Below are 57,671 nucleotides of genomic sequence, written 5' to 3' on the forward strand. Positions count from 1 at the left end.
CCAACGCATTCAAAGAATGCATAGCTCCCCTACTCTACTGGACTTCGGTTTTTTCAAGTGAAGACAAACCTTCGGTCAAAGTAAATTTACAGAGAGTGGAAAGTTCTTTCGAACGTTCCGACGGAATTTTTTAACGCATTCCGAGTTAAGTCATAACGGCTATGTGGTAGAGCCGTGTTCGGCAGTGTTAACCAAACGTTCCCCAAATGTACCGACGTCGATAAACTGTCAATAAGTAAAAGAGACATAAATCAGGAAATTTTCACAGGATGAAGGCGATGAGGATAAAGGAGGTGTGTTGAAAAGAGAGATAAATATGCCCTGGTTGGCTACCACACCTTCCAGGGCGTTTGACTTAACCCGGTTAAGGATTACTTAAGAACAACCCTAACCGAAGTACAAAAAGAGTACAAGCATTTTTTTGCCGAGAACGTCGGTAAGCCTAGTTCGTTAGTTGGATGTTGTTTTTAGTGGGCGCCTCACATCCGTTACAGACAAAATGGTCTATCGAAGCGGTGACCACGCTTTTCGCTCCAATCTTTCCCAAAAAATGACAAAAGATAAAACTGAATCCAAAACGGGAAAGGATTTCCGCTGCAATCGCTGGCGCATGAGTTTCGTTGGGACAAGAAAAGAATAGATTTTCGATGAATACGTTGAAATCGCAATCGATTACTTTTTATTTTCTGGCAAACAAACAATTCGATTGCAATCAGCAATACAACCTTGCCTCGCTGATTCCAGAGATTTTCCCCGATTTGTATAAACGTAAACCGAACTTGTACAATTCGACATACATTCTTGTTTCTCTTTGCAGTTCAAACTTCCATTGCCACCAAGTGTTTCGTAATATGGATGCACCGGTTGTTCTTTGAAAAAATCGATTGGTCCATTTCCTTTCTGTTTGTCTGAAAACATGGCAAATGGGTATAAAAACGTGAGGATAGTAAGAATAATGGATTGTTTCATTGGTTGTTTTCCGGCTTCGCACATTTTTCTGGAATTATGGCTTTTTGACTTTTCTTGTAGAAAAAGTTTTTTCACTTTTCATCATATCCAATTCTACTTCTAAATATGTAATTATACCGCAAATATCAGGCTTCCCTTCAAAACCAATTGTAAGTAAATTACCAACTACGAAACATGATACTTTATTTGTAACTCCTTTGCAGGGGCCATCTAAAGGTTTTAACAAACTATACTCAACCTCGTTTTCGTTGATCATTTTAATATAGCCTGGAATCTTTCGGATTCCATATTTCTCGGCCATCATGGTTCCCTTTTCATAGGTGATTGTATATTCGAGATTCTCTCCGTCAAACGTATATTCTACAAAAGTATTTGGATTTTCAATAACACCTTTTTCTTTTAATAATTTCACAACCTCCTTCCATGATTTTGCATGCTTAACAATTTCACAAGGGTGATTCTTTTTGTGTTTCAAACAATTGGTGTATTGGTTCTCGGCCCCTTTTTTGTAGGCTTCACATTTACTCTGGTCGGGAGTTTCTGCCAAAATGGAATGGAAGCTGAATAGGAATAAAAGTGTACAGTAAAATACTTTCATTTGAATTTCCCAAAACTGATATCATGGTTCGAAATATGATCAAGCTTTATTCTTTGTCCCAATTATGACTCTTTTCCTAAACGCAGATTCGATAAGTTCTATCGATGGAGGATACTGTAAAGTTCGTTCGTTTTTTACAATTTTCTTTCCGATTGTGCCAATGTTTGGAGAAAGAAGAGAGTTGGATGGCAAAAAGAAAAGCTGTCAGGATTCATTGATAGGACAGAAGAGCAAAGGATCACGGTGATCCCTTGGTCTTTTTTAGTCTTTCCTCGAATAAAAATTTGAATTTATTTCGAATTCCCATTAACTTGGTTTTCAATGAAAATTATTACTTCAGCAAGTTTGAAAGGTGGCGTTTCCAAAAGTACCATTTCTATCTTTTTGGCCTTGGCAATTAGCCAACTCAAGAAAAAAGTATTGGTGATTGATTTGGACCCTCAGTCCTATTCGTTAACAGATTTTTTTCTGCGCGATCTTTCGATTGATGAAATTGATAAAAAAAATGCCTACCATGCATTCTCGGACCGCAAACAACTAAAAGATTGTATGTTCCCATCCCAAGGTATCACGGTGATCCCTTGCTCCCCTGATTTACAAGATTTGGGTGCTGAACTACAAAACGATCCAGGTTTACTCCTACGTTCCAAAAAAGAAATCTCATCTTTACCCTTCGACTATGTGATCATTGATACTCCGCCTTCACCGGTATACGAATTCAAAATTGGTTTGTATGCTGCTGATATCGTTCTCTCTCCACTCACTTACGACCGGTGGAGTTTATCTGGATTATTGAAAGCTAAAAAACAAGTTGAGTTAATCGGTCGATCTGGACTCAAAACTCCAAAACATGTTGCCGTTCCCTCTATGGTATCTGACAAAACTAAAGACGATGTGATTGATATCCTTAAAGAAGGGAAATTCAAACACACAAAATCCTATATCACTCGATCAGCGGCAGTTCAGTCAGCCATCATGAAAGGAAATGGTTTGAAATCTGGATCCAAATCAGAACAAGAATTTTCATCTTTAGCAAGTGAGGTGATTTCCTTATGAGTACAAAGACAAAGAAATCGGCAATGATTGACTCTCTTGGGCAAAACATTCTTGTCTCCAATAAAGAATCATTCAAACTCACAACCTCCTCAAACAAAAACTGGGAACTCAGTCCTGTTCGGAATGCCAATGTATCGGAACTTCTGGATCATCCTGACAACATCAAGTTTTTTGACTACTGGGATAAATCCAAAAAAGAAGATGAGTTGGCTTGGAGTCGTTTTGTGGACCGAATCAAAAAAGGTGGGATCCATGATCCACTCATTGTCTTTGGACCAAGAGCCAGCGCCGTTGGGTTTTCCTTAAAGCCAAACACTCTCATCACAGGCCATAGAAGAAAAAAAGCCCTAAGGGAATTAGGAATCACCGAAGCACCCGTTCGCTTCATCGAAGGAAAAATCACACTCCGTGAACTAGAAGTTTTGATGTTGTCTGACAACTTTGACAGACGCCAAATCAAAGACCCAGCACAAGTCATTTATATATTAGTGAATCTATTTCCAGACACCTTCCAAAAAGACAACCGTGGTGGAGATATCACATCCAAAGACAACGCAACACTTGCCGAAATTTCCAAAACTCAAGGTATTTCCGTTCCCCAACTCAAACGCTATAAAGCGGTTTATCGAGAGGCCTTGAGGTTAGCACAAAGTGCAAAACAAAACCAACCTGGACCAACTGAGTTCAAACAAGCTCTAAAGAATTTAGCAAATAAACGAAAAGCTGCTCCAAAACAAAAACCAAAGACAGACATCAAAACCATGTTTGCAAAACGCTTTCCATTCTTGGGTTCCAAACTTTCGAAAGCTGAACAATCAAAACTCTTCCAAGCAATTGAAAAGTTAGTGAATTAAAGATTCGCAAGACAGAATCAACTCAGGTTCTTGCTAGATGGTTTTTTGCGTGGGTTATCTTCGTCTGACCCATCGGAATTATGTCTCTTTTTTTTGTGGGGTTCATTTGGGTGAGTCACATAGGTAACATTAGGTCTTTCATATGGGTGACAGGTGGAGTGGGGGAGGGGATTGGTTTAAGAATCAAATGAAGGTAAGTGAATATTTAACAAAATTTGAATCAATGGCTACTCGGAAAAGGCCTGCTTCCAGTGAAGTATATCAAAACTTTGTGGATTTTGCTTCATTGATCGTATTGCTAAAAGAAGGTGAGTTGGTTCAGGTAAGGAAACAAGTAAATCTAAACTTAGCTAAGAAACTATTATCCTTTAGTGGATACCTATCGGAATATGCAATGTTTATTAATTCAGAACAATTTCTCCATGCTGCTTTGATCTGTCATTGTATAGAAGATACATTTATCGATTATAGAGAAAATATTCGTTATCTATTTTTGATTGAATTTTCTGCAAAAAAACTAAATGTAGATTTCATTGCCTTGGTCAAAAACTTACTTCCATATTGCTCCGTTCGAACCAAGGAACATTTGGAAAATTACATCAATCGTGATTCTTCTTTGAATGAATTAAAGAATTTTCAGATCCAATTCAAAATGGTAGCAGGTTACCCTACCTTCCTACCTGAATAAATTTTTAGCCTCACTCAAGAACCTTTTACTCTAATCAAAAATCTCCCCATTTTCGGAAAAGTTTATTCCGAGATGAACCGACTTTGTAGAAAACAAAGATCCCAAGCAGAGTAGGGAGCTTCTTCGGTAACATGTTCATATCGTTCCATCGAACTGTACATGAAATAATGATACGCCAAAACATCTGACGGCATAAATTGACTACCCTCTAGGATCGATTTCAGTTTTTGCCTTTTTGTGGCTATATTGATTTTGGTAAATTCATGGGAACCATTGTCAAAGAATTCCCTTGTGTTTCCGCCAATCGATTGGAAGAGACGGGATTGTAGTCCTTTTGCTTTTCTTCCATCAAGCCGCTGGGTAGAGTGATTTTTTGCCTTTGTAAATTCGTCATCATTGGAAAAGAAAGAACTTCCCAAGAGAGAAAAATCGAGATAGTTCCCAACCATAACGATGAAATCAAGATCCGGGATTTGGTATTGTGGTCTGCCTCGTAATCCATACGATCAAATCTCAATTCTAATGATGGATAGATTTTGTTCCCAAACACCATGTTGACCATCGAAATTCGATCCTCGAGAGGGAGTTGAAAAAACCCTTCTGAAGGGAGGAAAAGAGTGGCAAAAATTGAAGTTGCTTGGTTACTTACATCGTTCATGGATTCGATTATGCACCTCATTTGTCCCGATTTCGGATGTAAAAATTCCGAATGACAAACTTTTGTTTGTTATGTTAATATCCATGAGCATGCCTAAACCAACTAAAACCCGTTATCTTACAAAATCAAGATACCAATTAGCAGGAGAATGTCCGACAAAACTCTATTATGCAAGCAATCCAGAATATGCAAACCAAAGCCAAGAGGATAGTTTTTTGGAGAGTTTGGCGGAAGGTGGATACCAAGTTGGGGAATTGGCAAAGTTATATGAAATGGATTCGGATAGCTTTGAAATTGAAGGATTGGCAATTGAATCGGCCGTCAAAGAAACAGAATTACTTTTACAAAAAGATAAAGTCACCATCTTTGAAGCTGCAATCCGGTATCAGAATCTTCTCATCCGCGCTGACATTCTGAAAAAAAACGGAAACCAAATCGAACTCATTGAAGTAAAAGCCAAATCGTTTGCCGGGACAGATGAATCTGCATTCTTAAATGCAAGAGGTGATCAGATCAATTCAGCTTATAGTTCCTATCTAGAAGATGTGGCCTTTCAAACATTTGTTTTGAAGAAAGCCTATCCTCAATATCGAATTAAATCATATTTGATGTTGGCTAATAAAAATGCAAAAGCAACCGTCAATGGTCTAAATCAAATTTTTAAAATCACTCAAGAGAATGGTAGAAAACAAATTCAAATCGACGAACCACTTTTGAAGATAACTGGACTTGGTGGGAAGATTTTAATCAAAGTTTGTGTCGATGCCGTTTTGCCATTGATCTACGAAGCAGAAGGGATGGCGGTTTATGAAAAACGAATTCAAGATCTAGCCACAAGTTACGAAACAAACACCAAAATCCAACCAACCATTTCTACGACTTGTAAGTCCTGTGAATTCACTTGCACCGAAAGTGATGTGGCCGAAGGAAAAAAAGATGGATTCTTAGAATGTTGGACGGAAAGCCTTGGCCTTCCAAAAGAGGCATTTGCTAAACCCCTTGTATTCGAATTATGGAATTCAAGAAAGTCAGCACAATATTTAAGCGAGTCGAAATACTTCTTAGAAGATCTTTCGGAAGAGGATCTGACGATCAATCCAAGTGAGGATGATACTCTATCTACTTCGGAACGCCAATGGCTCCAATTGAAAAAAGTTTTAGATGGGGATAAGTCTGTTAATTTGAATACAGTAGGCCTAAAATTTGAAATGGATCGTTGGAAATTTCCACTCCATTTTATTGACTTTGAAACATCCACTGTTGCAATTCCGTTCTATCAAGGAATGTCACCTTATGAAGAAGTTGCCTTTCAATTTTCACACCATGTAGTGAACGAGGACGGTTCTGTAGAACACAAAGGACAATATCTTTCGACGGAACCCGGAGTTTTTCCCAACTTTGATTTTGTCCGTCATCTCAAACAAGAATTAGAATCCGATGATGGCACAATCTTTCGTTATTCCAATCATGAAAATACCATTCTAAATCGAATCATAGAACAATTGGATGAATCTACGGAACCTGATAAACAAGAATTAATCGATTGGATCAAAACGATCACTCACTCTGGTGGGAAGAATGAAAATACTTGGGTAGGGGATCGCGATATGGTGGATTTATGTGAGATCGTAAAAAAATTCCATTATGATCCGAGAACTAAAGGTTCTAATTCCATCAAAGCAGTGCTTCCGGCCGTTTTAAATTCGTCTTTCTATTTACAATCAATCTACAACAAACCCATTTATGGAAATGAAATCAAAAGTTTGAATTTCAAAGATAAAGTATGGTTAGAGACCGATCCAATTACGAAAGAAGCAACCAATCCATATGACCAACTCCCTGATCTTTTTCAAGGAATAGAAATACCTGAATCGGAGCTCAGTTTGGCCAATAAAAATAAGTTAGCTCGTTTGAGTGATGGTGGGGCTGCACTCACTGCCTTTGCCTTTTTACAATTTATGGATTGTTCAGAGCGTGTTCGAACCAAAATCAAAGAAGCACTTTTGAAGTATTGTGAGCTCGACACTCTGGCTATGGTTTTTATTTACCAATACTTTCGATATGAAGTGGACTTAGGAAAACAGAAAGACTCTCCCCAGTTTCTAAGAGGGTAAAATGACATGATGATAGAAAAACAAAACGAATCAATCCATTCTGGAATCCTTGGATTTGTAGTAGGGGATGCCCTTGGTGTTCCAGTTGAATTTGAATCACGCGAGGAATTAAAACAGAATCCTGTATCCGGCATGATAGGATATGGAACCCACCACCAACCTCCTGGTACTTGGTCCGATGATAGTTCGCTTATGTTTTGTTTGATGGAAACATTTGTGGCTGGCTTTGATCTAAGGAAACTTGGTAACCGATTTATAAATTGGTTAGATATTGGTTACTGGACTCCCTATGGTAAGGCATTTGATGTTGGGATCGGGACTAGAAAGGCAATTGATCGTTTGCGAGATACTTCCATCCATCCCAAAGAGGCAGGCGGATCTGGTGAAAAAGACAATGGGAATGGTGCTTCTATGCGAATCCTTCCATTGTGTTTTGCATTACAAAACCAACCTTTGGAAGAAAGAGTTTCCTTTGTTTCCGATGTTTCTTCTTTAACTCACAAACATCCAAAGAGTTTGATTGGATCTACGTTTCTTATCGAACTAGGGATAGCATTACAACAAGGGAAATCAATCCCTGAAAGTATCCAGATCGCACAGGAACATACTAAAACCATCTTTCGTGAAGAAAAAGAATTAAACCATTACAAACGATTGTTATTGGATCCAAAAGAAATTCAAAATCTCCCGGAAGAAGAAATCCATTCTTCAGGATATGTGGTTCATACCTTAGAGGCATGTGTGTGGACATTATTAAAGACAACATCCTTTCGAGAGGCCGTTCTTATGGCTGTGAATTTAGGAGATGATACGGATACAGTGGGTGCAATCACGGGTGGCCTTGCTGGAATTCATTATGGCCAAAATCAAATTCCAAAAGAATGGATTAGTGTTTTGGCAAGGAAAGAGGATATATTGGCGTTGGTAGATTCGTTTGTGAAAAGTATAAAAGGGAATTTGGCTTAAAGTTAGGTTCTTTGTTTGGATGCGATTGAAAATATTTGCTTGCTAGTTTGTTTCTAGGTAGAAACTAAAGCATTATTTTACGGTATATGCAATTATTATGGAGATTTAATAATGGGAAAAGAAACGTTAGAAAGATTTTTTACAGCAAAATATCTAGCTATTCCGTCCTATCAGCGTGATTATGCATGGGAAATTTCAAATATTGATGATTTGTTTGAAGATATATTAGAAGCACTAGAATCTAATACTAGTCATTATCTTGGAACAGTTATACTTTCGGAAAGTGATGAAAAGGAAAAATTCTGGGTTGTTGATGGTCAACAAAGGTTAACGACTATCACAATGATCATTAATGCAATGATTACAGAGATTGCAGATGAAACACAAAAAATAATTTTCAAAGATCGTTACATAAAAAGTCAAAAAACACGTTTGCAGCTATTAGGTGATAATGAATCATTTTTTGAAGATTTACTTTCTGGATTTCCATTAAACCCAACTACAAAAAGTCAAGTTTTGTTAAATTCCGGATATGCACACATAAAAACGAGAATTACGTCTCTTATCAATTCAACTGCTTACCCGATAGAGAATTTATTAAATTCATTAGCAAAATTTGAAATTATGGAGTTTATTGAATCTGATGAAGGTAAAGCTATCAGAATATTTCAAACCGTAAACGATAGAGGAAAATCGTTAACAAATTTGGAGAAAGCAAAAAGTCTCCTGATGTATTATTCAAATCGATTTTTAAATGGTAGTAAAGATGAAAAAATTAAATTAGCTTTCGGAAGTATATTTAAATCATTTTTAAAGGTAAAGGCGATATCAGAAGAGTTTGGTATTTCCACAATCAATTCAAAAATTTTCACCGAAGATTCAGTGTTTAGATACCATTTTCTAGCTTATGATAATCAAAAATATGACTATAAAGCTAGCAGCGACTATATACTTGAACATTTTCTTAAAGGACATTTGAAAGAAATTAGAATATCTATAACTGATTTGGAAAAATTCGTTTCGGATTATGTTGATGACTTAGAATTATTTTATCATTCTTTTCAAAATCTCATTGAAAAGGTAAAAAAAATCCATTACTATAAATACTTCTGTAATCTTGAATTTTCAACTATCCTTTACCCTCTTCTTATTCGTCTTGAATCATTGAATATTTTAGATGAAGTTGTGCCCGGTAAAAAATATACATTCATTGAATTGCTTGAAAAGGTTGATTTTCGCGTCTATAAAATTCGAGGTACAGATCCAGAAGTAGATATGTCAATATTGGCAAGAGATTCAAGAACCTTAACAAAGGAAGAAATACGTGATCAGTTATTTGACTTTACTACTAGATTCATGAGTGACTCACTTTTCGCAAGCTACCTCGAAAGAGATGTTCGATATTCCGCGCTTAGTCATCTTTTCTTTGAGTATGATAATTATTTACGAACCTCGATGCCATCTAGAAGAAACACATGGGGATTATCAGAGATGTATAACATTAATAATGATAGGAAGAAAACGCCTACAGTTGAACATATTTTTCCTCAAACTCCAAGATTCTCCTTCCCAAATTTAGGATTTAACTCGCTCGAAGAATACTTGATCGCAAACAACAAGCTAGGAAATTTGCTACTGTTAGAAAAAGAAATCAATAGTGCATGCCAGAATAAAAATCCTAGTGAAAAAGCGACCAACCAAAATCTTTATTCAAAATCAGATTTTACTGCAGTTCAGGAAACTATGGCTCAAATTTTAAATGCAAACAATTCCTTCACTATCAATGATTTATCAACGAGAACTGAATCTATAAAAAACTTTTGCTTAGATCATTGGAAACTATAATCATAAATTAAGATATTAATGAATAAGGTAAAATTAACTTGTCTGAATTAATTTCAAAGTTAATGTAATATCATTTCTTTTATATGAAAAAAATAAAATTAATGTTAACTTTCACGCTTATTGTCTTTATTGGATTACATTGCAGTAAATGGTCCGATTATCAGGGGAATATGACTTGGAAAGAAGCCGATGATGTATGTAAAATGAATGGAATGCGACTTCCAAGGATAGATGAATTAAAGGAAGAATACAGCGCAGGTAAATCGATTCATTGGGAAAACAAAGGTTCAACTTATTACTGGTCTTCCACGCCAGATGGATTGAAATATTATGTGATGGCACCTTATTTTGTAGAAGTTCTGAGTTTCGGACCTCAATCATCTGCAGGTGTAAAATGTCATAAATAAATATTTCAAAAACTTATGGATTAATCCCTTATGTAAGTAGAAGCAACTAGTTACTTTTGAAATAGCCTTAGCAAAAAAATCTCTTCGGAAAGACTTCTTCCGAAAATACCCATTACGTTCGTTATGATATGAGTCATTCAACATTAAGGAAGGTGTTATATGATTCAAATGGAAAAAATCGAAGAATTTGTATCGAAAGTCGCTCGCGTTTTAGGAATGTTTTTTATGCTCTTATTGGTTTTGGTATTAGGTTGGAATGTACTCGCCTATACATACCAATTAGTGAAACCAGTTTTCAATCAGAAGTATCCAAAAACAGAATTCAAAATCCAAGACTTCAAACGAAGTACCCCTGCCTCTGCTGATGCAAGCGAGTCTGAATCAAAGAAGGAAGTGACTTATTCTGAGAAACTTGCGATTGCCGTTTTGGAGGATGTCAAAAAGGACTTTGAATCGACGCTAGCAAATGTAGTGAGACTAAAAGGAATAGGACTTGTTCGAGGCCAAATCAGTGACGAACTCAAAAGTTTGCCATATGCAGAATTAAATGAAAGTGTCGAAGCTGTGATCCAAGATACAACTCTAAGTATTGGCAGATCTTTTTTGATAAATCCAAAGAAAGAATCGCATATGATTTAGAATACCAATTCTCAGAAGATTCATTTAGAGAAGATGCATCGGAACAAATGACGGAGTATCTAAAAGAATCTATGAAAAAAGGATATTCTCCGAATGCGATCTACAACTACCAAAACGAAGAAATTGATTTCTTAACAGATATCAAACAAAGTAAAGTCTACCGAAAATTCTGGGAAGACTATACCAGTGGTAAATCTCAATTGGATGCAAAAAATGCCAAAGAAGAGTTTTTCACAAACACAAGACTGATTGTGTTAGGATCCATCCTGTTACTTTTGCCATTCTTAGGAGTTTTGTTTTCCATTATGCGAATCGAAAAACACCTCGCAAAACGTTAGTTCCGTTTACTTTCTTTTCCCTTTTTGGCTCCCCTTTGTTGGGGAGTCCTTTTTGGTTGTTTGTTTTAGTTTTGTTTCCGAATAAAACTGACTAAGATTATTTAACTTAGATCGAAAGGTCGCGACTGCTTCTTTTGGTCCAATTAGCTTCGCATATCTTTCATAGTTAAATAAAATATCAAAGATTAAGTATTCGTTATGAGTTTTAATTTCAACTGTAGCTGAATTAGTCTTTGCGTCTTCTTCGATCACAGAACAAGGTATATTGATGCTATGTAGAAAGTAATCTAAATTGTTTTTTGCCATCCAAATGGTATATGTTACTTCTTTTTTTTGGAACTTGGCAAATGGATTGTTGTTTAAGTAATCAATCAGATCGAAATTTGGGAGTTCGGTTTCATTACTCAGAGAAGAAATGAGTGCGGAATAAAAATCTAGTTTTGGATTTTGAATTCGGCTCAACATAAATGATTTTGTGTTTTTATCTTTTGTGTCGTATGCGATGAGACCTAAATTTCCTTCCACAAGAGTGATAGCCCGTGGATACACTCGTCTTTGCTCTAGTCGAATGTTCATCAGTTTTTTATATTGAAACTCAATAGGCAAATTGAATTTGATCGCATAACGAACAACGATGAGAAACGTAGGTAAGGCAATTTTGTCTTTCCAGTTCTTCAAAACAATTTGCAAGGCTTCATCACTTGTAAAATGGGCAAAGGATTTTAAGATAGTTAATGAGATTGAAAAGATTTTTGAAAGATCGCTCTCTTGTAAGTTACATTCTTTCGATTGAAAGTTAATAGTGACATTAAACTTATCTTTTATTTCTTTCTGATAATTTGAAAGCCGTTTACGAACAATTTCTTGTAGAGATGTTTTTTTGTCTGGATCATCATCTTCTTTGTCTTCTAATAATCCCTTTTTCCAAGCTTCCGGATCCGTGTCAATTTGGTGGATCTCATCGAATCGTGTGTATAAATCTCCGACATTCATGATTTCATCATGTTGATTTTTAGTTTTTTCTTTGAGATACCATTCTCTTCCTAAAAGAAGGACCTCGAGTCCTTTTTGGATTTGTTCTTCTTTGGTAAGATTTTTTGCCATTTCGCGTCGATTGGAACATTTGGAAGATTTGCTGCAAATCAATTCTGATTAAAATTTAAGTTACCAGCAAATTTTTGCTAGGTTTGATTTTGACCAGCTAACCAAAAATTGTCAGCAAGATGATAACTTTTAAATCCTTAAGTAATTTATCAAGATTCATGAAAATAAGTTGACAAACGCCTATTGGTGATATATTGGGGCAGACGTTTTCAGAAAAATCAATGATCAAGGTGTTAACTTATGAAAGATGTGGTTGGTTTCAAGAAGCGAATAGATCATAAATTGATTCTTAAAAGGTAGGTATATAATATGGAGAATAAGAATAATGAGGATGATATGGAAATGGATTGGGAAGAAGCTTGGAGACTTGATAATGAAATGAAAGCTACTGAATATTACAAAAGAATTCAAGAAGCTCGTAAGCAGAGAGTTCCCAAAGAACAAACTGAAGACAGTCCTAATCCGGGAGAAAATTAACTTCAGTTTGAATTAGGAAAAAATCCAATTGAGGGTAGTGACATGGGCTTTTTTGCACGAGGTTCTACTCGGTCGTTTTTTCTATATGCGGTGACTTATTGATTTTGGCAAATTCAGACTTTCGATTTCTCAGTGGATTATAGTGTTCTAAATGGCTGAAAAGAGGACTCAAATTTTGCCTTAGAATCGATTTCTAGCCTATTCGAATCTTAAAAATGGGGTTCTATAGCCGAGCATCCTTTCCAGAGCTTAGATTTCAGTTTTCTTGCCTCTAACTATATTTGGAAACGGAAACAAAATGTCCGATTTTTCACCTTTGCACCATGTAAAGTTTCCTTATGTTGCGAACTTACTATCAGAAAGAAATGGTGCCGGTAGAGTGTGTGGGGTATTCGTTAAGTCCGAAAAAACCTAAGTTACTTTTGGACTTGATACAGGAGTTAGGTTACGAAGATCATTTTCAGATTTTTGCCAATTGGAAACCTTTTGAGATCGAAGATTTTTTAATCGGGCATACAGAAACATATGTAAAAGCTTTTTTTAAAGGAGAAGGTCCACTTGCGTCATCAAACGGATTTGAATGGAATCTATCACTAGCAAGTTCTGTCTGTTTTACGAATGCTTCTCTGTATCAAGCCATCCGTGATAGTTTCCTTTTTGATGAAGTCACATTTAGTCCCACATCTGGGTTTCATCATGCAATGCCGAATCGTGGAAGTGCGTTTTGTACATTCTCAGGCCAGGTGATCGCTTCGGTTAAATTGTATCGAGAACTTGGGATCAGAGGTGCTTACATTGATTTGGATGGTCATTTTGGAAATTCCATTGAAGATACAAATTCATTTTTACCAGAAGTTAAACAAGCAATTCCCTTTAATATTAATCCCAAAGGAAATCATGCGGCTTACATCAAAGACACGAAACAAAAGATGGAACTAGTTTTGGAAGAGGTAGCAAAAAACAAAATTCATTACGTTGTGTTTTGTTCTGGGGCCGACTCGCTGGTGGATGATGATTTAGGTGGGAGTGTGACCATTGAAGAGTGGCTTCACTTAAAAGAATGGATGTATAATGAAATTTCTCGTTTCGATAAAGGCTCCAAAAAATTTCCATCTACGATCAGTTTGTTTGGTGGGTATAGGAAAGATCATTTCCGTTCTGTGTTAGATGCTCATCTTATGGACTTACTTCTCTGTTTGAAAATCCGGTATGGGACGGAATTGCCGTATCAGTCGGAGTATCGAAAAAAGGGTGGAAGGTAGCTTTCCATCGCGAAGCTGAGTCTTCGGTTATAGTTCGAAGAGTCCTTTGATGAAAGAATTTTGATCAATCGGTTCGGGTGCGCTTGCGATGATGTCTTGTAGGCTTGCCTTTTCTCCTTTTTTGAGTCGATCTAAATGTTCAAAGAGAAGTTGCATATGGAGTGAGTCCTCTTCATCCGGATATTCTTCCTCAATATCCTCTGGGAAGAAGTCTGGATCCTCCATCATCTCTTCCATCTGTCGTCTCATCGCTTCTAATTCTTCTTTTGTTGCCAGTCCATCATTCTCTTCTTTCATGTTCTGCTTACCAAGCATGATATTTAGCGCTTTTTGTTTTATTGGGCAAGTTATATTTTATGACAATTCAATTTTGTTAGGTGGTTTTTTGTTCAATTTGCTGAATGTAAAAAGTAAAAAGTTTAATAATTTTATTAAGTTCAAAATTGTCACATGGAATAAAAAATTTGTTATCTTTTGATTTTGATTCTATTTTTGAATTCTTTAAGTATTCTTCGATTTGAGATTTAATATAATCAGATTCTTGTAATCTTTTATATAAAATTTTTATTTCGAGTTTAGACCCCTTTTTGCTTATCGAGAATATTTTTAATGGCTTATTGATTCCAACAGAATCATTTAAGAAAATTGAGATTGGATGACTCGTTGAATGTCTTTGTGTTATTTTATTTGAAAATTCTTTTTTTAAGTATGAGCTCAAACTCTCAATTAAAGTCCAATTTTCCGTTGTAAATAAATGCCTTTTCTTCCCTGAGAAATTTACAAAATTGTATTCAATTTCTCGAGTAAATTTTCCTTCCGTTTTTTCCTCAAATTTAGATTTAAAATCACATTCAATAAAATTTATGAAAGATTTTAATAAATACAAACATTCACTATGGATAGGTTCTATTTCTCCATTTTGTGAATCGAAAATTATTTCTTTTAGAATTGCAATAATGGGATCTTCACTATATTCAATGATCCCATTGTTATTGTTCCACAATATATGTGCTTTTGGGCAGTTTGGTAGAACTTTTTCGAAATTTTCAAAAGCATTTTTTGATTTTGGTCCATCTGGAGAGATAAAAATAAATGAAATTAAATCTAGGATATTATCATTTAATTTAGTAGATTCTATTTCTTTACTCAGAGTTTGAATTGCATAGTTATATTGATTGATTAATTGATTTTGATCAGAGATAGAGTTTTCTCGAATTTTATTTTCGATCAGAAAAATTTTTCGTAAAGTGCGTGAACTTTTGCTTTTTACGAGTTCTTTAGCATATGATTCTTTAGAGTAGTTCTCTTTTTCAAATATCAGAATTACTATATCTACAATTTGCTTTGTTTTACTATCTAAACTATGAAAAGCTTGTTCCAGAAATACTTCTATTTCAAAATTTGAATTGGCTGATAAATCGGTAATTTCATCATTCTCTTTAACTAGGTATTTTTGTGAATCTGGGGTATCAGCAAGTGAATAAAATATTCTAAGAATTCTCCTTAGGAATTCGTCTCTTAAGCCATGATCTTCAAAACAATCCAGAAGGTATGCTAGAAAAGCTGAAACATTAGGTTCATTTATTGAACCATCTCCACTGGCGAGAATCTTAAATATATTCATATTCTTCTAATTAAATTATATTTTCTATAATTGTCAACGTTTGAATATATTGAATTAGGTATGTTACGAATAAGAAAATAGCCTAAATACAGAATAACGGATACATTTAATGGAAAATAAAATTACTAATTATCTAAGAAAATCGTTAGTCTTTTTCATTCTATTTATTGGGAACGCGTATCCCAAAGATAAAGCTCCCGATATTCGGGACAAATTTAAGGAATTCGAACCAGGAGTTTATTTCTATGTAAATGAGAGAGACTTCTTTCTTAGGCCTTATAGAAACGATAAATATACAGTAGAAAAGTATATGAGAGAAAAAATTGTTCCTGTTGTGAATCATTTCTTAACGATTAATTACAAAGGTGATGTTGGTGAACTATCAAATTATATAGGGCAAGGTACAGTTGAAGATTTTACTAAAAACTGCAAACAAGATAAGATTATACTTTCTGACAGCGATGAATACAAAAAATTGTTATTCAAAAATATACAAACAAGGAACTATCCATGTGGAATCTCTAGTTATTTCGGCCTACACCATTTATTCAAAGTTTACAAAGAGGATGTATTCTTTTTTGAAACAAAGCATTACTTCCTTATTTGGCTGTATCCACAATATAAATACGGAAAGGATAAGAATAGTTCTTGGGAAACTCCGCCATCATTCGATGAGTTAGAACACGGATCTACATTTGTCATGTATTATATGAAAGAACCTGATGTAATCGTTAATAGATATTTTTTCAAATTCCATACTGATTCTAAAAAGTATGAACTATTCAGCTATTATCCTGATTTTACAGAAAATTTAATCGAAAACTTTCAATATGAAAAATAGCACATTCATACAATTAGATTCTATCAAAATGTATGATGAATCTGGTCAACTATTCGTTCTATGGCTAATGGAGCGAAAAGAAGGATTAGATACTTATGAAATCGCAAAAAAACTAAGAACTGACGTTGGACGCAATCATTGAGAGAGCCATTTGAGTAATATTCCTTTATGCAATAGCAAAAAAATTCTTGTACTTTTTCCAATCCATGTTTCACTTGTATTGTCTTAGGTGAAGATCCAAAAAGACGCGATTCCCCCTTGAGTTTGCCCTCCTGGGGGACCTTTCTCTCTCCCCAAAAAACTCCTGAAATTATGTCTCATTGTGATTGACAAAATCCGTCCTTTGGATTTAGGTTTTACTGTCCGGTAATAGGCATTTGTCGGATGAGGTAGGCAAAGACCTCGGATCACTTCACCTAACTTGATCCCTTGCCACAAAAAGAATGTTAAATGGTTTGGCCGAAGGCGTGTCTAGGCAAATCGAAGGGACAACATGAGACAAGGAATTTGGATCCCTGCTCGCATCGAGAGTAGGAAGGACCTTTCCATATCTGAGAAGGTAATTCTTTCAGAAATTGAAAGTTTTACATCGAATGGAAAGTGTTTTGCATCAAACGAACATTTTGCGAACTTACTTGGGATACGACCTGATACCGTTTCGCGCATGATTTCCAGGCTGAAAAAACGGGGGTTTGTCATCCAAACTGGATTTGACGGCCGTAGACGTTATCTTTGTCTAGGGACTGCCTTGGATGAGCGTACGAACCTTACGGAGTTGCCCTCTCGGGAACCACATCGCAGCGTTGAGACTTTCTCCCAACCAGCCTTGGACAATCCAACACCTCCTATACAGAAGGATTCATTGATTGGTATAAAGGAACAGTACAAGGGAATGTTAAACAAATTTCCCGAAGCAACAAGAAAGGCCGTTGAACGAATCTTATTTGAAGGAGAGAAACCTTCTTCCAAACATTTGGCAAGGATTGTGAATTCCTTAACTAGTGTTGTTGGAGATGGATGACCAAAGCATGCTATCTCATAGTTTTCAAATTTACTCAGTCTCAATAAATTCCTAAAAATGACCAGTAAAATGGTCGTAATAGGATTTAGTGACTGATAAAATGGTCAATACATTGGTATTATAGAGTTTATGAAAATTACGAGAACCTATTCTAAGATGGCAAAGGAAGCATCTGTTTTACTGGGAAAAGAAATCCAAGTTGCCAGAAAGGAAAGAAAATGGTCGGAACAAGTGCTTGCAGATCGAATCGGGATTTCGCGAACTACTTTGCAAAAGATAGAAGCAGGGGATATGACAGTGGCCATTGGTTTGGTTTTCGAAGCGGCCGTGATCCTTGGCATTCCTATTTTTCTAGAAGAGAATCCATCCCTTTCCAAATCCATTCGGAACACAACAGACAAGTTGACTTTGTTACCTAAACGCATTCGTAACAAAATAAAGAAGGTGAAAGATGACTTCTAAAGAAGCCTTTGTTTGGATTTGGTTAGAAGGCCAAGTGGATCCAATCGTCTGTGGTAGGATCGAAGAAGAGAATGGATTTTATTATTTTAACTATGGACGAAGTTATCTAGAGAAGTCGAAAGAGAACTCCAAAACCTTTTCCATCTATGAACCAGAGTTACCACTGATAGAAGGACGATTGCCTCTCCTTCCCGAACTCAAGATGCCAAATGCGATTCGCGATGCATCACCAGATGCTTGGGGAAGGCGTGTCATTCTCAATAAAATTTCTGGATCCAATGCAAAAGAGAAAGATACCAATGATCTCAGTGAATTGTTATATCTTTTGGAATCAGGCTCCGATCGAATTGGTGCTCTCGATTTTCAAGAATCACCAACTGAGTACAAGCCAAGACAGAATGCAAATGTATCCTTAGAAGACTTATTGAGGTCTTCCGAAAAAGTAGAGAAGGGGATTCCTCTCAGCCGTGAATTAGATATGGCGCTTCTGCATGGAACTTCCATAGGTGGTGCGAGACCAAAAGCGCTCGTGGAAGAGAAAGAGTCCAAGTATGTGGCAAAGTTTTCTTCGACAGATGATTATTACCATGTCGTGAAGGCCGAGTACATTGCCATGCGTCTTGCAAAACTTGTGGGAATCGATGTCGCTCCGGTCAAACTCGTTCGAGCTGCAAACAAAGATGTGCTTCTCATCAAACGATTTGATCGAGTCCGATTGAAACATGGTTGGGGAAGAAAACGTGTTGTGTCTGCCTTAACACTCTTTGGTCTCGATGAGATGATGGCACGATATACAAGTTATGAAACCCTCTGTGAAATCATTCGCCATCGTTTTCAAAGTCCAAAAGAAACCTTAGAGGAGATCTTCCAAAGACTAGTCTTTAATATCCTTTGTGGCAACACCGACGACCATGCAAGAAATCATGCTGCCTTCTGGGATGGAAATTCTCTAACGCTTACACCGGCCTACGATATTTGCCCTCAGGCACGATCTGGGAACGAAGCATCACAAGCCATGCTCATCTTCGGCGATGACAGAAGGAGTCGAATCGAAGTTTGTCTCAATGCTCGCAGTCAATTTCTACTTTCGAAAGCTAGGGCGATAGAGATTGTGAAACACCAAATCCAAACCATTGAGAAAAAATGGAAGTCTGTTTGTGACGAAGCCGAGTTAAGCCAGGTGGACAGAAATCTACTCTGGAAACGACAGTTTTTGAATCCCTATTCGATGGAAGGTGTAAAGGGGTAAGAAAAAGTAAAAATGAGTAGTTTAATATTGACTTTAAAACACTCATGAGTAGTTTAAAGTCAGCATGAAAAAACTCAGGTATCTGCACCCGTATTTAGAAGACGTTTTAAACCGAAAAATGTTGTTTATTGGCGGTCCCAGGCAAGTTGGTAAAACGACTCTTGCCTTGCAATACCTGAAACCACCATCCGTTAAAAATCCAGGTTATTTGAATTGGGACAGAAACAGTGACAAAGTTCTGATTTTAAAAGACCAACTTCAGCTGAGTCAAAGTAAAACGATTGTTTTGGATGAAATCCACAAATATAGTAAATGGCGAAATCTCATCAAAGGTTTATATGATAAACACTTTGAGGACAATCGGTTTATTGTTACAGGTTCGGCACGATTGGATACATTTCGAAAAGGTGGTGATTCTCTTCTTGGGAGGTATCGCTATTTTCGATTGCATCCTTTCTCTGTTTCGGAGATGAGTAAACATCCAAACCAATCCGACATGGAGCTTCTATTAAAGTTTGGTGGATTTCCTGAGCCATTATTTGCGCAGAATGAAAACGAACATCGAATCTGGCAGAATGACCGGATGGTGAAAGTTGCCTCTGAAGACATTCGCGATTTAGAAACTATAAAGGATATCTCTTCTCTATTGTTACTTGCGGAAATTTTGCCATCAAGAGTTGGATCGCCACTTTCCTTGAAAAGTGTGGGAGAAGATTTGTCTGTTTCTCAACCAACGGTAGAAAGGTGGGTGGAAGCTCTCTCATCATTATACTATTGTTTCTCGATCCTACCCTATGGAACTCCAAAGATCAGGGCCGTCAAAAAACTAAAAAAACTATATATGTGGGATTGGTCGCAAGTAGAAGAAAGAGGATTTCGATTTGAGAATCTTGTCGCAAGTCATTTGCTAAAGTATTGTCATTTCATTACAGACACGCAAGGCTTTCCAATGGAAGTGAGATACCTACGTGATACGGATGGAAGAGAAATTGATTTTGTCATTCTAAAAAATAAAGTTCCCATCTTTGCTGTTGAATGCAAAACAGGCGACAAGGCTTTGAGTCGCCACATTGAATATTTTAAAGCTAGAACAAAGATTCCTGAGTTTTACCAAGTCCACTTAGGAAAGAACGATTTTGGTTCAAATGCAAACGGAAGAGTCATTCCTTTTACAAAATTCTGTAAAGAACTGGGGTTGGTATGAAAAGGTGAGTTAGGGATATTCTAAAGATATGTCGATTCGGAGTAAGAACTGAAGATCAAAATGTGATTTTTTCAATTGCAATCAGGTCCATTTGATGCCTTTGGTTTTCTAATCGATTGACCGAATACAGTTTCTTCAGGTCAGCTAGCTTCTTTATTTGGGTATAAAAAAACCCTCCACTTTTTGATCCTTTAAAAAATAAATAATAATTCGGTTTGAAATATTTTGCCTGAAGTTTTTGAAGGTCTTCTAAAAAATGATATATGTATAACTGAAATTCTGACTTATAGACAGGAGATTTACATTCTCCGCAGTAATACCCTTTTCCAGATGTAAATTTGGTATCAATGGAAAGATCAAACAACAAATCCTTTCGTTCCTCACCCAAGGAATACCAAATGTCTGCTTCATTTTTAGAAACAAATAAAGAAAGCCTCTCATTGATTCCTTCGAATGTATACTCTGAATGTCCTTTCCGAGTTTTCCCTTTGACTAAAGGAAACATTAATTCTTTGTTTATCTTATCTAGATTAGAAACAAGAAATGATTGTAGACCTATGATTCTTGTCATATAACAACTTTCTCTGCTCTCAGTAATTGGAACTTCATTTTTGAAAATTGATTCGGTCTTTGTTTTCCACCATCTATTGATGTCTTTTTTTCCGGGAGCTTTCCAGAGGCCAATAAGCTAAACATTTCTGATTTTTTTAAGATCAATGAAAGGAATAGATCCAAGGTTTTACTTTCAACAATCGATATGTAATGATTCTTTTTGAGTGATTTGTTTTGAAATGCTTTCAGTGAGTCAATGAAATGATGTTTGATGAATTCATTTCGATTCTTGAATCTCTTTCTTTTTTTACACCCTGAACAAAAGTGCATACCCTCTTGATCGATACTGGGACTAATATCAAGATCGACCAACGTTTCATAATTGTTTTCCTTTAATTGGTATTGGATTTTTGCCGAATCTCGAAATATTTCCAAATATAAATTTTCATTAATGCCAATGAATTGATAAAATACCTTTTTGTTCTTTTGTGCATTGGGAACCAATGGATATTTTAATTCTCTATTCAGAGATTTGTAATTCTTATCTATCCATTTGTTTAATGCGAAATTTTGATCTGATTCCATGATTTGTTGCGATCTTGCTTTTCCTCTCTACAGATCAATATTACTAAAAGGATTCATCAAAATCGGAAAAAGAAATTCCGAACCCACCAACTCTTATGTGTTACATTCAATGATGTTCCACCGTCAGAAGAAGTTTTCTGCCTTGGAATGAATCTACAAATTTAAAGAGGAATTTAAATGAAAGCATTGAAACTATACGGCGGTATTTTTGGATCCGTCATCATTTTACCTACATCGACCATTGTCTTATTTGGTTTTGCCATGGGATCTATGTTCAACCAAAATGCGAGTATCAGCACAGGTTTGGTATTGTCTGCACTCACATTACTTGGGGCATTTGCAGTTCCACCATTGACCATTCTCAACTATCTAAGCCCAAACAATAGTCAATCTATATCAGCATCGATCATTGTTCTTGGGGTTGGAATTATCTCTACATTGTCTTTGGTCTTTAACATCATTGATACAGGATTCAATAAAGTTTCTATAGTGGTTTTGATTGCGGCTTTGTTGATTTTAGCGAGTGGTTATTTGCAATTAGCAAAGAAAGAGTAGGGTTGAGATATCTGTTTTGGGAAGGTCGTAAGGCCTTCCTGTATGGGGGGTGATGGTAAGTAACTTCATTGTATTCTTATATAGATTCTGTAATTGAATCGATTATGTCTACCCTTCCGATGGAATTTAAAATTTGAGATTTTACTTTATTGCATTTTTTTAAGAAAAATAGCTCCTTTTGGTGAAAAAATAAGCAACCTATCCTTTGTTATTGGAGTTTGCAAAAACATGAATTACCTGCGATATTCTTATAAAACTTCAGCTTTGTTGACAAATATTGTCCGAATTTGCAAAAATAGCATTTGGGATTATGCAGAAAAAGTGGGATGAAGATACAATAACGGTTCCTCCAATTAAATGGGCAGGAGGAAAACGTTGGCTAGTCAGCCATTATCCCAATATTTTCCCAAAGAAATATAACACATACTATGAGCCTTTTTTGGGCAGTGGTGCAGTCTTTTTTTACTTGAAACCAGAAAAATCAGTTTTAAGTGATTTGAATGCAGAATTAATCGAGTTCTATCAAACTTTGCAAAAATCTCCCTTTGCTCTTCAGAGGAAACTAATGGATCATCAGTCCTTTCACTCTGAGGAATATTATGATCTTATCCGAAAATCTTATCCCAAAAAAAGAGTCGATCGTAGTGCTAGATTTTTATATTTAAATCGATCCTGTTGGAACGGCTTATATAGAGTAAATAAAAAAGGCGAGTTCAATGTTCCAATTGGGAACCGAACCAATTTTCAATTAAAAACAGATGATTATCGATTGGTATCAAATCTATTACAAAATGCAGAGTTAAATATTTCCGACTTTGAAAAGACAATCAATCGGGCGAATCGAGGTGATTTTATCTTTGTGGATCCACCTTATACTGTGATGCACAATGAAAATGGTTTTGTAAAATACAATCAAAAGATCTTTTCTTGGGGTGATCAAATCAGATTAAAAGCATGTCTTGATCGTGCAAAAAAAAGAGGAGCTAAGATTTTAATCACGAATGCAGCTCATCGTTCCATAGAACAATTATATTCTGAACATTTTTATATCAAAAAGTTAAATCGACTAACAAATCTTTCGGCCAATAGTTCTTCTCGAGGAATTACCGAAGAGTATATAATATCATCTTATAAAATTGAAGTATAGGTCCGGAGAAGTGATGAAAGATTTTTTAGAAACTACACTTGGTCAAGACAATCCGATCAGGATATTAAATGATTTTTTAAAACGAGAAGAGCATCTTGCGAATTCGGGCAATACTTCTGAGTATCAAAAAATGCGATTTGTGGGTTATATATTAGATATAAGCTTTGAATCCGCAACAGTCATTACATCCGATCCTTTAAAGCAAGCTGTTGGAGGAATACCAAGAGGTTCCTTCTTGATCATGGCCCCGGAGAATTTCGAGAAACTTCCATTACATTTTACTCTTTTAAGAGTGATGGCTTCAGCAGAAACTCCTTTAAAACGAGATGTTCAGCAGACATACTTTGAACTTCATAAGCGGTCCATGCCTGAGTTAGACCTTTTTACTCAAGGGGAGTTACAATGGGGAGGTCTTGAGACTAAAGTCTTGGGAATGTTTTATGTTGATCCAAAAAACTCAGAGAAACTATCGTTTTCTGGAGATGTTAATAATATTGTAAGCCCTCATCGGTACAAAGTTTATTCACCAACTGATGAAATCCTAAATCTTATTGTGAATGGGATTGTGAGAAAAGAGGGAAGGTTCCCGATCGGGAAGTTAAGGATGACTGAATGTGAATTGCCATTCATCACTGTTCCTCAACCAAAAGTTGATGTGAATGTTTCTACGTTGGACTTTCGAGGTTTCCGGACTGCAATGTTTGGAAAAACAAGACTTGGTAAAAGTAATGTTGTAAAACTCATTGCAGAGAGTATCATTCAAACGATAGAAGAGGATAAATCTGTAGGGCAGTTGATCTTTGATGTTAACGGAGAGTATGCGAACGACAATCCGCAAGATGGGAATATTTCCATTCGAAAGAAGTATGAAGATCGCTGTCAGGTTTATGCATTAAATCCGAGAGAAGGGACCCCTTCCAAAATCCTCAAACTTAATTTTTATGACCAACCAGATTCTGGCTTAAGCATTATTAAGTCCCTTCTGCAAAGAGATAAAAAGGGATCTGACTATGTTGATAGTTTTGCCAATGTAGAATTACTCCCCGTTCAGGAAGTGGCGAAACTTCCTCCGAATGAAATCACAAGACCTGCTCGAAAAATTTTGATGTATTGGGCTATTCTGAAAGAAGCGGGATTCCCTGTTGCGGAAGAAAAGTTAAAAGGGATATTTCGTTCCAAAATAGTCCATGGCTTTAGTCCAGGATTTAGTAAGGAACTAAGAGAGGAAGTTTATAGCGAAGAAGAAGTTCCTGAACATCCAAAATCACTTGGAGAACTAGTTTCCGAACTGAAGAAAGTACAGGAATTTATCCAAGATAATGGGAGCCATAAAGTCTTGAATTCAAAATCATCTGGTGATCCAGTTTTTGACGCTGATGACAAAGCCTTGCTTAAATTCTTAAATCCGAAGAGCGGATCTGGTCCAACAAAACTGCGTAGTTATTTAGACTTACATTCAAAAGATGCTTCTGACTTCGTAACAGAAATATTAAAAGAACTAGATGAAGGTAAAACGGTCATTCTTGATTTGGGAAATGCAACCGATGAAATTCGAAGATATTTTTCGGATATGTTGTCTCGAGAGATCTTCCATCATCAAGAAAAGAAATTTGTTGAAAATCGTTTGAACCAACATTTCGTTCAGCTTTATTTTGAAGAAGCGCATAACTTATTCCCAAAAAATGATAACGACTTCACAGGAATTTATGCGAGATTTGCAAAGGAAGGTGCAAAGTTTCACATAGGTATCGTTTATTCAACGCAATCACCCTCAACCATCAACAAAGAACTACTCAATCAAACAGAGAATTTTTTTATAGGTCACATTTCTTCTCAAGATGAACTGAATACCTTATCGAAGTTACAAGTTCAATTTAGCGGTCTAGAAAAGGACATTCTGTACACAAGAACTCCTGGTTATATGCGGATGTTAACATTTTCACACCGTTTTGTAGTGCCTGTGCAAGCAAGGAAGTTTGAGTAATGCCTTACCAAGCTGGAGGAAACCTTCCTGGAGAGAATGCCAGCAAATTGGGTCATATGGCAGTGATCCAAAGTCCATTTGTGAATGATTTACTGCAAAGTTTTTATACAACAAAAAGAGAGCAAATGAAGGAAGAGTTTCTCGAAAAATGGCTTCCATTTGAAAAGGATGTTGAACCATTGCGAATTATCTTTGCTGTTGATGGTTCTCTTCAAATTGTGAAAAATGAGATCAATCCTGATAAAGAATTAGCTTTTATCAAAACTGCTCTTGTTAAGTTAGATACTCCAAAATTGGAAGAAATAGATCCACTGTATCCTCATCCTTTTGCTCTTCGCGATATCATGAAAGATGCCGGAGTCTTTCATGCGACAGTTTTGCCATTACAGAACGTTCAGTTTAAAGAGATTTCCTTCTACGATGGAGTTCGTAAAATTATTTTTGATTCCTTTAAGGATCCATCTTCGGAAGGCCAGGTAATGGAGACTCTCCGATGGCTGTGTTATGAAAAATGGGATGGCACTCTGAAAAAAAGTCCTCATTTCAATTGCCCACACTGTGATAGAGAATCTGAGGGACTACCTTATGACCAAGAAATCGGAAATTGTGAGCACTGCGGTGGTGAAGTCTATTTAACTGATACGCTTAGCTTCCATTTAGAAATGCAAGAGGATCTAGACTATGCCGCACAATCCCTTGCTACATCTTATATGCAAGTGCATGAAACCATCATGCTTTTTGTAGGAATTCGATACATTTGGGAAACGAAAGATCATTCCTTGTTTCAAAAGACTCTATTCATCAAAGATGGTCCACTATCTTTACGTGCACAATATGTAAAATTGGTCGATCCTATCCGAAGATTTTTAGAATATGCAAAACAAAAAAATGTCACCATCCATTTAATCGGCCAAGAGAAATCCGGTGCCTTTTTTGATCACTTGAAATACATACAAAGAGACATACCTGAGTTTCATTTTTTCTTACCTAACTTTGATTATATCAGAGATGAAATTCAACATAGGCCAAAGGGCCAATACGAATATGGCGAAAAAACTAATTATGGAAACAAAGTTTTTGTAAAGCTAAGCCGTGGCCAATTTCTGGTTTTGAATGTTCCAACTGGCCATTACCGAGATACTGAAGATGAAAATTCACTAATAGGTTTTAGAAAGATACTGGGAAGTATCTTAAAAATTTTAAGCTTTCGTCATGAAGGTGCTCTTATGCCAGTTGAGATCGCACACAATGTGGCAAGTTTATCCAACTATCCGTCTGCGAGGATGCTGAAGTTGTTCTCGGATGAGAGAGTTGTTGTGCATTAATCAAAAATGAATGTAATCTAAGGCAATTAATAATTTAATTTTAAAAAAGAGATCCTAATGCAAGCAATAAGTAATGTAAAAATTTCAGTTCTAGATGTCATGCGAGAGAATGGATTTACTCCTAATGATACTCAAAGAGAATGCATTTTACATACTAATGGTCCTTTATTTATATCTGCAGGGCCGGGATCTGGCAAAACTCGCGTAATCATTTGGCGTGTTGTCAATTTGATTGCTTTTCATGGAATTGCACCTGATGAAATTTTTTTAGCAACATTTACAGAAAAAGCTGCGAAACAACTTAGAGAAGGACTTCGAAGCAAGTTATCATTCGTTTCAAAATACACAAATCAAATATATGATATTTCAAATATGAAGGTAGGAACGGCTCATTCTATCTGCCAGTCGATTCTGGGAGATAGGAGATTCGCAATTGGAGGTAAGCGTCCAAATTTGCCTGCATTAATAGACTCTTTGGGACAATATTTCTTTTTTAAGAAAAAGAAAATTTGGACAGATCTGATTGAAGCAGGTGGATACGATTCTGAAGAGAATGCATTAGGAGAATTAACTAGTTTTTTATCAAACTCAAACTTTAGTTCAAAATTAAAGAGTATAGATGATCTAATCACAATATTTAATCGATTTTCAGAAGAAGATATTGATACAGAATCCTTTAAGACCTCGGACCCAATTTTGAAGAAAATACTCAAAATGTATGATAGATATATTGAGTTATTATCAGAAAATAGAAACTTTACAGACTTTTCAAATTTACAAAAAAAAGCTTACCATCTATTAAAATCGAATCCAAATTCGAGAAAAGTGTTTAAACACATAATCGTGGATGAATATCAAGATACCAATTCGATTCAAGAAAAGATTTATTTCCATTTAGCAAGCGAATTTAATAATATTTGTGTCGTAGGCGATGATGATCAGGCACTATATCGTTTTCGGGGAGCTACAGTTGAGAACTTAGTTCAATTCCCCGAAAGAGTTCGCAGTTATATCAATGTAGAAACCACAAAAAAATCCTTAAATATTAGCTATCGATCTAAAAATGAGATAGTTTCTACTTATACTAAATTTATAGAATTAGTAAATTGGCAACATGAAACAAGTAAGAATATTTTTTATAGAGTCCATGATAAAAATATAGAAGCTAATTCGAAAGATACATTAAATTCTGTGTTCTTGTCAAGTGATCCAGACAGTGAAGAGGACCCTTATGAAACAGTTGCGGAATTCTGTTATCAATTGCGTAAGAATAATAAAGTAAACGATTACAATGAGATCGCATTTTTATTCCCTTCGGTGATGAATAATAGTAAGGTAAGAAGTTTTACAGAAGCATTTGAAAATATAAATAATAAGCATGATCTTTATGGGACCGCTTTAGAACTAAAGGCTTATGCACCCAGAGCTAATACATTCCTTGATACTGATGAAGCAATAGCGGTTTGGGGACTTTTTTTAACCGTATTCGACCGTCCTCATTTTGGGATCCAACCTAAGGGAATGCAACTACAGTATCGCAATTGGATGGAATCTTCAAAAAAAATTATCAAAGATTTATGTAATTTGGACAAGAATCTATTAGAATATCTGAATATTCGAAAAAGAGACGTAGTTGAGTCTAGAAATGATTTTTTGTCCTTTCTAAAGATGTGCGAAGTTAATCAAATTAATTTAGAAACAGAGATTTCTTTAGAGATAATGAATAAAATTTCAGAAACGGAAAACTTATCAGATAAATGTAAATCTGAAATTGGAAGATTATCGAAGTACTTGAACAGTAAATATTTTCAAGAATCTGATGATACGACTAATAAAAGAAAATATTCTGTTCAATATATTTTAAATCGATTAACTTCTCTTGATTGGACCATTTTAGACTTCTTTTACCAATGTATGGGATTTTCACCATTTAAAGAGTGGTTTGACCTTGCTGAACAAGTTGGAGACGAGGGTCCTGTTGTAAACCTTTCTCAAATTTCTCGCTATTTAGCTAGATATATGGAAGAATATGGTACTGTTTTATCTGGAAGATTGTTTGTAAATTTATCAGAGAATGAAGTTCGTGAAAAAAATCTGTTTCAACTCTCATTTTTTAGCGGATTTACATATGGATTATTTCGTATGTCAGAAACAGAAGTGGAAGATAGCGAAAATCCATTTCCAAAAGGAAGAATTCCATTTATGACCATTCACCAATCGAAAGGTCTTGAATTTCCTGTCGTTGTCCTTGGTTCACTGCTTAAATCAACGAAAGTAAATACAAAACTAGAAGAAATTGTAAGAAATGGTTTATCTAAAAGTGGAGGCGAACCTTTAGATCGAATCGGTGAATATGATGCAATGAGACTTTTCTATGTGGCCCTTAGTCGTCCGAAATCAATGCTGATCTTAAATGTTCACGAATGGACTAGAGGGGGAGAACCTTCTCGAGTTTTTGAACCTTTCAAAAGACTTATACGAGAGCGAAACTATAAAACGATCAAAAGTTTGAAAATAAAGGATCTTCCTAACTTAGGTGATGAAGAACAAAATGATCTTGGGAAGGCATATTCTTATACTGCAGATTTTTTACATTATCTCAGATGTCCGAGACAATATATGATCGTGAGGAAATATCAGTTTGCGGAGTCGCGTTCACAAACGATGTTATTTGGATCACTCGTGCATCAGACAATAGAAGATTTACATTATCGATTGAAGGAGTTGCAAGGATGACCAATAAAAATACCAAGAAGAATGTTGCATTAGAATCTTCTCTTGAGTCAGAAATAGAGACTCTTGTTCAATCCAATTATCAAAATTTGAGATTAAATGGAGGCCATGCACTAACAGAAGATGTACTAAGATCTGCTTTTTTACAAGTTTTATACTACTATCGAAAGATGAGACACGTTGCTGAAAATGTTGAAAAATCAGAGGTTAAACTAACGCTACCAGACCAAATTACAGAAAATGGAAAAAGATATTCGATTGAAGGTGTTGTTGATATTATCCAAAATGATGGAGACTTATCTATGTATGACATTAAGACTCATGACATAGAATACATTCGACTCAATAAATCTCTGTACCAAGACCAGCTAAACTTGTATGGGCATATCTATGAAAATTTGACTGAAGATAGATTGGCGAAAACAGCTATCATCTCAACACATATCCCGAAAGAACTTATGACTTTGGAAGGCGATGCATGGCAAAAAGAATATGATAAATGGGTGCCAGAAGAAATATTCGATTATGATAGAAAAGAAATCAAAAAAACAGTTAAAGAATTTGGGAAAGTTGTTGAGAGTATCGAAAGTAGAATATTTTCACCCACTTCTGTAGAAAAATTAAAAGAAAAACCAAAGGAAAAAAATGTTCCTACGTTTGCCATTCGAGTGTGCAGAAACTGCGATGCTCGTTATACTTGTAGTTCCTATTTACAATATGCAAAGGATAATCGAGAAAGGACCATAGGTCAGGGGTTTTTCAATGTTTATCTTGCAGATGAAGATCGGGAATTATATCTTGATTTGATTTCATTTCAAGATGAAATCGAAATTGAAGAACCGGATTTAACAGATTAAGTGACCCCCAAAGGCAAAAGTAAAGAAGATCCCTTCTGAAATGAAATCGTTCAAAGCACCAATGCCGCAAAAAAAATTGCGAAGAAAAAAACAAAAAGAAAAACTAAATAATTTAACCCACAACACCTAACTATGAGCAAATTCCAAGAATTCCAAGACGTAATCCATGAAATTTTCGAAATCGACAAGTCCGAATTGGATTTCGGGATCTATCGAATATTAAACCAGAAATCAAAAGAGATCCAGAAGTTCATCAATGAAGATCTAAAACCGCAAGTCGAAGAGGCATTTTCAAAAATTGACAAGGAAAACAGGGAAGGCCAGGAAAATGAAGTGTTCTCAGCCCTTTCCAATTTTTTCAAACGGTATTATGAAGCAGGGGATTTCATTTCCAAACGACGTTACAATCAAGATAAGTATGCGATCCCCTACAATGGAGAGGAGGTCAAACTCTATTGGGCCAATTATGATCAATACTATATCAAAACTACAGAGAACCTTTCCAATTTTGCTTTTTACCTTCCTTCGGGAAAAAAGGTTAACTTTCAAATTTTAGAAGCAAGTGTCTCGAAGGATAATAACAAAACCTCAGCAGACAAAGAGCGAATTTTTGTTCTCCACAAAACAGAAAAGCTACGAACGGAAGGAAACGAAATTTTTATTCCATTTGAATATGCCCTTGTGGATAAGAAGGAAAAAGGGAAAGACTCTGCCAAAACACTTGCTAGTCAGATCTTGAAATCCAAAGAGGCAAAGGATTTTGATTCTGGTCTTTCCCAACCTTTTCCCACTGACAAAAACAAAGATCGAACCTTACTTGAAAAACGAATCGAGGAGTTTACCGCTCGTTACAATTTTGATTACTTCATTCATAAAAATTTAGGTGGGTTTCTCCGCCGTGAGTTGGATTTTTTTATCAAAAATGAAATTCTCTATTTAGAGGATTTGGAAGAACAAGATCCAAAATCCGTACAATCCCAAATCACCAAAGTAAAAACCATCAAATCCATCGGGGAAAAAATCATCGCCTTTTTGGAACAGGTGGAAAACTTCCAAAAAAAACTTTGGCTAAAGAAAAAATTCATCACAGAAACAAACTACTGCATCACTTTAGATCGCATTCCCAAGACTCTCTATCCTCAAATTTTGGAAAACAAAGAGCAACTTGCGGAATGGGAAAGACTCTTTTCCATCTCAGAACGGAAAGGATATACAAAACAACTCAAATTAGAATTTTTAGAAAACAACCAGAATCTGGTTCTTGATACAAAGTTCTTTTCCGATGAGTTCAAACAAAATCTCTTAGCTTCCATTCCTAACTTTGATGAATCTTGCAATGGACTTCTGATCCATTCGGAGAATTTTCAGGCATTGAATTTGTTGCAAAAGCGGTATCAGGAAAGCTTGGATGCAGTTTATATCGATCCTCCTTACAATACATCAGCTTCAGAAATCATTTATAAAAATAGTTATCTCCACAGCAGTTGGAACACTTTAATCTTAAATCGAATTTCAATATCGAAAAGATTTCTTACAAATTCTGGAATTTTTACAGTTGCAATTGACGACTTTGAATATTCTAACTTAAAAAATATTTTAGATAATTCTTTTACAAAAATCATTGGTGTTGCAGTGGTAAGATCAAATCCAGTGGGAAGGAAAACTACCGGTCGATTAACTCCTACACACGAGTATGTAATTTTTTGTGGTGCTTCGGAAAATAGTATTCCATCATTTCTTGAAAAAGACATTTCTGCAAACAAACGTTATCCATATGAAGATGAAAAAGGTAGATATACATGGTTAAGTTTTATTAGAACAGGGAACAATGATAGACGAGAAGATAGTCCAAAAATGTTTTATCCAATAATTGTGACAAAAGATAATGATTTACGGATACCAAAGATGTCATGGTCAACTTCTGAGAAGGAATTCGTAATCGAAGAGATCATTGATAAAACGGAAATAATTGTTCTTCCAATAAAGAAAGAGGGAAATCAAATTATTGAAAAAAACTGGCAGAGGGGTTACGAACGGTTTTCGCAAGAAAAAGAAGAATATCGAGTTAGGAGAATGGAAGATGGTATTAAAATTGATTTTAAAGCTAGGATGGATGAGGAAGCTCTACCGAAGACTTGGTGGGATAGCAACCGTTATGCCTCCTCAAACTATGGAGCATTAGAATTAAAAAATTTGTTCGGTCAATCCCCTTTTAGTTTTCCTAAATCGATATATTTGGTTACGGACTCTATTGTTATCTCGGGTCTAAAGAGAGAAAATTCAGTGGTTCTCGACTACTTTGCAGGCTCTGGCACCACTGGCCATGCTGTGATCAATCTAAACCGTGAGGATGGAGGAGATCGCAAATACATCCTCGTGGAGATGGGGGAATACTTTGAGACGGTTCTCAAACCTCGGATCCAAAAGGTGGTCTATGCATCCCAATGGAAAGAAGGGAAACCACAAGAGCTCGGAGTCTACATTGAGAAACTAAAAAAAGAAAAAGCTGAATTGAATAAGGAATTGAATAACCTAATGGGATTTCAATCCCAAGAGGAATACGAATTCCAACAACAAAGACTGTCAGGCGAAATTGCGAGAGTCGAAGAACAGATCTCAAGAGTCGAAGAGGAACTCAAAACAGAAAATAGTTTTGGTTCCATTTCCCACTGTTTCAAATACATCCGTCTGGAATCCTATGAAGATACCCTCAACAACTTGGAGGTTGAGGAAAAATTAGGTGCGCTTGATTTTTCTTCTCGTGGAGATAAAGAAGAGATAATGCTCAAATATGTTTTGGATCTAGAAACCAAAGACAGCCAAAGCCTTTTGAACCTAGATGGATTTGCCAATCCCTTCTCCTATTCCATGCAGATTTTAGAAAACGGTGCTTTAAAAAAGAAAAACATGGATTTGGTGGAAACCTTTCACTACCTGTTAGGAGTGGTGGTAACACGATACCATGCCCGCGAAGAGGTAAAAAATGATAAGGTTTCTTTTCTTGTCCAATGTGTGGAAGGCGAACTTCGTACAGGAGAATCAGTTTTAATCGTCTGGCGAACCATTCCTTCGGAGCTTGGAGTTGCCAACAAAGAACTGAAAGTTCATCTGGAATCAAAATTTAAGCTCAAAGACTTTGATAAACTCTATATCAATGGAGATAGCATTCTTGAGAAAGCAGAACTCATAGAGGCACATTTCCACAAAGCCATGTTTGATGGGAAAGATGTTTGATATGATAACGCTCTTGCCTATACAAGATGATGTAGAAACGAAAGCTGTATTAAAGCAAACAAATCTTGCCCATAGACGGCTTGCAGAATTGAAGGGGATTTCTAAAACAATTCCGAACCAAGCCATTCTTATCAACACATTGCCTTTGTTAGAGGCAAAAGATAGCAGTGCCATTGAAAATATCATTACCACCCATGATGAAATTTTTCGAGAAAGTCTATTTGAAGATTTGGTCCAAAGTGCCAATGCCAAAGAAGTGCAATTTTTACGTCAATACGAAGCTGTATGAGCTTTTTTTGAACCGATAAACTGTTAACAAAAACGAATATTTTTAACATGAGAAGTAGAACGTGTTAACAAAAACGATTTTTTTTAACACATCCAAGAAGGGAATGAACAGGTATGCCAAAAGCGAACGCAAATACAATAGATAAAAACCAAGCAGAACTCCTGAAAGAATCAAAACCGAATCCATTCGGGAAAAAATTAGTTTTAGTTCACTTCCTCTATTCCTTTTTTGGAGCAAAAGACTTTCGGGACCTAACGAAAGGTATGCGTGACCAATATGAAGTAGGTAACGAGGATACGATTGGGGAGCGAGTCATCAAAATATTGCAGGAAAGACTGCTACAAACGGCTCCTTTTGATTTAGATGACCTTGTTGGTTATGCAAATCGCATCGATCAATACACATTAGAGATTTCGGCAAAGCGGGATCATTTTGAAGGTTGGAAGTACTTTCAGTATCTATCATTAGTCTTCACCGAAATCTATCTAGATCTTTACATGAAAAATCTTTCTGATTTGAAGCGAAGATTGAATGAATTTTTGGATCAATTTCAGAAAGATTTTAACAATAAAGACAGACTAAATCCGTTTCAGTTTGAGGATTTGAATGTTTTGGCATTTTGGAATGCAACTGGTTCGGGTAAAACCCTACTCATGCACATTCACATCAAACAGTATTTATATTATCATAAAAAGTATGAAAAAAAAGACATCATTAATATCATGCTCCTCACTCCAAACGAAGGATTATCCAAACAACACCTAGAGGAATTTCATCTGTCGGGGATGTCGGCTGATTTTTTCCAAATAGAGGGCTCGCAAGGTGATTTGTATAAAGAGAGGATCAAAATATTAGATATTTATAAATTAGATGAAGTAAAAGGTGTAAAAACGATTGCCGTTGAATCGTTAGAAGGTAAAAATCTAATTCTTGTTGATGAAGGTCATCGAGGCTCTAGCGGTGAAACATGGATGAAGTTTCGAAAGCAACTCGCAAAAGATGGATTCTCCTTTGAATATTCCGCCACGTTTGGGCAAATCATCTCTAGAAAAGCAGAACACTACCAACAATATGCAAAATGCATTCTGTTCGATTATTCGTATAAATATTTTCATGAAGACGGATTCGGAAAAGAATTTCATATACTCAATCTGCAAGACGCAAAGTTTAATGAAAAAAAGAATACGTATCTTGTTGCATGTTTACTCACATTTTTAGAACAAAAACTTTTTTTCAAAGCCTCTGAATCTGAACTAGAACCCTTCCACATTGAAAATCCACTGATGGTTTTGGTGGGAAGTACAGTCATCGGCTCTAAAACAAAGGGAGCGGAAGATACCGTTTCTGATGTGGCCGATCTCATTCATTTCTTGAACTGGTTTTTAAAAAATCCAAAACAGGCTCAAAAAGACATTGCACTTGTTTTAGAAGGTAAAGCGGGACTTGTTGATAACCTTGGACAAGATATATTCTCTTCTAAATTTATTTTTCTTCGTAGTTTAAAAAATAGTTCTGAGGAAGTTTATAAATCGATTCTCGAAACTGTGTTTCACACTCGTTTGGAAAAATCCCAAATTCATTTGGTCGAATTAAAACATTCATCAGGAGAAATCGGGCTCAAAGTTGGTGCTTCCGATTTCTTTGGTGTGATTAATATCGGTGATGTGCCGACATTCATGGATCTATGTGAAGGCAAATCCCTCATCGTAGAAAAAGAAGAATTTGGTGTCTCGTTATTTCATAACATCAACAGTCATACATCTTCCATCAATGTTCTTATTGGTTCAAAGAAGTTTACAGAAGGCTGGAATAGTTGGCGAGTATCCTGCATGGGTCTACTCAATATAGGAAGAAATGAAGGTGCGCAAATCATCCAATTGTTTGGAAGAGGAGTGAGACTTAGAGGTTATAATCACAGCCTCAAGAGAAGCCGATTTTTGCATGATCTACCTGATTCATTAACAGTACCCGAACATATCTTGATAGGTGAAACTCTTAATATCTTTGGGATTCATGCAAACTATATCCAAAAATTCCAGGAATACATCGAAGAAGAAGGAGTCGTAGAGGATTCAAAAAAACAAGTAATCACTGTACCGGTCAAAAAATTGGAGGGAATCCAAGACTTAAAAATTTTGGATCTGAAAAAAGGAACAAACTTTTCCAAAACAGAAATTTTAGTTCTAAAAAGCCCAGATACAAAGTTTAGTGAAGCTCTTCAAAAGAGACCTATCGTCCTAAATTGGTATACAAAAATACAAGGCTTTGCCAGCGAATATTTAGATAGAAATCAAAAACAGACTGTTTACGAAAAGCATCATTTTCAAGAATGGCATCTCTCATTTTTAAATCTCAATCAATTGTATTTCAATCTGGTAGAATTTAAAAAAAATCGAGGATTTCACAATTTACTCATCCAAAAGCATTCCATAAAAGAAATACTTTTAAACCGAGATTGGTATGTCTTAGAAATTCCCGAGAAGGAATTTTCACTAAGTGCTGAAAATAAAGAGATAACTTGGCAGGAAATAGCTCTCTCATTATTGCAAAAGTATATTTCTCGGTTCTACTATTTCCAAAAAGATGATTTTGAATCTGATAAAAGAGAATATATAAAAATCGAAGAATATGAAAAACGAAAAATCAAATCAGGAAGTAAAGGAAATCTATTTAACGAATATAAAATTTCCATAAACCAATCTGATGTGGATTTAATTTCTTATTTCGAAGATTTAAAAAAAGAATTAGAAAAAACAAACTTTTCAAATGGTAGTCGTTTTACCCCCGAATCCCCAAAAATCATTCCCATACTGTTAGACCAACATCTATACAAACCAATTCTATTTCAAAATCAGGAAGTATTGGTCCATGTTTCTCCATCCTCTATTATAGCAAAGAGTGAACTTACGTTTTTAGAAGCTTTTTCATCCTTTACCAAAAATAATGCGAATTGGTTTTCAGGAATCAACGTTTATTTATTACGAAACTTAAGCAGGCATGGAATTAGCCTTTTTGATGTGGCAAACTTTTATCCAGATTTTATACTTTGGATCAAAAATGGAAAAGATCAAAAAATTGCGTTTATTGATCCGAAGGGACTGATCGAAATTCCGTTTGGAGATGCTAAAATAGAATTTTTTAAAAAGGTAAAAGAAACAGAAGAGAGAATTGGTGATAAATCAGTGAAACTCACTTCATTTATCGCAACGCCAACAAAGTTCAACGATTTAAGGCCTGACAAGGGCTATGCAGGTAAGTCAAAAGCAGAATTAGAAAACCATAACATACTTTTTATGGAGGATGATAAATCCAATGATCTATTCATCCATAAACTATTTCATCGAATATTAGGAGATTTGATACCAAAGCCTACGGAATCTGTGCAAATTGATCTTTTACCTAAGTTACCAGATATCAAGAGATTGTTTCGGGATGTACTTCCTGTTTATTCCATTCAAGCCGCTTGCGGTAAGTTTGGAGATAACCAAGAAATTGAAGATCCAATTGGATATATAGAAGTATCAGATCGGAAACTGGATGATCAAATGTTTGTGATAAAAGCAACTGGTGAATCCATGGTCCCAACTATATCTCCTGATGACTATTTGATTTTTCGGGCCAATCCTTCCGGCAGTCGAAATGGAAAAATTGTATTGGTTGAGCTTCTCTCAAACACGGAACCGGAAACACAAGCAAAGTACATAATTAAAGAATACAGTAGTCAAAAAGGAACTGATGGTCACAACACCGAAATTATTTTAAAATCTCGAAATCAAAATTTCTCCCCTATCACAATAAAATCATCAGAAGGTGAGGTGAATCAGATCAAGGTAATAGCTGAGTTTATCAGCGTGTTAAAATAAAACCTTAATACATTGATTGGATTCAATTGAAAAAAATGGAAAATGAACTAGATGAATTAAAACACTTTGTAATGGATATTGAAGAAATTGAACAAATAGCCAAAAGTATCAATTCCTTTAATTTATTTGAAACTCTAGGCATGGTTAATCAAGAAATTAGGCATTCAAATGTTTTAGCATGGCTGCTTGATCCATTTCAAACACATAACATCGGCTACTTGTTTTTGCAAAAATTCCTCAAAGATTTAATCGTCTTCAACCTGAATTCAAGCGAACAAATAAATGATGAATTGATTTTTGATTTTGAAACGTTAAATTATGAAGAGGTAGAAGTTAGAAGAGAGTACAAAAACATTGATCTTATTATTCTAATAAACGAAAATAGCAAACATTATTGTATCGTAATTGAAAATAAAATACGTTCTACTGAATCTAAAAATCAATTATCAAAATATAAAGCAATTGTAGATAAAGAATTTAACGATTATAACAAAATTTTTGTCTTCTTGTCGCCTGACCAGCAAATTCCTACTGACAATGAGTGGATAACATATGGATACGATAGAATTCAAAATTTACTGATCAATATCTTGAATTCGAGAAAATCTGCAATTTCTAAAAGTGTTTTTGAGTTTTTAGATCAGTATTTATACATTTTAAGGAGAAACATTGTGGGTGATAAAAGTATTGAAGATATCTGCAAGAATCTATATAAAAAACATTCAAAAGCTCTGGATCTAATTTTTCAATATAGACCCGATATTTATCTAAATATCAAGGAATCCATAGTATCGTTTTTAAGAGAAGAAAATCGCATTGTTTTAGATGCTGAAAATCCCAGCAAAACTTATATACGGTTTACTACGAAAAAAATTGATGAAATTATTCCAGAGAATGGATCAGGATGGACAAACTCAAAAAGAATATTATTATTTGAATTTCAAAATCTTTCGGATCGTTTAAATTTAAAATTATATATTGGCCCTGGCGAGAAATCATTGAGAGAAAAGTTGCATGCGATTTTAAATTCAGAAAAAAATTCAATTTTTATAACAAAAAAAACATTAACAGACAAATGGCACTCGGTTTTTTCTTTAGAAATTCTAAAGAAAAATGATTATTCGAAATTTGAAGACAATGAATATGAAACAATTGATCTTAAAATAAAAGATTCTTTAAAAAAAGAGTTCCTTCCGAAATTAAATGAAATTGAAGATTATATTTTAGAAAATTTCAAATAAAAATGAAACAAAAGTCGATTCCAAAAATCTCTGATCACCAAAACGCTTTCAATACACTCCAAGGTCTCTTGATTGGAATTTCTTTAGATCAAAAACTAAATCAAAAGGAAGTTAGCGAAATTAATTTTTGGTTAAATGAATCTAAAGATTTAATTAATAAGAAACTATATTCAGAAATTGTCTCGATTTTAGAGTTTGTCGTAAAAAGTGGTAAGTTTACGGATGAGGAAAAGAAAGATTTGTTATTTATCTGCGAGAAATTCAACAAATCCAATCCAGCATTTGATTTAGTCCATAATGATATGCAAGTATTGCATGGAATCTTACATGGAATACTTGCTGATGGTAAAATTACACTCCAAGAGGCTCAGTCTCTTAAAAAGTGGTTATATCAGAATGAACAATTAGCAAGTGCCTATCCATATGATGAACTATTATCTCTTCTAACAGGAATTCTAGCAGATGGTAAAATAGACAAAGAAGAACAAGCTATTTTAAAGATTTTCCTTTCTGAATTCATCAATTTAGAGAAATCAAAAAATTTAGATGAAACAAAAATTGAAACATTGAAGACTCAATTTACCGTTCCAGGTATTTGTGCACTTGCACCAGAAATCATACCTGAGGATCATGTTTTTAGTTTCACAGGTATCCCTTCTGCACAACCTATCTCAGAAATAGAAAAAGTCATCTTAGAGAATGGTGGAATTTTTTCGAATCCACTAAGGAAAGATACTTCCTATCTAATTGTAGGTGGAAATATGTCGAACTGTTGGACGTTCAGTTGTTTTGGTCGAAAAGTGGAAGAAGCAATTGAAATGAGAAAATCAGGGTCTCATATTTTAATCATTCATGAAGTTGATTTTTGGGATAATATAGCTTGAGGATTATTTGCTATGAACTTGATATCGAAATATCCAAAAGAACACTATCAAAATCTTAAGCTGTTCCTAGATGGCTATGGAGTGCTTTCAAATGAACAATTTGATACGAACAGATCTTTTTGGGAAAATAAATATACCGATGAGTGTGCAACAGAAAACGGATTTATCTTAAGCTATAGTAATGATTATGCAGCAGGCGGTGATAATTACCATCTCGTCTTTCCTACCTTCGGGGATGATGTGTTTTATTTTCGTTACAATTTGATCAAACAATGGGATATCATTGAAAATTCTGAGATTGGATCTGAAGTAGAACTTCCCGATTACAAAATATCAAAAGAAGCAGAAGAACTTGAGAAAGCAGTCGATCGCTTTGTAGAAGAATCCCAATCTTCGGAAGAATTGAATGATTCCTTAAACCATTTATGTAAAGACCTTAAGGGAATTCATGGGATTCAATCGATTCAAGAGTATTTAACGGAAACTTTTGCCGACGAGTCAGTCGAAGATAAAGAGCTCGATGGTATTTTCTGGGAAGAGAATGGTAAATGGAAGTGCAATCAATGGCAACATTTCCAAGCTTGGCTACACACAATGCGGATGATTTTGTTAGATAGGTCAATGTAAACAAAACTGAAATTAGAAATTATCCTTAAACCACTAATTACATTCTTTAAAATTATTTTTTCCTGAAATAGCTCCCTTCCATCTCAAGTGGTGTTTCCCCCCAATATGTCCATGAATCGGAGAGGTAAAGTATATTAAAAAAACAACAAGTAGTGAGATCGGAAATCTATTTTCCGAAATTGATTCCTCCTTAGCTTTATCATCAGATTGGAAATCTGGACCAAGTCAAAACATACTTTGCTCTCTACTTATGATCGTAGACACTGGTATGAAGAATGTAACAATTACTTATCTGTTAGATTCCAGCATGAAGAAATATTGGATCCTTGAATTCCAAACATTATAGAACGATTTATCAAGGACTTTATGAGACTATCATTGAAATGCATATTAACACTTGGATCTAGGGAAAGTCTGCCGACAAGATTTTACAATCTCGATGATCACTATCTTATCGATGATGACGGGATCTTGATTGATTACAAAGGCTATGTATTATGGAACGTCAAGTGGCAACAACGAATCCCTTATGGCAGTGTTCTCTATTTAAAGACGCACCACATCCTACTGACGGATCGACTTTCCATGCCTGGGCCGTATACATTGGATTTTGGGATCTGTGCAATTGATATGAATACTGGCAAATACCTTTGGAAACATTGGTACAAAAATGATTCAGAAGTAAGAGTCGCCCTAAAGCAAAGCGAGGAGATGAGACGAAGGGATATCAACTTACAAAATCTAAGTGGGAGCATCATTGAAGATGATTATTTCTATAAAAATATTTTTAAAATACATCTGTTGACTGGCAAATATGAAGTTGTCTCAGATGCACCACAAAGCGCACATTCCCAAAATTTGGAGAAAGTAATTCAGTCAAAGGATATGATCCACGATACCGTAAGATACATTGATTCTATAGACCATTTCACATTGAATGAGGACTCCCGAGTAAAATGGGGTGATAAGTTTTCCTGGTTTGAGCATATCATATCTGAAGCAAGGAAGCAGAACCTCTTTCATCAAATCAAAATAGAGAAACTGGTCGAGTTCTTCGATGATCGATTGTTGGTCCTCGGGAAAGATATGAAGGACAGAGTTCGAAAGATTTGGATGCTCAAGCAATTGATATAGAAAAAAAACAAATCTCAAGTAAGCGCATCCAAAATCGAATCATAATGATTCTGTTCTTTATCCACCAATCAAACAAATCGTAGTTGGGAATTTCCACCCCTTCTTATCGAACCTAGCTGGCGCCATTTCCGATTTGTAAAATGTTTTGATCATTTGAACGATCCTAAAATATAATTTACATAAATATAAGTGCGTTATATGAATTTAGTATATCCTCCTTAAAAATTAAAATTCGGATGTTTATTTTCCGATTTTTTGAAAATACAATTCTAGAATGAAATCCATGTTTAATGAAATAGATTATTTTATCTCGATTGTAATTATAGAATATCTCATATTTAAATTTGCAAGTAGGAAATGGATTGCTCTCTGGACAGTCTTTCAAATAGATTGCTATCCTCAGCGGCGAATGTATCTGGAATCCAAGTATGGAAGGATTGATTCAAGTTTCGATCTAGAATCAAAACGAATCATTCGAATTCTTAAATCTTTGATGTTACTCGAAAGAAATCATCGTATTTGGCTTCTTCTTTGTTTAGCTCTCGCTATCATTTTCTATCTGTATAAAATAGTAACAGTTGCCATTCTATTTATCCTGATGCAGATTCTGACGCTAATGTCATATCACATGACATTGTTTTACTATCAAAGAAAGTTAGCAAATCACGAGACCGAGTATATAAAATTTCTCAAAGATGATTTGAATTGATCGGCAATAATTCTGGAATTTCCACTGAAAATAGAGACTATCTAAAGATGATTTTGTCAATCGCAGGTAAAAACAATTGATCCTATCGGTTAGTCGATTACCCAGCCAGAATAAAGAAGATCCTCTATGGAGTGATATCGAAACATGATTTCGTTCGTTTCAATTCTTCTAATCACATATTGATAGTTCAGCGCATCAATGATGTCAATTTTCCCATGCCCATTCTCAAGCGATTTTACGATCGTATATCCCTTTGCAAAGGATGGTATTGGAAGGTTTTCCAAAACATTTCTAGTTAATTCCTGCAATTCAGGAGACCATTGGCATGGTTTGCTATTTTTTTGATTTTCATTCTCTCTGTTTTTCATTGGTTCTGTTTCTTACCTGTGCAGTATAAAGTTACCACGAACGTGCTGATCGATTCGGAAACATATTTTCCGAAATTTATCTAAAAATGGAGTATCGTAAAATCCGATTCTGATCAATCAAGTGTTTGATTGAAAAACAAAAGCAGGTATGTTTTAAATATTCCATGACCGACCTCAACCAATCCTATCTCTCCACCTTATACAAAGTTGATGGCCTTCAAGTTCCCATCCAAATCGGGAAAAAGAATCCGGAGTTGGACCTCCTTCTTTCCAAATATAAACAAAACCATTGGTGTTTCATTACAGCATGGAATCAGTTTAGCAAACCATTGACTTTAGAAACAAATCGGAAGCAGAATGAAGATTTGCTGTCAGAAATCAAAGCGAACTCAAGTTATATAGTTTTAAATGGGGTAGGTGAATCGCCAGACGGATCCTGGTCCGAAGAGAGTATCCTGGTTTTGGGAATCGATAATGACACTGCCCAATATCTTGCGAGGAAGTATGAGCAAAATGCCATTGTCGTTGGAGTAAGAGTTGGGCTTCCTGAATTAGTGATGCTTCAATAGTAATAAACGTCTGCATTTATAAAATATAAAATCCTTTTCCTCTTATTCTTCAACTTGATATTTCACGGGTAGGGATTGATTGTACGCTTGGTTTACCAAAAAGATTTTTAGTCTTTCTGGTTATTTTCATTCACAATAATTAAAGTGTTCATCTAATATACCTTTTAAAAGCTTCACTTTTCCGTACTTAGCAAGTAAATGCAACATACCATTTTTTAACGTTCGTTTAATGCATTGGTCTAATGCTCATGGATCAGAATGTTCAGAAAATGCATTTAAAGAATAGGAATGTGCCAATGATAGATAGTAATTTTTTCTTGATTTTCCTCTTTGAATTTATCCGCAAGATAATAAAAAAATTCTTCATAGCTTTTATCTCTTCAAAAAGAAGAGGGCAATAGACATCAAATTTCTCATAATATGTTGGAATTCACATTGCGAAAGTAAATGTAAAGTAACATCACAGAGAGATTCAGCTTCATTATAAAATATTGCATGTATTTTAGATATTTCTTCCTCTCTCATGTCTTCGGAAGATTTATACTCATTAAGGATAGAAACTAATTTTTTTATCTCCCAGGATGTTTTCTAGATTATAATTCTCGATTTCTTTTGAATCAGAAATAAAGGTTCCGAATCTACAAAATTTGCAAACTAACAAAAAAATACTTTCCGAAACAAAAGGAAAATATAGCGTTTGCTAGCTGAAGTATTCAATTCTATTGTAAGGTGTGTATGGACCCAGTTTTCTTAAAAAATTTCGTTTCATTTGTCAAAAAAAACATTAAACTCGACTTTGATGATGACCGAGTTATGGACAAAATCAAAAAGCAATTTGGAAAAGAATATTCGGATTTCGAAGAACTTTTAAAGAATGAACTCGTAAAAGAGGAGTATAAAGAACTTATTCAGAAGTTTTCAGAATATGGACCAGCCATTATGAAAAAATTAGTCTCGAATCCTGAAGCTGAGTCATATGACGAATCTGATTATTCAATTTTATTTTCTAATTATGGTTTTGGAAGGTTTTTTAAAAAGAACGAAGAGAATTTTGACCTTTGTGAAGCACTTTTCTATATCATCAATTCATTATCATCTAGTATCGATTCAGGAGAGTGCAATCGTATCATTGAAAGACTATCAGAGAATGGGAAATTGCATTTAATTCAAATCCATCACAAAAAAGCTCTCAGATTCCTTTATGAAAATGACCCAGACTATTTATTTGATCGATTAGCTGCACATGTTAGTTCCTGCCAGGATCAATACCCAGAAAGAATCAGAGTCTTTAAAAATACGCAATTTTTCAAAGATTGGCAAAAAGAAATACAAAGTGAAGAATCAGCTTAGAAACTGATAAAAGATATCAGATGACCTCGTTTAATACAAAACTATCACCTATTCCAATCCTCTGGAACTTAGAAAAAGACATTCATTAAGCTAAGTGGATATTGGAGTTAGGAAGTTAAATAATCATTTCGATTCGCCAGTTTTTTCTATTTCTGTTTGGAATACTTCTAACCAAGACTTTACAGTCTCTACAGTTCGAAAATAATGTGCATTCTCTTCTGAATCGAATTGATATGGATTGCTCTTGAAATTCTCAATAGAATACATATCATGCAAAAAAAGTAAAAGCAATGACATAGGTGCACGCAAGCGGGCATTAATTAAAACGAATGCAGTCATTCTTTCTTGAGGTATTTTTAAAAATAATGGTTTCAGGTGATTGTTATATAAACTTTCAGGTTCGGGTGTCCTGAAATAAGACTTTGGAATATTTAATGAGTCGAATAATTTCTCTAATAAATCTCGAACTCCAACAATTGGAAAATCTAGATTGTCTTCTCCCCCCGGATTTTCTCCAAAAAAAGGATCAGCTATTGTCATTTTCAATAGCGCTTGGCTTTCGAAAAATTTTCCATTAGTAATAAAGTCACGATAAGTGCAGTAAATTGAAAAAATTCCAAATTTTGTAGCATCATAGTATCCACTTTGCATTGCCTGGATTGTTTTTATTAAATTTCGATTTGGACTGAATACGTCATTTCCTGCCGGAGTTTTGACTCCGTCTAAATAGAAATTCCCTTCTTTTTCGATGATAGCCATTGGCACCTCCTAGGTCGTGTTATACTCTAGATTATATAATAGCAGGTCAAGTAAAGCGGAAGAATTTTTTCCGATTTTAAAGTTTAGATATGAAAAGATTCAAACATAATTTTTTTTCTATCAAGAAACCTCCGGAAATACTCCGCAAGCGAATAAAAGTGATCCGATTGCTAATGAATACTATTATGTGAAGTTAGATTCTTATGATAACGGAGGATGAATAATCTGACTAATGATGATATCTTAGATTTAGATAATTCAATTGTGCAAACGCATGAATTCACTTATATTGGAAAGAATATAGCAATCCTTCTAAAATTGAGGAACAAGACTCTACATCTGAAGGTTCTCCGAATGAATACGAGACATGAAAACGGAGATATTTATTGTTCCGATTTTTCATTTATGGATTATTCAGATAAAAAGTTTGGATATCTATCTTTACCAAAGGATATTGTAAAAGACAGACCATTTACTACAAAGTACGAAAATGTGAGTTTAGCAGTTTTTAATCAATTCTGTGAAGTTATTGCATATTTTGACTTATATGAAAAAATATACGATTACAAATAGTATTGCATTTGCAGCTGAAATGAATGATAAATTTCGGAAACAAATTTTCCGAGTTTTGGTTATTTATGGAGTAATATCAGTTATATGAAAATACTTGCGATCGGTGATATTCATGGAAGAAAGATATGGAAAAACATTCAATTTGATCATTATGATCAAGTGATCTTTCTCGGAGATTATCTTGATTCTCATCGTCTTTCCAATGATGACATCCTAGGAAATCTAGAAGAATTAATCAAGTTACAGGAATCTCAACAAAATATATCTTTTTTGATTGGCAACCACGATCTTCAATATACCGATCCCGAATTTGTTGGGTTAGTCTCTGGATATCGCGAATCATGCTTCATGGAAGCCTACGAATTGTTACATCTATTGAAATGGAAATTTGCAATCGAATTAGATAATGTTTTATATACGCATGCCGGTCTTCTAAAAGCTTTTTATGAATCAATCCCTCCGACTAGCAATCAAATTTCAGAAACAATCAATAGTGCAGGTTTTAGTAACCCTTACTATTTTTTAACGACATTACATCCATTAAGAGGGGGAGCATCACGAGCAAGTAGCTCGATATGGTGTGATTTTAGAGAAATTCTTGCCGAAGAAAATCCGATTCCGATCAACCAAGTATTCGGTCATTCTGCACGGGAAGGTGGGCAAATGGATCGTAAAGCAGAGTATTGGCGAATTTGTATCGATGTGCTAACTAAATACAAAAATGCCTATGAAATCGTCGATGGGGAAGAACCTAAGGTAGTTAGTTTACAGGAGTAGGATAGGGGATTTCTTTAGTAAATATAACAAATCATTTTGAAATTCTCAGTCAATCTTTCAATTTGTTCTACTTAACGTCTTAATCAGTTGATGATTCCATCTTTTTTCATTTGAAGATATTTCTCCAATGTATCTTTAAATTCTTTCATCAAAACGGGTTGATTCTCTAAAAATACTTTCAAATAAGTAGAATGTCCATTAGTACCGAATTGTTTTACAACATCAAACGCTTCTACTCTTAATTGTAAGAACATCGGTCGTTCCACAAGAGGTTCTATCTCAAAAACTATGTTTTTAGCGATCCCAAAATCCAAAAGTGGATATAATTTTACTTTCTTAAGATTTTCTTTCATATGATGATAATCTATTTTGTAAACCATTTCTATATAATTAAATAGATCATTAACACTCTTACTCTGTGTAATTTGTGACTCTCTCCAATCAGTTTCTATTTTTTGATCTGTTAGTGCGAGAAAAAGGAAAGATGCCTTATCATCGATAAGAGAATCAGGATATTGCAAATCTTTAAGAATTTGTTTGCATTGTCGCATTTTTTCATCGAGGTCCATATGATTTATATGTTAGCTATACTATATTTGATTTTCGGAAAAATAAGTTCCGACGTATAATTTTAACGGTATCAAAATCGTAGGATTTAGAGTAAATTGTGGAATCAGTCTTAAGCGCCTCCGCTTTAGCAGATAATTTAAAGACACTTGCAATTAGGGGATTTCTTAAGATAAATCATGTTTAACTAGAACATATTTATTAATCTAATGAATTAAACCAATGCTTCCCAGAATTTCCACATAACGGACAAACTTATTCCGAATCGAGACTACCAATCGGGTATTCTATTCCTTAAGAAAGGAGATAAGGATGCCCAGAAAAAAAATAAAAGAATCTCTATTTGAATCCTCAGAGAAAGAGGATTTGCAGTTACTCCACTATTTTGTGGGAAAAAATCTAAGTAAGTTTGACTCATTCGGAAAAACAAGGCTTGAAACTCTGTATTCCCTCTATGACACGAAAGCTAAGAAGACACTCGTTGAGAAAATTTTTCGTCCTGATGAAATGAAAATGAAAGAGGAGTCAGAAAATGATGAAATAGAACCTAGAAGAGGCCGCAATGGATATTGGGATGATACTTACGCAAGTACACAAGGGAAGGACTATTTACCTGATGAATTGGACCAAGATACACAGCAATATTGCAAAAGGAATCCATTTGGAAGAAGAAAAATCTATCGACTTTTACAAGAAGAAAGCAATCGGATCACTTCTGACTTTTCCATTCAAGATTCAAAGGCATACCAAAAGATATCATCCACATTCAAGATTCTAGGTATCACAAAAGAGTCGATCGAATATGTTCTATTTTTATACACAAGGTCAGCATTTTCTAATTTTGACAATTGGATCTCTCGCTCAATTGATTCGAAAATGATTCCTGTCATTGTAAGAGAAGTCACAGGACTCAATCGTTCAGAGTATATGAAAATTACTAATCCTGATGAGAAATGGATCAACTATGGTATTCTCTCACCTTGTCATGAAAAAGAAGACCCTTGTGAGATTGCAGATTCTTTCTATAATTTTTTAGCAGATGATACACAGGCGACTTTTGGCTTAAAATTTTTGAACCAAGTCAATGAGGAGACACATCCCGTATCCTCATTCTTCTTGGCTGAGAATGAAGTCGCACGCAACTTATCACTCTTACAAGATGAACAACCATCGAAGATCTTATTCTATGGTTCTCCTGGATCCGGAAAAACAGAGTTTGCGAAAAGCCTTGTTGCCGAAGTTCAGAAAACCTTATTTAAAATTAACAACAAAGAAGCAGAAAGCAAAGAAGACAAACGCACTGCTTTAATCGTAGGGACCACTTTATCTGCAGAATCTGGCAATATTCTACTCTTCGATGAGGCCGACGACATTTTGAATGAAGGAGGGAAGAGAGGCTTCTTTGAAGAAAAAGTTCCCGAAAAGAAAATTTGGATGAATGAATTTTTAGACCAAATGAAAGGGAAACTGATTATCATAACCAATGAGTCAAATTCTATTCATGAATCTGTCTTACGACGATTTGATTATAGTTTAGAGTTTTTTCCAGCAGAACCAAAACGCCGGTTATATTATTGGAATCGAGTATTAGAATTAGAAAATGTAAATGATCGTTTAAAGAATTCGGAAGTGGAAGAACTAGCTCATACCTATCCCGCAGGAGTAGGAGGAATTTCCATTGTTGTAAAAGCTGCAAAGAAGATCTGCAACAATAGAAAGGATGATAAGTTTCTATCTGTAATTAAAGATGTTATGAACAAACACACTCATCTTACAAAAGGCCGGATTCAGAAATTTACTTTTTCTCCCACTCCCTATGATTCGAAAATCTTACATGTAAATTCTAACTTAGATGATCTTGAGACGTTAATCGAAGAATATAAACGAAAATGGGAAGAACCTGAGGAATCCAATCTTGGATCCTTGTGTTTACTCTTTCATGGAAAACCTGGGACAGGAAAAACAGAGTATGCCAAACATATTGCCAAAAAATTCAATTTAGAACTGATGCAAAAACGTGGCTCAGACTTACAGAGTCCATTCGTTGGAATGACAGAAATGCTGATTGCTGACGCGTTCCAGGAAGCAGAAGCTAAAAAATCAATTTTCTTCTTAGATGAAGCAGATAGTTTCTTTCGAAGTCGAGACCTTGCCGTTCGGTCTTGGGAAGTCACCCAAACCAATGAATTTTTGACATGGATGGAAAGTTTTCGTGGAATCTTTATCGCTTCCACTAATTTCATGAAGGACTTTGATCATGCTGCTTTACGTAGGTTCGCTTGGAAAGGGGAATTTAAGACTTTGCGGAGAGAAGATAAAGTAGAGATCATTAGACAGTATTTCCCTCATCTAACAGAAACTTTGACTTTCCTCGAGAAAGAAAACATCAAAGAAATTCCAGAGTTAACTGTTGGAGACATTCGAGCTGTATGGAATCGTTTTCGGTTTCGAAATTCAAAACAAATTAGTGGAGAGGAAATCATTCAGAGTTTAAAGAGTGAAGTTTCTTTCAAATCCAATACACAAATGAAGTCGATTGGATTCTAGGAGAAGAAGGGAGTATTCCTCCATAAAAAGAATCTTGTCATTTCATTCTATGGTATGGGAATCAAATATTAGATTATGTTTTGATTCCCTTTTTGATTTCTAGGATAAATATTAAAAGATAGATTAATTATCTTATTTGCTTTTATTGATCTTAAATAAACCGTACATTATTTACACCATCTAGCAATGAAAAACGAATCTTTTATGAGTACAAAATTCTACAATACACCAACGTTTATGTATTTAGTGCAAGTATTGAAAAATGTTAATAGTTATCTAAAGCTAATTGGAAAAAATAAAAAAGTAAATCGAGAGAAACAAGGAAACGATTTGAACTAGCAAAAAGAATGATGCAAAAATTAGCCAAGTTTTACCAGACTCAAAATTAAGCTTTTTAGTTAAACAAAAAGCAAATTCGAAACCATATACAAAATGCGTGAATACGCAACAAATTACTGAAATAAAAGAGAAAATATAAAAACTAAAAGAAAGATCTGCTTGAGTGGGATTGGACGTCCATATACCCCTTCCAGCTATCATCGCCAATACTAGAATGGAAGCCTGTTTAGAACCGTCCAAAATTACTGAATGAGCTTTTTGAAATTGTTCAATATGATTCATAATAAATAGAAATACCTACTTCAAATTATTCTCATACATTTAAACCAAATTTAAATAAACTTCCGGAAAGAGAATATCACCGGAAGCTTTCAACAAGAGTTACTGATAAAGTTTATCTCTATAGATATCGTTAATAAAATTATCAGGTACGTTTTGATTTGTAATATAGCTTATTTTTCTAAATGGCATTACGAAAAGTAATAGAATTTGTCTAACTTCAACAACGTCATTTTCATAAGTATATCGCTTGATCTCTTTTCCTTGGTTATAAGCTACAAATTCTGTTTTTCCATTAATTTCGCCGAAAACAGGAAATAATCCTGCTGTGATCACAAAAAGGGTAGAAGTTAATATAAGTGAACTTGTAGGTTTAACTCTTGAAGTAACTTCAATATTTACCAGATTCTTGCTATTTAATTTGCTAACATCATCCAAACCGACAACATACATATTAAATTTTTCAACGCAATTACAACCTGAAATAATTTCACTAAATGCTTGTTTATTAGCACGATGCGTTGCTTCAGAAATTACAGCTTTTTCTCCGAGTGCATTGTAATGGTTATAATCTAGAACAAAGTCAACGTTAGAAATTTTTCTATCAATTTTTGCTGGGTTATAAGCAGGCACATCATTTCTGAGATAAGTTATACAATTACTCATTGAACTAATTACAAAGAAAAGAGGTAATATTTTTAAAATTTTCATGTTATTCCTTTTGAATTAAATACTGACAGGATTCTGTAAAAATAAATTCTTCTGGTATAAAAAGTCAATTTAGAAATCCATATTTCTTCTTCTTATTTCATAATTTTTAAGAACAGAACTTTCTGGTTTATGAACCTCATTTCAATCTAGAAGGGTAACATCCAATGTCGAATCAAGTTTTTAATGAATCAAAATCCATTCTATTAATTTTTATTAGAGTTCAATTTAGATTGCTACAAATTGCTTAAGGAGAAATATCTAGGATGCTTAGATTTTTTTATCAACTTTATTTTGATAATTGTATCTTCCTATAGAAAGTTTGGTTTTTGATTTTGAATCATTTAATTTTAATTAAATTTAAAAACGAACATCTTGCGAAGAGGTAGAATCTACTTCGATTACATTTACTTTTGAAGCATTATTTTGATTTGAGATACTATCTATTATGAAGCAATATGGCACTTCCTATAATGTATATTATGTCGCATTAGATATGGACAATGTTTTGAGTGTACTCGTACATCCTTTACAGTTTTCGATAGTCAAACTTCTCTATAAGAATGCTTGCCACTCACATGCGTTATACATTTCCTAAAAAAGTTGCAGAATCACTAAAACTAAATGGACACCAAACATTAGTTTTTTACTTTTAAGTGAATTAAAAACAATGATGGAATATTATAAATGTTAAACAGAATTTTTTCACTATTCTTTCTGATTTTCTTAGTCGCCAATTGTAAAAAAAATGAATCGAACGATGATTTAACCACATTTTTATTCCTGCAACTTGCAACACAACCGACAAGCACGGCCGTAGTTTCAACGTTCGCTGGACAAGCCACTTCTGGTTTGGTTGATGGAACGGGGACTGCTGCAAAGTTTAAAAACCCGAATGGCATTGCCTTCGATAGTGCTGGGAATATGTATGTTGCCGATACAGGTAACCATTGTATTCGCAAAATTACAAGTGCAGGTGTTGTCACTGTTTTTGCCGGATCTGATACAGGTGTTTCAGGTTTAACGAATGCGACTGGAACTGCCGCCAGATTCAATGAACCATTTGGGATTGTTGTCGATAGTGCTGGAAATGTTTATGTTGGTGATTCTATCAATATGTTGATTCGAAAAATCACTAGTGCAGGTGTTGTCACGACTCTTGCAGGTGGTAATGGCGGAACTGGTGCAGTTGATGGAACAGGTGCCGCTGCTAAGTTCGACCAACCGAAAGGACTTGCGATTGATAGTGCTGACAATATATATGTTGCCGATAGCCAAAATGATGCCATTCGTAAAGTCACAAGTGCTGGTGTTGTAACTACAATTGCAGGCTCAACACTCTCTGTTTCAGGATTTGTCGATGGAACTGGAACCTCTGCTAGATTCACTCGTCCAACTGGCATTGCTGTAGATAGTACGGGAAATCTTTACGTGGGAGATACTGATAATAATGCAATTCGAAAAATCACTAGTGCAGGTGTTGTAACGACATTAGCAGGTTCGTCCACAGGACTTTCCGGATATGTGAATGCTTCTGGTACAGCTGCTAGGTTCACGCAACCTATTGGAATCACTTTGGATAGTTCAGGTAATCTTTATGTATCTGACTCTACAAATAGCGCAATTCGTAAAGTAACTAGTGCTGGCGTAGTGACTTCCATAGCTGGTGCAATCACGCGTATTTCTGGATTTGTAGACGGAATTGGATTCAACTCGAGATTTAACCAACCTTATGGAATTGCCACTGATAGTAACGGACACTTATTTGTTGGTGATTACGGAAATAATGCGATACGAAAAATCGTTCCCTAAAATTTAAGAACAATTGTAAGCTATCTGACTCATGGGAATATTTTTCCAAAGTCAGGTATGCTACAATTCCATATTCATAAATAACTAATAATTTCAAATCAAATCGATCTTATTTTGCTGATACCAGGAGATTTCTTTCATGAAAAAAATATATATTCTTTGTCCGTTATTATTCACTTTATTTTGTTCGAATGCAGATCATTCAAATGACCAAAAAAAAGAAGCATTGGAACTCAATAAAAAAGCAATCTCAGTAGCGAGTTACAATCCCAAAGAAGCTTTGGAACTATTCCGAAAAGCTGCAAGTTTAGATCCAAAAAATGTTGATTATATCAATAACCAGGGAGCAATTTTATTAACGTTAAAGGAATATGAAAAAGCAATTCCCCTTTTCAAATCAGCAATCCAATTGGACGAAAAATACGCCAGAGGACATTACAATTTAGGAGTTTGTTATTCAGAGATGGGTGATTACAATTCCTCTGTCAAAAATTATAAAAAAGCAATTTTATATTCACCAGGCGGGGAAAATCTTGAAGCTCGGTTTAATTTAGGTGCTGCCTATGCAAAATTGAAGAAAAAAAAGGAAGCCATTCAAGAATTCAAATTATTCCTTTCAAAAGCACAACCATCAAATAACCAAGCGATTGAAGAAGCCAAAAAGCGTATTAAGGAATTAGAAAAAAAATAATCATTCCATTGTCAAATAACCGACGATTAAGAGGAAGATAATGCATGGAAACATGCTTATCAAAACTCTTTTTCGTAGACTTATGTTTGTTAACAGTTTCCCAATCCGAATTACTAAATAAAAACTCAGCAAAAAACTTATCAATAGAAGGTATACATTTAAACTAACAAATAATTGACGAATCCAGTGATTCGCTTCAAGTTGATTTGTCAAATTATAGCTATAAGTTAGATTCATGATGATCATTGTAACTTGCCATGGCAAAAAAGAAATGAAGGCAAATACTGAAGAAATTTTCCATCCTAATGTATCTTCGCCAATGACAAAACCAGCTAATTTATAAGAAATAACAAGTGCCAAAACGTAAGAGGAAATTAATAGAAAAATGATCAACTGGTTTAATGGATATTGATTCAATAGATAAAGAGTATAACTTATTTCTTTTAATGGTTCCAAAATTTCAATTGGTAACTTCTGTTTTTCATATAGTTTAAACCAAACGACATTAAAAAAATTTGTGATGAACATGATCACAAGTTGAATGCACAAAATTGAATACAAACTAAACTTGAATAAATCCTTTGCCTCATTGTAATGGATAGTATTTTGTTTTTTCGTGAAAATGAGTTTGAAATTATAGAGAAAAAAGTAAACTCCTCTGTCCCAAGTATTCTTAAATTTTTCGATCATCTTTCCAATTCCCTTTTTCCAAGATTTCGCCTTTTCCATTTTCTAAATGGCCTATCCCATTTCGTTTCCCACTCTGAGCTTGACCAATGTAACGTTTCCCTTCGGGATAAAACAGAATTCCATATCCTGAAATGAGTTTTCCTTTTTGGTAGAAACCACTCCATTTTTTACCTTCGTAACCTAACAAGGCCTCACCTTCTAAAACATCTTTCACCCATTTCCCTTGGATGGAATATCGACCTATCGTAAACTTCCCAAATCCTTCCCGTTTGTTTTTACGAAACTTGCCAGAAAAAATATTTTGGTCCGGGTAAGTATAAATTCCATACCCCTCGATTTGGCCCATTTCCCAATCGCCTTCAAAGACAGCTTTGTCTTTGAATTCCATTTTCCCTTTCCCATTGGGAATTTTGTTGCTAAGTTGGCCTGAATAGATTTCACCACTCGGATATTGGATCTTACCAAAACCACTCGAACAATCACCCGACAAACAGACAATTGTATCGGAAAATTGGTTTTCGCGGTATTTGCGATTGGCATAGAAAATGGCGCCGACGAGGAAGATGGCAAAACCAATTGAGAAGATGATTTTCTGGGTTTGGGAAAGGTGATGGAAGGAGGTTAACTTAAATTTCATTTTTTAAATAAGAAGTTCTATGGATCAGACAATACATACCTGACTTAGTTTTTCAAGTAATTATAGTTAATATTTTTTATCAAGGCAAATGAACTATTTCAGCAAATAAATACTTTTCTTTTTTGTTGTTATATTTACTCATTTTTGAAAGCAGATAACTCTCACTCGACATAACATAATTTGCTTTAGAAAAATAATATCTGCTCTTGCAAAGCCATCGGCAAATATATAACGATAATCTGATTTATCACTTTACTCTGACTTGATTCTTATTTTCGTTCCTATATTCCAGGTTAAAATTATAGTAACAAATTTTTAATCATTTAACATATTAAATTTTGAATCAAAAATAATTTCAAAAATAGCCTCTCTTTTTTGTATTACAATTCAGGCACATATAGTGTTTTAGACAATATCTATAGCGCCGACTGAATTCGCAAAAGTGACAGTTAGTATTATGAATAAGTAACCAACTAAAAGATTTCTACGGAATATAAAGTCTGATTATAGAAGATCCTTGCGGCCAACTTGCATAAGATTAGAGGAGAATCTCTCGCAGGATACGGACTCGCTAAGGTAAAACACAAATTTAGAAGTGTTTCGTTATCTGAGTATCCATTCTAAATTACTGCATACCTAAGATAGTATCTAATGCTCGCACATCTTTTTCATCAAAGTCAAAATCAGTAAGTGGGGGAGCATCTTTTTCTAATTTGTAGAGCTTATATGCCTCTTTTGCACTCTCAAGGAATTCTTTCGATTCAATATGTCCATGTCCAAAGAACATTGGTCGAGCTATGTCTGGATGTATTAAAAAAAATAATTTATCATTTCTAGAACGAAGATAGATAATTTCAGGTGTCATATCTGGTTCTTTTGATAACACAAAACTAAGGCGACAATCACGGAACTCCTTCGTAAACTTGATGCAATATACTTCTTTTAGAGTATCAATTCCCGCAAAAAAATCAACTTGTAAATGAGAGACAAATCTCCCTGCTTCTTTTTCAAAGAAAATGCCTAAGTAAGTTCGACCTGCTTGTTTTTGTATAACCTCATAAAAATCATAAACCTTAATTTTCCCTTCTTGATCGCAAATCTCTTTTATAAAGCGATTCGGATCAACTTTTTGGTACTTTTCATAAGGAATTTCAAAAACTCGAACTATTTCATTTCTATTGAATAAAGAATTCTCTTCTTCTAATAATATTTTTTGTGATACGGGTTTTGTCTGCTTTAATTGTGTTTTTTCCTCACACACAGGCAATAGAACAAAAACCAGAAAAAAAGGTAGAAGCTTAAAATTATATCTTCGTAGCAAGACCCAATTTCTCCAAAGCTTCCATGTCTTCCTTAGTTGGGTTTGGTAAAGAAACCCATTTACCATCTTTCTTTTTCATAATCTCTACATGAGTGTGTTCTCCAGTTTCGCCTACTGCCTTTCCGCTGTTACCACTGAGGCAAACAGCTTGACCTGCATATATGTCTTGACCTTTTTCAACGAGTATTTTGCTACTATGGGAAATGGAAAATCCGTATTCACTATTTTCATCCCCAGCTTGGATAACTACTCTTTGTCCATATGCATATCCAGCGTAAGGACTCCGCAAGTTATTTTCAACTCGCACATCAACAACTTTTCCATTCACTGGGAAACCTATGATTGTCCCTGTTTTCGATGCTACATCGAATCCTTCGTGTTTTTTTCCCTCCTTTCCGGTTACTAGATCCCGCCTTGGTCCAGGTGAGCTGGTAACCGGATCATTTGGGTTGCCTGGCATTGTAATGAAATATCCATTCAACTCATGAGTTCGAATAAAACCATTACCTTCTTCTTTTCCCTGGCCTTGGTAAGTTGAAATCTCCTTCTCAACAACAGTGCGAGTATTTGTAATAGAGTCTTCTGGTTGGATATTCAACAATTTTTGATCATTTAGATAAAAGGCAGCCATAGCTCTATTGGTATTGATTGACTCATAAGAAGAGCCCTTCTCATCGAATAAGTCTATAAAAGCACTTTTTTGCATTTCGGTTAGAGGTTGTTTTTTGAACATCCCCATTTCTTCTGCCTTTATCAGAAGGATCTGAGATTCGAACTTGTAAACCTCTGCTTTCGCATTCTTGACTTGTTGCTTAAGTTTTGAAATTTCTTCTGTCTCTTTCTTTAATTCCTGCTTTATTTGATTTTTTGTTAACTTAGGAACAGAATTCTTCAATTCAGTCTCTTTTTGAGTAAATTCACCCTCTTTCTTTTGCAGATTCTCTTTCAAAGTAACAAGATCACGTTTCGGCTCTACCAGAGAGCTGTCCAACTTGGCTATCTTATCGATATTTTCTTTCTTTTGAACGGTAAACTTTAAAATATTTGCTTTTATACTGGCCAAGCTTTCCATCTGCGTTGGACTCAATTCATATTTTGCTACTTGGACTGTGTAACTATCAGGTAAACTAGGCTTTCCATCTCCATTAATATTAACTGCTTGTCTCTCCGTCACAACGACATCGCCATTTGATCCTGATGTTGGTGTATCTGTACCTTCTTCAGAAGATCCCTCACTGTCTTCTATCGATCCTTCTTCGTATTCTGAATCTTCATACTCCTCATCACTTACATCTTCTGATGCGTCTTCGTTTTCCTCGAATTCATACTCCTCTTCTTCCTTTCTTCCAATTGTGAGAAGATAAGCACCTAACATTCCAGAGAGTCCTATGGCCGCAAGGTCCCCAGGGTAGGAATTGAGAAAGTCGATAAATCCATTGACTTCATCAATCGCAAGACCCGCAGTTAAGTCAGCAAAGGCTTCTTGGGTGACTCCGTAAGTGAGAGGATTTGTCAGATCGATTGAATTGATGAGTTCCTCTGGGGTAGATCCATTGATTGTCGTATTTCCATTGGAATCGACAGAAACT

51 protein-coding genes (1 of these 51 running past the window's edge) are annotated in these 57,671 nt (G+C 35.1%); 36 read left to right on the forward strand and 15 right to left on the reverse strand.

Translation table 11 applies throughout. The annotated features are described in order from the left end of the window. Positions 1-672: 672 nt before the first annotated feature. Both ND855_RS18305 and ND855_RS18310 read right to left on the reverse strand, forming a co-directional pair. Positions 673-969 (reverse strand): hypothetical protein, encoded by a 297-nt coding sequence (locus tag ND855_RS18305; RefSeq protein ID WP_265359650.1) that lies wholly within the window; start codon positions 967-969, stop codon positions 673-675. A gap of 34 nt (positions 970-1,003) precedes the next feature. Further along, on the reverse strand, positions 1,004-1,567 hold the full coding sequence (locus tag ND855_RS18310; protein WP_265359651.1) for a hypothetical protein: 564 nt from the start codon (positions 1,565-1,567) through the stop codon (positions 1,004-1,006). A 321-nt stretch (positions 1,568-1,888) separates the two neighbouring features. On the opposite strand from ND855_RS18310, the gene ND855_RS18315 reads away from it, so the two are divergent. The 3 genes from ND855_RS18315 to ND855_RS18325 all read left to right on the forward strand — a co-directional run bounded on the left by ND855_RS18315 (position 1,889) and on the right by ND855_RS18325 (position 4,165). Next, entirely contained in the window at positions 1,889-2,623 is a 735-nt protein-coding gene (locus tag ND855_RS18315) for a ParA family protein (RefSeq protein WP_265359652.1), read from the forward strand. Continuing rightward, the gene (locus ND855_RS18320; RefSeq protein WP_265359653.1) at positions 2,620-3,477 is read left to right on the forward strand and encodes a ParB N-terminal domain-containing protein; all 858 of its coding nucleotides are present in this window, start codon (positions 2,620-2,622) and stop codon (positions 3,475-3,477) included. Before ND855_RS18315 ends, ND855_RS18320 begins: the two co-directional genes overlap by 4 nt. Before the next feature lie 187 nt (positions 3,478-3,664). Continuing rightward, positions 3,665-4,165, forward strand: a complete 501-nt coding sequence (locus ND855_RS18325; protein ID WP_265359654.1) for a hypothetical protein — start codon at positions 3,665-3,667, stop codon at positions 4,163-4,165. Between the two features lie 241 nt (positions 4,166-4,406). Here the strand turns inward: ND855_RS18325 and ND855_RS18330 are convergent, their stop codons facing one another. Continuing rightward, a complete protein-coding gene (locus ND855_RS18330; protein ID WP_265359655.1) occupies positions 4,407-4,823 on the reverse strand; it encodes a hypothetical protein in 417 nt (138 codons plus the stop codon). A gap of 83 nt (positions 4,824-4,906) precedes the next feature. Here ND855_RS18330 and ND855_RS18335 point away from each other — a divergent pair, with 83 nt between their 5' ends. The 6 genes from ND855_RS18335 to ND855_RS18360 all read left to right on the forward strand — a co-directional run bounded on the left by ND855_RS18335 (position 4,907) and on the right by ND855_RS18360 (position 11,132). Further along, entirely contained in the window at positions 4,907-6,937 is a 2,031-nt protein-coding gene (locus ND855_RS18335; protein ID WP_265359656.1) for a DUF2779 domain-containing protein, read from the forward strand. A 6-nt stretch (positions 6,938-6,943) separates the two neighbouring features. Beyond that, entirely contained in the window at positions 6,944-7,903 is a 960-nt protein-coding gene (locus ND855_RS18340; protein WP_265359657.1) for an ADP-ribosylglycohydrolase family protein, read from the forward strand. 111 nt (positions 7,904-8,014) lie between these two features. Then, positions 8,015-9,748 carry a DUF262 domain-containing protein gene (locus tag ND855_RS18345; RefSeq protein WP_265359658.1) on the forward strand — a complete coding sequence of 578 codons (1,734 nt, stop codon included), beginning with the start codon at positions 8,015-8,017 and terminating at the stop codon, positions 9,746-9,748. 170 nt (positions 9,749-9,918) lie between these two features. Continuing rightward, the gene (locus tag ND855_RS18350; protein ID WP_265359659.1) at positions 9,919-10,155 is read left to right on the forward strand and encodes a hypothetical protein; all 237 of its coding nucleotides are present in this window, start codon (positions 9,919-9,921) and stop codon (positions 10,153-10,155) included. Positions 10,156-10,314: 159 nt separating this feature from the next. Next, complete coding sequence (locus tag ND855_RS18355) at positions 10,315-10,794, forward strand: hypothetical protein (RefSeq protein ID WP_265359660.1); 480 nt, start codon at positions 10,315-10,317, stop codon at positions 10,792-10,794. A 47-nt stretch (positions 10,795-10,841) separates the two neighbouring features. After that, positions 10,842-11,132: a hypothetical protein gene (locus ND855_RS18360; RefSeq protein ID WP_265359661.1), complete on the forward strand. Its 291-nt coding sequence runs from the start codon at positions 10,842-10,844 to the stop codon at positions 11,130-11,132. 6 nt (positions 11,133-11,138) lie between these two features. On the opposite strand, the gene ND855_RS18365 is transcribed toward ND855_RS18360, so the two are convergent. Then, a complete protein-coding gene (locus ND855_RS18365; protein WP_265359662.1) occupies positions 11,139-12,236 on the reverse strand; it encodes a WYL domain-containing protein in 1,098 nt (365 codons plus the stop codon). A 309-nt stretch (positions 12,237-12,545) separates the two neighbouring features. Between ND855_RS18365 and ND855_RS18370 the strand changes: the two genes are divergently transcribed. Together ND855_RS18370 and ND855_RS18375 are read left to right on the forward strand one after the other, a co-directional pair. After that, positions 12,546-12,713: a hypothetical protein gene (locus ND855_RS18370; RefSeq protein WP_265359663.1), complete on the forward strand. Its 168-nt coding sequence runs from the start codon at positions 12,546-12,548 to the stop codon at positions 12,711-12,713. A 338-nt stretch (positions 12,714-13,051) separates the two neighbouring features. Further along, positions 13,052-13,975: an arginase family protein gene (locus ND855_RS18375; RefSeq protein WP_265359664.1), complete on the forward strand. Its 924-nt coding sequence runs from the start codon at positions 13,052-13,054 to the stop codon at positions 13,973-13,975. A 27-nt stretch (positions 13,976-14,002) separates the two neighbouring features. Here ND855_RS18375 and ND855_RS18380 read toward each other — a convergent pair whose 3' ends face one another. Further along, a complete protein-coding gene (locus tag ND855_RS18380; RefSeq protein WP_265359665.1) occupies positions 14,003-14,272 on the reverse strand; it encodes a hypothetical protein in 270 nt (89 codons plus the stop codon). A 76-nt stretch (positions 14,273-14,348) separates the two neighbouring features. After that, positions 14,349-15,599, reverse strand: a complete 1,251-nt coding sequence (locus ND855_RS18385) for a hypothetical protein (protein ID WP_265359666.1) — start codon at positions 15,597-15,599, stop codon at positions 14,349-14,351. 109 nt (positions 15,600-15,708) lie between these two features. Here ND855_RS18385 and ND855_RS18390 point away from each other — a divergent pair, with 109 nt between their 5' ends. The 5 genes from ND855_RS18390 to ND855_RS18410 all read left to right on the forward strand — a co-directional run bounded on the left by ND855_RS18390 (position 15,709) and on the right by ND855_RS18410 (position 20,376). After that, a complete protein-coding gene (locus ND855_RS18390) occupies positions 15,709-16,440 on the forward strand; it encodes a hypothetical protein (RefSeq protein ID WP_265359667.1) in 732 nt (243 codons plus the stop codon). A 493-nt stretch (positions 16,441-16,933) separates the two neighbouring features. Next, positions 16,934-17,461, forward strand: a complete 528-nt coding sequence (locus ND855_RS18395; RefSeq protein ID WP_265359668.1) for a helix-turn-helix domain-containing protein — start codon at positions 16,934-16,936, stop codon at positions 17,459-17,461. Positions 17,462-17,590: 129 nt separating this feature from the next. Further along, complete coding sequence (locus tag ND855_RS18400) at positions 17,591-17,923, forward strand: helix-turn-helix transcriptional regulator (RefSeq protein WP_265359669.1); 333 nt, start codon at positions 17,591-17,593, stop codon at positions 17,921-17,923. Beyond that, positions 17,913-19,172 carry a type II toxin-antitoxin system HipA family toxin gene (locus ND855_RS18405; protein WP_265359670.1) on the forward strand — a complete coding sequence of 420 codons (1,260 nt, stop codon included), beginning with the start codon at positions 17,913-17,915 and terminating at the stop codon, positions 19,170-19,172. The genes ND855_RS18400 and ND855_RS18405 overlap by 11 nt, the downstream gene beginning before the upstream one ends. Positions 19,173-19,236: 64 nt before the next feature. Beyond that, entirely contained in the window at positions 19,237-20,376 is a 1,140-nt protein-coding gene (locus tag ND855_RS18410; protein ID WP_265359671.1) for an ATP-binding protein, read from the forward strand. Between the two features lie 55 nt (positions 20,377-20,431). Here the strand turns inward: ND855_RS18410 and ND855_RS18415 are convergent, their stop codons facing one another. Beyond that, entirely contained in the window at positions 20,432-20,947 is a 516-nt protein-coding gene (locus tag ND855_RS18415; protein WP_265359672.1) for a hypothetical protein, read from the reverse strand. Positions 20,948-21,690: 743 nt separating this feature from the next. On the opposite strand from ND855_RS18415, the gene ND855_RS18420 reads away from it, so the two are divergent. The 13 genes from ND855_RS18420 (at position 21,691) to ND855_RS18480 (ending at position 41,386) form a co-directional block, all read left to right on the forward strand. Next, positions 21,691-22,068 (forward strand): hypothetical protein, encoded by a 378-nt coding sequence (locus tag ND855_RS18420; protein WP_265359673.1) that lies wholly within the window; start codon positions 21,691-21,693, stop codon positions 22,066-22,068. A gap of 310 nt (positions 22,069-22,378) precedes the next feature. Next, the gene (locus ND855_RS18425; RefSeq protein WP_265359674.1) at positions 22,379-23,215 is read left to right on the forward strand and encodes a DNA adenine methylase; all 837 of its coding nucleotides are present in this window, start codon (positions 22,379-22,381) and stop codon (positions 23,213-23,215) included. A 13-nt stretch (positions 23,216-23,228) separates the two neighbouring features. Then, positions 23,229-25,199, forward strand: a complete 1,971-nt coding sequence (locus ND855_RS18430; RefSeq protein ID WP_265359675.1) for an ATP-binding protein — start codon at positions 23,229-23,231, stop codon at positions 25,197-25,199. Beyond that, on the forward strand, positions 25,199-26,524 hold the full coding sequence (locus ND855_RS18435) for a hypothetical protein (protein WP_265359676.1): 1,326 nt from the start codon (positions 25,199-25,201) through the stop codon (positions 26,522-26,524). The genes ND855_RS18430 and ND855_RS18435 overlap by 1 nt, the downstream gene beginning before the upstream one ends. Before the next feature lie 57 nt (positions 26,525-26,581). Further along, positions 26,582-29,260 carry an ATP-dependent helicase gene (locus tag ND855_RS18440; RefSeq protein ID WP_265359677.1) on the forward strand — a complete coding sequence of 893 codons (2,679 nt, stop codon included), beginning with the start codon at positions 26,582-26,584 and terminating at the stop codon, positions 29,258-29,260. Beyond that, the gene (locus ND855_RS18445; RefSeq protein ID WP_265359678.1) at positions 29,257-30,114 is read left to right on the forward strand and encodes a PD-(D/E)XK nuclease family protein; all 858 of its coding nucleotides are present in this window, start codon (positions 29,257-29,259) and stop codon (positions 30,112-30,114) included. Before ND855_RS18440 ends, ND855_RS18445 begins: the two co-directional genes overlap by 4 nt. A 132-nt stretch (positions 30,115-30,246) precedes the next feature. Beyond that, positions 30,247-33,348 carry a site-specific DNA-methyltransferase gene (locus ND855_RS18450; protein ID WP_265359679.1) on the forward strand — a complete coding sequence of 1,034 codons (3,102 nt, stop codon included), beginning with the start codon at positions 30,247-30,249 and terminating at the stop codon, positions 33,346-33,348. Position 33,349: 1 nt separating this feature from the next. Then, positions 33,350-33,637: a Fic/DOC family N-terminal domain-containing protein gene (locus tag ND855_RS18455; RefSeq protein WP_322113587.1), complete on the forward strand. Its 288-nt coding sequence runs from the start codon at positions 33,350-33,352 to the stop codon at positions 33,635-33,637. Positions 33,638-33,750: 113 nt separating this feature from the next. Beyond that, entirely contained in the window at positions 33,751-37,500 is a 3,750-nt protein-coding gene (locus ND855_RS18460) for a DEAD/DEAH box helicase family protein (protein ID WP_265359680.1), read from the forward strand. Between the two features lie 35 nt (positions 37,501-37,535). Then, positions 37,536-38,741 (forward strand): PDDEXK-like family protein, encoded by a 1,206-nt coding sequence (locus ND855_RS18465; RefSeq protein WP_265359681.1) that lies wholly within the window; start codon positions 37,536-37,538, stop codon positions 38,739-38,741. Positions 38,742-38,743: 2 nt separating this feature from the next. Continuing rightward, positions 38,744-39,625: a BRCT domain-containing protein gene (locus tag ND855_RS18470; RefSeq protein WP_265359682.1), complete on the forward strand. Its 882-nt coding sequence runs from the start codon at positions 38,744-38,746 to the stop codon at positions 39,623-39,625. A gap of 12 nt (positions 39,626-39,637) precedes the next feature. After that, the gene (locus tag ND855_RS18475) at positions 39,638-40,252 is read left to right on the forward strand and encodes a hypothetical protein (RefSeq protein ID WP_265359683.1); all 615 of its coding nucleotides are present in this window, start codon (positions 39,638-39,640) and stop codon (positions 40,250-40,252) included. A gap of 366 nt (positions 40,253-40,618) precedes the next feature. Beyond that, the gene (locus ND855_RS18480; RefSeq protein ID WP_265359684.1) at positions 40,619-41,386 is read left to right on the forward strand and encodes a hypothetical protein; all 768 of its coding nucleotides are present in this window, start codon (positions 40,619-40,621) and stop codon (positions 41,384-41,386) included. Positions 41,387-42,184: 798 nt separating this feature from the next. Here the strand turns inward: ND855_RS18480 and ND855_RS18485 are convergent. Further along, on the reverse strand, positions 42,185-42,463 hold the full coding sequence (locus ND855_RS18485; protein ID WP_265359685.1) for a hypothetical protein: 279 nt from the start codon (positions 42,461-42,463) through the stop codon (positions 42,185-42,187). 164 nt (positions 42,464-42,627) lie between these two features. On the opposite strand from ND855_RS18485, the gene ND855_RS18490 reads away from it, so the two are divergent. Together ND855_RS18490 and ND855_RS18495 are read left to right on the forward strand one after the other, a co-directional pair. Then, positions 42,628-43,032 (forward strand): DUF3293 domain-containing protein, encoded by a 405-nt coding sequence (locus ND855_RS18490; protein WP_265359686.1) that lies wholly within the window; start codon positions 42,628-42,630, stop codon positions 43,030-43,032. A 735-nt stretch (positions 43,033-43,767) separates the two neighbouring features. Then, positions 43,768-44,382: a hypothetical protein gene (locus ND855_RS18495; protein WP_265359687.1), complete on the forward strand. Its 615-nt coding sequence runs from the start codon at positions 43,768-43,770 to the stop codon at positions 44,380-44,382. Between the two features lie 123 nt (positions 44,383-44,505). On the opposite strand, the gene ND855_RS18500 is transcribed toward ND855_RS18495, so the two are convergent. Beyond that, positions 44,506-45,141, reverse strand: coding sequence for a hypothetical protein (locus ND855_RS18500; protein WP_265359688.1), 636 nt, complete (start codon positions 45,139-45,141; stop codon positions 44,506-44,508). Between the two features lie 657 nt (positions 45,142-45,798). Here ND855_RS18500 and ND855_RS18505 point away from each other — a divergent pair. Next, the gene (locus ND855_RS18505) at positions 45,799-46,491 is read left to right on the forward strand and encodes a metallophosphoesterase (protein ID WP_265359689.1); all 693 of its coding nucleotides are present in this window, start codon (positions 45,799-45,801) and stop codon (positions 46,489-46,491) included. A gap of 83 nt (positions 46,492-46,574) precedes the next feature. On the opposite strand, the gene ND855_RS18510 is transcribed toward ND855_RS18505, so the two are convergent. Continuing rightward, the gene (locus ND855_RS18510; RefSeq protein WP_265359690.1) at positions 46,575-47,060 is read right to left on the reverse strand and encodes a hypothetical protein; all 486 of its coding nucleotides are present in this window, start codon (positions 47,058-47,060) and stop codon (positions 46,575-46,577) included. Positions 47,061-47,370: 310 nt separating this feature from the next. On the opposite strand from ND855_RS18510, the gene ND855_RS18515 reads away from it, so the two are divergent. After that, positions 47,371-49,605, forward strand: a complete 2,235-nt coding sequence (locus ND855_RS18515) for an AAA family ATPase (RefSeq protein ID WP_265359691.1) — start codon at positions 47,371-47,373, stop codon at positions 49,603-49,605. 720 nt (positions 49,606-50,325) lie between these two features. Here ND855_RS18515 and ND855_RS18520 read toward each other — a convergent pair. Beyond that, positions 50,326-50,934, reverse strand: coding sequence for a hypothetical protein (locus ND855_RS18520; protein ID WP_265359692.1), 609 nt, complete (start codon positions 50,932-50,934; stop codon positions 50,326-50,328). Between the two features lie 445 nt (positions 50,935-51,379). Between ND855_RS18520 and ND855_RS18525 the strand changes: the two genes are divergently transcribed. From ND855_RS18525 to ND855_RS18535, 3 genes are all read left to right on the forward strand, one after another. Beyond that, positions 51,380-51,529 (forward strand): hypothetical protein, encoded by a 150-nt coding sequence (locus ND855_RS18525; RefSeq protein WP_265359693.1) that lies wholly within the window; start codon positions 51,380-51,382, stop codon positions 51,527-51,529. 89 nt (positions 51,530-51,618) lie between these two features. Next, positions 51,619-52,743: an NHL repeat-containing protein gene (locus ND855_RS18530; RefSeq protein ID WP_265359694.1), complete on the forward strand. Its 1,125-nt coding sequence runs from the start codon at positions 51,619-51,621 to the stop codon at positions 52,741-52,743. A 139-nt stretch (positions 52,744-52,882) separates the two neighbouring features. Continuing rightward, positions 52,883-53,434, forward strand: coding sequence for a tetratricopeptide repeat protein (locus tag ND855_RS18535; RefSeq protein WP_265359695.1), 552 nt, complete (start codon positions 52,883-52,885; stop codon positions 53,432-53,434). Here the strand turns inward: ND855_RS18535 and ND855_RS18540 are convergent, their stop codons facing one another. The 4 genes from ND855_RS18540 to ND855_RS18555 form a co-directional block, all read right to left on the reverse strand. Further along, positions 53,435-54,124 carry a hypothetical protein gene (locus tag ND855_RS18540; RefSeq protein WP_265359696.1) on the reverse strand — a complete coding sequence of 230 codons (690 nt, stop codon included), beginning with the start codon at positions 54,122-54,124 and terminating at the stop codon, positions 53,435-53,437. Continuing rightward, positions 54,108-54,761, reverse strand: a complete 654-nt coding sequence (locus ND855_RS18545) for an MORN repeat-containing protein (RefSeq protein WP_265359697.1) — start codon at positions 54,759-54,761, stop codon at positions 54,108-54,110. The genes ND855_RS18540 and ND855_RS18545 overlap by 17 nt, the downstream gene beginning before the upstream one ends. Positions 54,762-55,386: 625 nt before the next feature. Then, a complete protein-coding gene (locus ND855_RS18550; RefSeq protein ID WP_265359698.1) occupies positions 55,387-56,082 on the reverse strand; it encodes a hypothetical protein in 696 nt (231 codons plus the stop codon). Next, positions 56,066-57,671 carry the end of a TIGR04388 family protein gene (locus ND855_RS18555; protein ID WP_265359699.1) on the reverse strand. The gene runs 3,986 nt beyond the window's last position, so 1,606 of the gene's 5,592 nt are visible here — the last part of the coding sequence; its start codon lies off the right edge, out of view; it ends in the stop codon at positions 56,066-56,068. The genes ND855_RS18550 and ND855_RS18555 overlap by 17 nt, the downstream gene beginning before the upstream one ends.

Source organism: Leptospira paudalimensis (genome assembly GCF_026151345.1).
Lineage (GTDB): Bacteria > Spirochaetota > Leptospiria > Leptospirales > Leptospiraceae > Leptospira_A > Leptospira_A paudalimensis.

What these genes read in the sequence shown, in the direction of transcription:
- ND855_RS18305 (WP_265359650.1), bottom strand. Translation starts at nt 969, where the DNA reads ATGAAACAATCCATTATTCTTACTATCCTCACGTTTTTATACCCATTT.
- ND855_RS18310 (WP_265359651.1), bottom strand. Translation starts at nt 1,567, where the DNA reads ATGAAAGTATTTTACTGTACACTTTTATTCCTATTCAGCTTCCATTCC.
- ND855_RS18315 (WP_265359652.1), top strand. Translation starts at nt 1,889, where the DNA reads ATGAAAATTATTACTTCAGCAAGTTTGAAAGGTGGCGTTTCCAAAAGT.
- ND855_RS18320 (WP_265359653.1), top strand. Translation starts at nt 2,620, where the DNA reads ATGAGTACAAAGACAAAGAAATCGGCAATGATTGACTCTCTTGGGCAA.
- ND855_RS18325 (WP_265359654.1), top strand. Translation starts at nt 3,665, where the DNA reads ATGAAGGTAAGTGAATATTTAACAAAATTTGAATCAATGGCTACTCGG.
- ND855_RS18330 (WP_265359655.1), bottom strand. Translation starts at nt 4,823, where the DNA reads ATGAACGATGTAAGTAACCAAGCAACTTCAATTTTTGCCACTCTTTTC.
- ND855_RS18335 (WP_265359656.1), top strand. Translation starts at nt 4,907, where the DNA reads ATGAGCATGCCTAAACCAACTAAAACCCGTTATCTTACAAAATCAAGA.
- ND855_RS18340 (WP_265359657.1), top strand. Translation starts at nt 6,944, where the DNA reads ATGATGATAGAAAAACAAAACGAATCAATCCATTCTGGAATCCTTGGA.
- ND855_RS18345 (WP_265359658.1), top strand. Translation starts at nt 8,015, where the DNA reads ATGGGAAAAGAAACGTTAGAAAGATTTTTTACAGCAAAATATCTAGCT.
- ND855_RS18350 (WP_265359659.1), top strand. Translation starts at nt 9,919, where the DNA reads ATGACTTGGAAAGAAGCCGATGATGTATGTAAAATGAATGGAATGCGA.
- ND855_RS18355 (WP_265359660.1), top strand. Translation starts at nt 10,315, where the DNA reads ATGATTCAAATGGAAAAAATCGAAGAATTTGTATCGAAAGTCGCTCGC.
- ND855_RS18360 (WP_265359661.1), top strand. Translation starts at nt 10,842, where the DNA reads ATGACGGAGTATCTAAAAGAATCTATGAAAAAAGGATATTCTCCGAAT.
- ND855_RS18365 (WP_265359662.1), bottom strand. Translation starts at nt 12,236, where the DNA reads ATGGCAAAAAATCTTACCAAAGAAGAACAAATCCAAAAAGGACTCGAG.
- ND855_RS18370 (WP_265359663.1), top strand. Translation starts at nt 12,546, where the DNA reads ATGGAGAATAAGAATAATGAGGATGATATGGAAATGGATTGGGAAGAA.
- ND855_RS18375 (WP_265359664.1), top strand. Translation starts at nt 13,052, where the DNA reads ATGTTGCGAACTTACTATCAGAAAGAAATGGTGCCGGTAGAGTGTGTG.
- ND855_RS18380 (WP_265359665.1), bottom strand. Translation starts at nt 14,272, where the DNA reads ATGAAAGAAGAGAATGATGGACTGGCAACAAAAGAAGAATTAGAAGCG.
- ND855_RS18385 (WP_265359666.1), bottom strand. Translation starts at nt 15,599, where the DNA reads ATGAATATATTTAAGATTCTCGCCAGTGGAGATGGTTCAATAAATGAA.
- ND855_RS18390 (WP_265359667.1), top strand. Translation starts at nt 15,709, where the DNA reads ATGGAAAATAAAATTACTAATTATCTAAGAAAATCGTTAGTCTTTTTC.
- ND855_RS18395 (WP_265359668.1), top strand. Translation starts at nt 16,934, where the DNA reads ATGAGACAAGGAATTTGGATCCCTGCTCGCATCGAGAGTAGGAAGGAC.
- ND855_RS18400 (WP_265359669.1), top strand. Translation starts at nt 17,591, where the DNA reads ATGAAAATTACGAGAACCTATTCTAAGATGGCAAAGGAAGCATCTGTT.
- ND855_RS18405 (WP_265359670.1), top strand. Translation starts at nt 17,913, where the DNA reads ATGACTTCTAAAGAAGCCTTTGTTTGGATTTGGTTAGAAGGCCAAGTG.
- ND855_RS18410 (WP_265359671.1), top strand. Translation starts at nt 19,237, where the DNA reads ATGAAAAAACTCAGGTATCTGCACCCGTATTTAGAAGACGTTTTAAAC.
- ND855_RS18415 (WP_265359672.1), bottom strand. Translation starts at nt 20,947, where the DNA reads ATGACAAGAATCATAGGTCTACAATCATTTCTTGTTTCTAATCTAGAT.
- ND855_RS18420 (WP_265359673.1), top strand. Translation starts at nt 21,691, where the DNA reads ATGAAAGCATTGAAACTATACGGCGGTATTTTTGGATCCGTCATCATT.
- ND855_RS18425 (WP_265359674.1), top strand. Translation starts at nt 22,379, where the DNA reads ATGCAGAAAAAGTGGGATGAAGATACAATAACGGTTCCTCCAATTAAA.
- ND855_RS18430 (WP_265359675.1), top strand. Translation starts at nt 23,229, where the DNA reads ATGAAAGATTTTTTAGAAACTACACTTGGTCAAGACAATCCGATCAGG.
- ND855_RS18435 (WP_265359676.1), top strand. Translation starts at nt 25,199, where the DNA reads ATGCCTTACCAAGCTGGAGGAAACCTTCCTGGAGAGAATGCCAGCAAA.
- ND855_RS18440 (WP_265359677.1), top strand. Translation starts at nt 26,582, where the DNA reads ATGCAAGCAATAAGTAATGTAAAAATTTCAGTTCTAGATGTCATGCGA.
- ND855_RS18445 (WP_265359678.1), top strand. Translation starts at nt 29,257, where the DNA reads ATGACCAATAAAAATACCAAGAAGAATGTTGCATTAGAATCTTCTCTT.
- ND855_RS18450 (WP_265359679.1), top strand. Translation starts at nt 30,247, where the DNA reads ATGAGCAAATTCCAAGAATTCCAAGACGTAATCCATGAAATTTTCGAA.
- ND855_RS18455 (WP_322113587.1), top strand. Translation starts at nt 33,350, where the DNA reads ATGATAACGCTCTTGCCTATACAAGATGATGTAGAAACGAAAGCTGTA.
- ND855_RS18460 (WP_265359680.1), top strand. Translation starts at nt 33,751, where the DNA reads ATGCCAAAAGCGAACGCAAATACAATAGATAAAAACCAAGCAGAACTC.
- ND855_RS18465 (WP_265359681.1), top strand. Translation starts at nt 37,536, where the DNA reads ATGGAAAATGAACTAGATGAATTAAAACACTTTGTAATGGATATTGAA.
- ND855_RS18470 (WP_265359682.1), top strand. Translation starts at nt 38,744, where the DNA reads ATGAAACAAAAGTCGATTCCAAAAATCTCTGATCACCAAAACGCTTTC.
- ND855_RS18475 (WP_265359683.1), top strand. Translation starts at nt 39,638, where the DNA reads ATGAACTTGATATCGAAATATCCAAAAGAACACTATCAAAATCTTAAG.
- ND855_RS18480 (WP_265359684.1), top strand. Translation starts at nt 40,619, where the DNA reads ATGAGACTATCATTGAAATGCATATTAACACTTGGATCTAGGGAAAGT.
- ND855_RS18485 (WP_265359685.1), bottom strand. Translation starts at nt 42,463, where the DNA reads ATGAAAAACAGAGAGAATGAAAATCAAAAAAATAGCAAACCATGCCAA.
- ND855_RS18490 (WP_265359686.1), top strand. Translation starts at nt 42,628, where the DNA reads ATGACCGACCTCAACCAATCCTATCTCTCCACCTTATACAAAGTTGAT.
- ND855_RS18495 (WP_265359687.1), top strand. Translation starts at nt 43,768, where the DNA reads ATGGACCCAGTTTTCTTAAAAAATTTCGTTTCATTTGTCAAAAAAAAC.
- ND855_RS18500 (WP_265359688.1), bottom strand. Translation starts at nt 45,141, where the DNA reads ATGGCTATCATCGAAAAAGAAGGGAATTTCTATTTAGACGGAGTCAAA.
- ND855_RS18505 (WP_265359689.1), top strand. Translation starts at nt 45,799, where the DNA reads ATGAAAATACTTGCGATCGGTGATATTCATGGAAGAAAGATATGGAAA.
- ND855_RS18510 (WP_265359690.1), bottom strand. Translation starts at nt 47,060, where the DNA reads ATGGACCTCGATGAAAAAATGCGACAATGCAAACAAATTCTTAAAGAT.
- ND855_RS18515 (WP_265359691.1), top strand. Translation starts at nt 47,371, where the DNA reads ATGCCCAGAAAAAAAATAAAAGAATCTCTATTTGAATCCTCAGAGAAA.
- ND855_RS18520 (WP_265359692.1), bottom strand. Translation starts at nt 50,934, where the DNA reads ATGAAAATTTTAAAAATATTACCTCTTTTCTTTGTAATTAGTTCAATG.
- ND855_RS18525 (WP_265359693.1), top strand. Translation starts at nt 51,380, where the DNA reads ATGAAGCAATATGGCACTTCCTATAATGTATATTATGTCGCATTAGAT.
- ND855_RS18530 (WP_265359694.1), top strand. Translation starts at nt 51,619, where the DNA reads ATGTTAAACAGAATTTTTTCACTATTCTTTCTGATTTTCTTAGTCGCC.
- ND855_RS18535 (WP_265359695.1), top strand. Translation starts at nt 52,883, where the DNA reads ATGAAAAAAATATATATTCTTTGTCCGTTATTATTCACTTTATTTTGT.
- ND855_RS18540 (WP_265359696.1), bottom strand. Translation starts at nt 54,124, where the DNA reads ATGATCGAAAAATTTAAGAATACTTGGGACAGAGGAGTTTACTTTTTT.
- ND855_RS18545 (WP_265359697.1), bottom strand. Translation starts at nt 54,761, where the DNA reads ATGAAATTTAAGTTAACCTCCTTCCATCACCTTTCCCAAACCCAGAAA.